55 protein-coding genes (2 of these 55 only partly in view) are annotated in these 57,671 nt (G+C 51.0%); 4 read left to right on the forward strand and 51 right to left on the reverse strand.

The features are described 5' to 3' along the window. From I8J30_RS11675 to pdhA, 11 genes are all read right to left on the reverse strand, one after another. Positions 1-190 carry the 5' portion of a DNA topoisomerase 3 gene (locus I8J30_RS11675; RefSeq protein WP_210658382.1) on the reverse strand. Its footprint begins 2,231 nt before the window's first position, so only the first 190 of its 2,421 coding nucleotides appear in the window; the start codon lies at positions 188-190; the stop codon falls past the left edge of the window. Between the two features lie 12 nt (positions 191-202). Next, a complete protein-coding gene (locus I8J30_RS11680; protein ID WP_210658384.1) occupies positions 203-1,345 on the reverse strand; it encodes a hypothetical protein in 1,143 nt (380 codons plus the stop codon). Between the two features lie 57 nt (positions 1,346-1,402). Beyond that, positions 1,403-1,720 (reverse strand): hypothetical protein, encoded by a 318-nt coding sequence (locus I8J30_RS11685; protein ID WP_210658386.1) that lies wholly within the window; start codon positions 1,718-1,720, stop codon positions 1,403-1,405. A 67-nt stretch (positions 1,721-1,787) separates the two neighbouring features. Continuing rightward, on the reverse strand, positions 1,788-3,275 hold the full coding sequence (locus tag I8J30_RS11690; protein WP_091215776.1) for a glutamate synthase subunit beta: 1,488 nt from the start codon (positions 3,273-3,275) through the stop codon (positions 1,788-1,790). A gap of 225 nt (positions 3,276-3,500) precedes the next feature. Then, entirely contained in the window at positions 3,501-4,001 is a 501-nt protein-coding gene (locus tag I8J30_RS11695) for a dihydrofolate reductase (RefSeq protein WP_240548027.1), read from the reverse strand. Positions 4,002-4,013: 12 nt separating this feature from the next. Beyond that, positions 4,014-4,808 carry a thymidylate synthase gene (gene thyA, locus I8J30_RS11700; RefSeq protein WP_210658387.1) on the reverse strand — a complete coding sequence of 265 codons (795 nt, stop codon included), beginning with the start codon at positions 4,806-4,808 and terminating at the stop codon, positions 4,014-4,016. Between the two features lie 58 nt (positions 4,809-4,866). Further along, on the reverse strand, positions 4,867-5,361 hold the full coding sequence (locus I8J30_RS11705; protein ID WP_091215770.1) for an acyl-CoA thioesterase: 495 nt from the start codon (positions 5,359-5,361) through the stop codon (positions 4,867-4,869). Positions 5,362-5,473: 112 nt separating this feature from the next. Beyond that, the gene (gene lpdA, locus I8J30_RS11710; RefSeq protein WP_210658389.1) at positions 5,474-6,889 is read right to left on the reverse strand and encodes a dihydrolipoyl dehydrogenase; all 1,416 of its coding nucleotides are present in this window, start codon (positions 6,887-6,889) and stop codon (positions 5,474-5,476) included. 4 nt (positions 6,890-6,893) lie between these two features. Next, positions 6,894-8,222 (reverse strand): dihydrolipoamide acetyltransferase family protein, encoded by a 1,329-nt coding sequence (locus I8J30_RS11715; protein ID WP_210658391.1) that lies wholly within the window; start codon positions 8,220-8,222, stop codon positions 6,894-6,896. 54 nt (positions 8,223-8,276) lie between these two features. Then, positions 8,277-9,254 (reverse strand): alpha-ketoacid dehydrogenase subunit beta, encoded by a 978-nt coding sequence (locus tag I8J30_RS11720; RefSeq protein ID WP_210658393.1) that lies wholly within the window; start codon positions 9,252-9,254, stop codon positions 8,277-8,279. A gap of 42 nt (positions 9,255-9,296) precedes the next feature. After that, on the reverse strand, positions 9,297-10,364 hold the full coding sequence (gene pdhA, locus I8J30_RS11725) for a pyruvate dehydrogenase (acetyl-transferring) E1 component subunit alpha (RefSeq protein WP_091215764.1): 1,068 nt from the start codon (positions 10,362-10,364) through the stop codon (positions 9,297-9,299). 282 nt (positions 10,365-10,646) lie between these two features. Between pdhA and I8J30_RS11730 the strand changes: the two genes are divergently transcribed. After that, positions 10,647-11,387, forward strand: a complete 741-nt coding sequence (locus tag I8J30_RS11730) for an alpha/beta hydrolase (RefSeq protein ID WP_210658395.1) — start codon at positions 10,647-10,649, stop codon at positions 11,385-11,387. Positions 11,388-11,452: 65 nt separating this feature from the next. Here the strand turns inward: I8J30_RS11730 and I8J30_RS11735 are convergent, their stop codons facing one another. Both I8J30_RS11735 and I8J30_RS11740 read right to left on the reverse strand, forming a co-directional pair. Next, a complete protein-coding gene (locus tag I8J30_RS11735; RefSeq protein ID WP_210658397.1) occupies positions 11,453-11,929 on the reverse strand; it encodes a low molecular weight protein-tyrosine-phosphatase in 477 nt (158 codons plus the stop codon). Further along, a complete protein-coding gene (locus tag I8J30_RS11740; protein ID WP_210658551.1) occupies positions 11,926-12,606 on the reverse strand; it encodes a trimeric intracellular cation channel family protein in 681 nt (226 codons plus the stop codon). Before I8J30_RS11740 ends, I8J30_RS11735 begins: the two co-directional genes overlap by 4 nt. Positions 12,607-12,817: 211 nt before the next feature. Between I8J30_RS11740 and I8J30_RS11745 the strand changes: the two genes are divergently transcribed. Continuing rightward, on the forward strand, positions 12,818-13,459 hold the full coding sequence (locus I8J30_RS11745) for a thiamine diphosphokinase (RefSeq protein WP_210658399.1): 642 nt from the start codon (positions 12,818-12,820) through the stop codon (positions 13,457-13,459). A gap of 51 nt (positions 13,460-13,510) precedes the next feature. Here the strand turns inward: I8J30_RS11745 and I8J30_RS11750 are convergent, their stop codons facing one another. The 19 genes from I8J30_RS11750 to metH all read right to left on the reverse strand — a co-directional run bounded on the left by I8J30_RS11750 (position 13,511) and on the right by metH (position 37,547). Then, the gene (locus I8J30_RS11750) at positions 13,511-15,508 is read right to left on the reverse strand and encodes an endonuclease MutS2 (RefSeq protein ID WP_210658401.1); all 1,998 of its coding nucleotides are present in this window, start codon (positions 15,506-15,508) and stop codon (positions 13,511-13,513) included. 456 nt (positions 15,509-15,964) lie between these two features. Further along, a complete protein-coding gene (locus I8J30_RS11755; RefSeq protein ID WP_338044854.1) occupies positions 15,965-16,744 on the reverse strand; it encodes an MBL fold metallo-hydrolase in 780 nt (259 codons plus the stop codon). A gap of 45 nt (positions 16,745-16,789) precedes the next feature. Beyond that, a complete protein-coding gene (locus I8J30_RS11760) occupies positions 16,790-17,458 on the reverse strand; it encodes a GNAT family N-acetyltransferase (protein WP_210658403.1) in 669 nt (222 codons plus the stop codon). Between the two features lie 17 nt (positions 17,459-17,475). Beyond that, positions 17,476-18,141, reverse strand: a complete 666-nt coding sequence (locus tag I8J30_RS11765; RefSeq protein WP_210658404.1) for a GNAT family N-acetyltransferase — start codon at positions 18,139-18,141, stop codon at positions 17,476-17,478. 37 nt (positions 18,142-18,178) lie between these two features. Then, positions 18,179-19,042: a carbon-nitrogen hydrolase family protein gene (locus I8J30_RS11770; RefSeq protein ID WP_210658406.1), complete on the reverse strand. Its 864-nt coding sequence runs from the start codon at positions 19,040-19,042 to the stop codon at positions 18,179-18,181. A 33-nt stretch (positions 19,043-19,075) separates the two neighbouring features. Continuing rightward, entirely contained in the window at positions 19,076-20,431 is a 1,356-nt protein-coding gene (locus I8J30_RS11775) for a HAMP domain-containing sensor histidine kinase (RefSeq protein ID WP_091215742.1), read from the reverse strand. After that, positions 20,428-21,126 (reverse strand): response regulator transcription factor, encoded by a 699-nt coding sequence (locus I8J30_RS11780; protein ID WP_091215739.1) that lies wholly within the window; start codon positions 21,124-21,126, stop codon positions 20,428-20,430. The genes I8J30_RS11775 and I8J30_RS11780 overlap by 4 nt, the downstream gene beginning before the upstream one ends. Positions 21,127-21,258: 132 nt before the next feature. Beyond that, complete coding sequence (locus tag I8J30_RS11785) at positions 21,259-22,821, reverse strand: ABC-F family ATP-binding cassette domain-containing protein (RefSeq protein ID WP_210658408.1); 1,563 nt, start codon at positions 22,819-22,821, stop codon at positions 21,259-21,261. A 54-nt stretch (positions 22,822-22,875) separates the two neighbouring features. After that, the gene (locus I8J30_RS11790) at positions 22,876-24,519 is read right to left on the reverse strand and encodes a serine/threonine protein kinase (protein WP_210658410.1); all 1,644 of its coding nucleotides are present in this window, start codon (positions 24,517-24,519) and stop codon (positions 22,876-22,878) included. A 94-nt stretch (positions 24,520-24,613) separates the two neighbouring features. Next, positions 24,614-25,630, reverse strand: coding sequence for an SAM-dependent methyltransferase (locus I8J30_RS11795; protein WP_210658412.1), 1,017 nt, complete (start codon positions 25,628-25,630; stop codon positions 24,614-24,616). Continuing rightward, on the reverse strand, positions 25,627-26,409 hold the full coding sequence (locus I8J30_RS11800; RefSeq protein ID WP_210658555.1) for an ABC transporter ATP-binding protein: 783 nt from the start codon (positions 26,407-26,409) through the stop codon (positions 25,627-25,629). The genes I8J30_RS11795 and I8J30_RS11800 overlap by 4 nt, the downstream gene beginning before the upstream one ends. A 46-nt stretch (positions 26,410-26,455) precedes the next feature. Further along, on the reverse strand, positions 26,456-26,770 hold the full coding sequence (locus I8J30_RS11805) for a cyclic-phosphate processing receiver domain-containing protein (protein ID WP_091215729.1): 315 nt from the start codon (positions 26,768-26,770) through the stop codon (positions 26,456-26,458). Next, positions 26,767-27,609: a deoxyribonuclease IV gene (locus I8J30_RS11810; protein ID WP_210658413.1), complete on the reverse strand. Its 843-nt coding sequence runs from the start codon at positions 27,607-27,609 to the stop codon at positions 26,767-26,769. Before I8J30_RS11810 ends, I8J30_RS11805 begins: the two co-directional genes overlap by 4 nt. Before the next feature lie 6 nt (positions 27,610-27,615). Continuing rightward, positions 27,616-28,443 (reverse strand): Fpg/Nei family DNA glycosylase, encoded by an 828-nt coding sequence (locus tag I8J30_RS11815; protein WP_210658415.1) that lies wholly within the window; start codon positions 28,441-28,443, stop codon positions 27,616-27,618. A gap of 15 nt (positions 28,444-28,458) precedes the next feature. Then, complete coding sequence (locus I8J30_RS11820) at positions 28,459-29,280, reverse strand: TIGR01457 family HAD-type hydrolase (RefSeq protein WP_210658417.1); 822 nt, start codon at positions 29,278-29,280, stop codon at positions 28,459-28,461. Further along, positions 29,277-30,677, reverse strand: a complete 1,401-nt coding sequence (locus tag I8J30_RS11825; protein WP_210658419.1) for a ribonuclease H-like domain-containing protein — start codon at positions 30,675-30,677, stop codon at positions 29,277-29,279. The genes I8J30_RS11820 and I8J30_RS11825 overlap by 4 nt, the downstream gene beginning before the upstream one ends. After that, positions 30,674-32,920: a DEAD/DEAH box helicase gene (locus tag I8J30_RS11830; protein WP_210658557.1), complete on the reverse strand. Its 2,247-nt coding sequence runs from the start codon at positions 32,918-32,920 to the stop codon at positions 30,674-30,676. The genes I8J30_RS11825 and I8J30_RS11830 overlap by 4 nt, the downstream gene beginning before the upstream one ends. Positions 32,921-33,084: 164 nt before the next feature. Then, entirely contained in the window at positions 33,085-34,011 is a 927-nt protein-coding gene (rnz, locus tag I8J30_RS11835) for a ribonuclease Z (protein ID WP_210658421.1), read from the reverse strand. 98 nt (positions 34,012-34,109) lie between these two features. Continuing rightward, positions 34,110-37,547 (reverse strand): methionine synthase, encoded by a 3,438-nt coding sequence (gene metH / locus I8J30_RS11840; RefSeq protein WP_210658423.1) that lies wholly within the window; start codon positions 37,545-37,547, stop codon positions 34,110-34,112. A gap of 193 nt (positions 37,548-37,740) precedes the next feature. On the opposite strand from metH, the gene I8J30_RS11845 reads away from it, so the two are divergent. Beyond that, entirely contained in the window at positions 37,741-38,277 is a 537-nt protein-coding gene (locus I8J30_RS11845) for a 1,2-dihydroxy-3-keto-5-methylthiopentene dioxygenase (protein WP_091215710.1), read from the forward strand. Positions 38,278-38,357: 80 nt separating this feature from the next. Here I8J30_RS11845 and I8J30_RS11850 read toward each other — a convergent pair whose 3' ends face one another. The 5 genes from I8J30_RS11850 to I8J30_RS11870 all read right to left on the reverse strand — a co-directional run bounded on the left by I8J30_RS11850 (position 38,358) and on the right by I8J30_RS11870 (position 41,609). Continuing rightward, entirely contained in the window at positions 38,358-39,143 is a 786-nt protein-coding gene (locus tag I8J30_RS11850) for an HAD family hydrolase (protein WP_210658424.1), read from the reverse strand. 26 nt (positions 39,144-39,169) lie between these two features. Further along, on the reverse strand, positions 39,170-39,688 hold the full coding sequence (locus I8J30_RS11855; RefSeq protein ID WP_210658426.1) for a hypothetical protein: 519 nt from the start codon (positions 39,686-39,688) through the stop codon (positions 39,170-39,172). Positions 39,689-39,740: 52 nt separating this feature from the next. Further along, positions 39,741-40,727, reverse strand: a complete 987-nt coding sequence (locus I8J30_RS11860; protein WP_210658428.1) for an aldo/keto reductase — start codon at positions 40,725-40,727, stop codon at positions 39,741-39,743. 31 nt (positions 40,728-40,758) lie between these two features. After that, positions 40,759-40,962: a DUF896 domain-containing protein gene (locus I8J30_RS11865; RefSeq protein WP_091215702.1), complete on the reverse strand. Its 204-nt coding sequence runs from the start codon at positions 40,960-40,962 to the stop codon at positions 40,759-40,761. 269 nt (positions 40,963-41,231) lie between these two features. Beyond that, positions 41,232-41,609, reverse strand: coding sequence for a LysM peptidoglycan-binding domain-containing protein (locus tag I8J30_RS11870; protein ID WP_210658430.1), 378 nt, complete (start codon positions 41,607-41,609; stop codon positions 41,232-41,234). A 187-nt stretch (positions 41,610-41,796) separates the two neighbouring features. Here I8J30_RS11870 and lexA point away from each other — a divergent pair, with 187 nt between their 5' ends. Continuing rightward, entirely contained in the window at positions 41,797-42,417 is a 621-nt protein-coding gene (lexA, locus tag I8J30_RS11875) for a transcriptional repressor LexA (protein ID WP_210658432.1), read from the forward strand. A gap of 96 nt (positions 42,418-42,513) precedes the next feature. Here the strand turns inward: lexA and I8J30_RS11880 are convergent, their stop codons facing one another. The 14 genes from I8J30_RS11880 to mutL form a co-directional block, all read right to left on the reverse strand. Then, entirely contained in the window at positions 42,514-43,095 is a 582-nt protein-coding gene (locus I8J30_RS11880; RefSeq protein ID WP_210658434.1) for a hypothetical protein, read from the reverse strand. Between the two features lie 133 nt (positions 43,096-43,228). Beyond that, entirely contained in the window at positions 43,229-44,557 is a 1,329-nt protein-coding gene (glnA, locus tag I8J30_RS11885; RefSeq protein WP_210658436.1) for a type I glutamate--ammonia ligase, read from the reverse strand. Between the two features lie 33 nt (positions 44,558-44,590). Beyond that, a complete protein-coding gene (locus I8J30_RS11890) occupies positions 44,591-45,001 on the reverse strand; it encodes a MerR family transcriptional regulator (RefSeq protein WP_090985346.1) in 411 nt (136 codons plus the stop codon). Positions 45,002-45,062: 61 nt separating this feature from the next. After that, positions 45,063-46,322 (reverse strand): methionine gamma-lyase family protein, encoded by a 1,260-nt coding sequence (locus I8J30_RS11895; protein WP_276316129.1) that lies wholly within the window; start codon positions 46,320-46,322, stop codon positions 45,063-45,065. Between the two features lie 69 nt (positions 46,323-46,391). Further along, positions 46,392-47,684, reverse strand: coding sequence for a GTPase HflX (hflX, locus tag I8J30_RS11900; RefSeq protein ID WP_210658438.1), 1,293 nt, complete (start codon positions 47,682-47,684; stop codon positions 46,392-46,394). Positions 47,685-47,715: 31 nt separating this feature from the next. Next, positions 47,716-48,699, reverse strand: a complete 984-nt coding sequence (locus I8J30_RS11905) for an AAA family ATPase (RefSeq protein ID WP_091220260.1) — start codon at positions 48,697-48,699, stop codon at positions 47,716-47,718. Positions 48,700-48,816: 117 nt separating this feature from the next. Next, complete coding sequence (locus tag I8J30_RS11910) at positions 48,817-49,497, reverse strand: YdcF family protein (protein ID WP_210658440.1); 681 nt, start codon at positions 49,495-49,497, stop codon at positions 48,817-48,819. Continuing rightward, positions 49,494-50,048, reverse strand: coding sequence for a ribonuclease FAU-1 family protein (locus I8J30_RS11915; RefSeq protein ID WP_090985338.1), 555 nt, complete (start codon positions 50,046-50,048; stop codon positions 49,494-49,496). Before I8J30_RS11915 ends, I8J30_RS11910 begins: the two co-directional genes overlap by 4 nt. Positions 50,049-50,280: 232 nt before the next feature. After that, positions 50,281-50,982: a peptidylprolyl isomerase gene (locus I8J30_RS11920; protein ID WP_210658442.1), complete on the reverse strand. Its 702-nt coding sequence runs from the start codon at positions 50,980-50,982 to the stop codon at positions 50,281-50,283. A 92-nt stretch (positions 50,983-51,074) separates the two neighbouring features. Beyond that, on the reverse strand, positions 51,075-53,675 hold the full coding sequence (locus tag I8J30_RS11925; RefSeq protein WP_210658444.1) for a PBP1A family penicillin-binding protein: 2,601 nt from the start codon (positions 53,673-53,675) through the stop codon (positions 51,075-51,077). Between the two features lie 224 nt (positions 53,676-53,899). Beyond that, positions 53,900-54,139, reverse strand: a complete 240-nt coding sequence (gene hfq / locus I8J30_RS11930; protein ID WP_090635997.1) for an RNA chaperone Hfq — start codon at positions 54,137-54,139, stop codon at positions 53,900-53,902. After that, positions 54,136-55,149: a tRNA (adenosine(37)-N6)-dimethylallyltransferase MiaA gene (gene miaA / locus I8J30_RS11935; protein WP_210658446.1), complete on the reverse strand. Its 1,014-nt coding sequence runs from the start codon at positions 55,147-55,149 to the stop codon at positions 54,136-54,138. Before miaA ends, hfq begins: the two co-directional genes overlap by 4 nt. Beyond that, complete coding sequence (locus I8J30_RS11940; RefSeq protein ID WP_210658447.1) at positions 55,146-55,916, reverse strand: class I SAM-dependent methyltransferase; 771 nt, start codon at positions 55,914-55,916, stop codon at positions 55,146-55,148. The genes miaA and I8J30_RS11940 overlap by 4 nt, the downstream gene beginning before the upstream one ends. Further along, positions 55,913-57,671, reverse strand: the 3' portion of a protein-coding gene (gene mutL, locus I8J30_RS11945) for a DNA mismatch repair endonuclease MutL (protein WP_210658450.1). The gene runs 455 nt beyond the window's last position; only the last 1,759 of its 2,214 coding nucleotides appear in the window; its start codon lies beyond the right edge, outside the window; the stop codon is at positions 55,913-55,915. The genes I8J30_RS11940 and mutL overlap by 4 nt, the downstream gene beginning before the upstream one ends.

The raw sequence follows: 57,671 nt of genomic DNA on the forward strand, positions 1-57,671 counted from the left end.
CTTCATTCCATCTCTTATATTTGGGATCGTACTGATCCGGCTCCGCGAGACTGACCAAATGACCGATCGCCCACGTAATAATGTAGTGCTCGCCTTCCAAATAAGCGCGTTTGTTCTGCGCCTTCGGTTCTACGACTGCGGCGATTGTCCGGCCCATATCGGGTTTCTCTGCGATAATCAATGTTTTCAAGCAATCGCCTCTTTACCGTTCGTTAACCAACATAATCTGACGTTTCATCGCATCCAATATCGCTCGTACGCCTTTCGACCAATTGACGTCTTCGGCATATTTCGTATTGATCCAAGTGAGTGCGTCGACATCGTCAGGTCTTCCTTGACTTTTATGTACGATCGTATTGCTTGCGATCTTCGCAGACTCGCTGATTGTGGTATTAAACTCTTTCCAGCTGTGAAACACATTAAACGGATTGTTCGCGATCTTCTTCGCATCTTTGTGCGTCTTCGGTACAAATGCCTGTTCTTGTCCGGTTATCGCAAACAGCAAGAGCGGATGGATATCATGCTCTTTAGCCGCATTAACAATTGTGCTGAGGTACGGCTCCTCTGCAAGTAATGACGATTTCCTCGCCAAATACTGTACAAGCCGTTCTTTATTTACTTCCACATATCTAAGCTCACTGGGCAATTCATTCTTATACTTCTGCTCGATCGCTATCGTTGGCGACTGAGGAACCGGAGGGGTTATATCCACAGGGTGTCCTGTCTGAGGAAGCTCGGCACGAGTTGTTGGAGGATGAAGGGTCCACCAGCCATAGAACAACGTCGACGCGCTTAGCGCCAGCGTCAGGAACAAATAAGTACTCGGCTTGGTTTTATTGCCTAGGCCGCCATCACGGCTGCCGGGAAGCGCGATAACCTCTGCCATTCGTTCGGGCGCGCGATAATAGCCTGCCACCGTGCCGACAACAGCATCCCAGGCTTCAACCTGCAGGTGGGGGGAGTTCGCAATATGAACGCCTTCTTCGATAATACCCTTGAACGCTTCATGCTCAATCGTCACGCCAAGCCGCTGCTCCACCCATTCATGCAAGGCATGAAAAAGCTGAGGGTCACGATAATCGAGCCTCAGGCATGCTTCAAAGATATGTTTCTCATCAACGGGAACCTGCTTCCTTACCGCAATGCTCCGCATCAGCTCCGTCGAAACGCTCAGCTTCTGCTCGTGCGGGAAAGCCGGTAATTGCCTCAGGACAATACGCTGCATCGCATCCGCTACGATTTCGGCGCGGCGATCGCTAGGCAAGTCGCCATACTTATGCTGGACATAATGTCTGATTTTATGAATATCCGTCGGCGTAAGAACACCTGCAGCTGCGGTTCGCAATCGAATCTCCTCCCACCAAGAAACGATAACCTACAGCTCATTTTACCACATCTTACCTTAGCCGATAGAGAGATTTGCAATCTGTGTTTGGATTTCTGCGGATTCAATATACGCTCTTATCTGATCCTTCTCATCCGAGGTGAATTGAAACTCGCAATCACAGCCCTCATCCAGCGGAACGATCTGAGCAATAACCCCGCTATGCGTACAGATCACTAATGCCGTTAAATCGATTAAGCCTTCAGGTACAGGCGTTGCTTGATCCACGATCATACGCAGCTCGATATCCACCCATTGGCCGTCACGACGCTCCATGCGAGGAATAAACGTCATAAATCGCAGCTGAGTAACCAGCTCGGAACCATATTGAATCATCGTAATTCCACTCCTTCGTTAAACGAAATAAAAGCGCCCGTAGGCGCTTTGCATTCCGAATCGCTTCTTAAGGAAGCATCGTTGTTCCCATCAAATAACGGTCCACTTCACGCGCAGCCTCGCGTCCTTCGTTGATTGCCCAAACAACCAAGCTTTGTCCACGGCGCATGTCGCCTGCAGCGAATACTTTGTCAACGCTCGTTTTGTAGTTGCCGTATGCGGCTTTTACATTCGAACGACGGTCTTGCTCAAGGCCAAGCTTCTGAATCAGCGTGTTCTCAGGGCCTTCGAAACCAACCGCGATCATAACCAGATCAGCTGGCCATACTTTCTCTGTGCCTGGGATTTCCGTATAGATTCTGCGGCCGGTTTCATCCACTGTACGCTGGATTTGCACCGTGTGCAATTCTTTCAGGTTGCCGTTCTCGTCACCGACGAATTTCTTCGTCAATACGGAGAATGCACGAGGATCTTCGCCATACAGCGCGCGAGCTTCCTCTTGTGCATAATCAAGCGTGTACACGTTAGGGAATTGCGGCCATGGGTTCTTCTCTTGGTCACGCACTAGCGGCGCTTTGCCAACTGTACCGAATTGCGTCACCGATTTACAACCGTGGCGAAGCGCTGTCGCTACACAGTCTGTACCTGTGTCGCCGCCGCCGATTACGATCACGTTCTTATCTTTAGCCGAAATATAGTTACCGTCTTCCAAGTTGGAATCTAGGTAGCTCTTGATTGTGCCGTTCAAATAATCCATTGCCAAGTGAACGCCGTTCAAATCGCGGCCTTCAATGTCAACTTCGCGCGCCTTCGTAGCACCGCCGCAAAGGACAACCGCATCGAATTCATTCATCAATTGCTCAGCCGGTACATTCGTGCCAACCTCTGCGTTTGTAATGAAGTTAACGCCTTCCGCTTCCATCAGATCCACGCGACGCTGAACCACTTTCTTGTCGAGTTTCATTGTCGGAATACCGTAAGTGAGCAAGCCGCCGATGCGATCTGCGCGCTCATAAACCGTAACGGTGTGGCCTGCTTTGTTAAGCTGTGCCGCGCAAGCCATTCCGGCAGGACCGGAGCCTACAACGGCAACCTTCTTGCCTGTACGCATAAGCGGCGGTTGAGGAACGACCCATCCTTCATCGAAGCCTTTGTCGATAATGGATTGCTCGATTGTTTTGATCGTAACCGGATCGCCGATCAGGCCTACCGTACAAGAGCCTTCACACGGAGCCGGGCAAACACGGCCGGTGAATTCCGGGAAATTGTTCGTTTTGTGCAAACGATCAAGCGCTTCGCGCCAAAGCCCACGATAGATGAGGTTATTCCATTCCGGAATAAGGTTGTTCACCGGACAGCCCGATGCGCCTCCCGGAAGCTCGATACCTGTATGGCAATAAGGCGTACCGCAATCCATGCAGCGCGCGCCTTGCGTTCTCAGCTGATCTTCGCTGAAATGCTTATGAAATTCATCCCAATCCTTAATCCGTTCAAGCGGATCGCGGTCAGCAGGCAGCTCGCGTTTGTAGTCCATAAATCCAGTAGGTGTAGACATGATCGCTTTTCCTCCATCCATTTTCCCATTACCGAATGTTCGTTATCTCTCTAAAACTATATCGGGAATCGACATTGAATTCAATATCAAACTTTACCATATAAAACCTGATAACTATTTACAATATCTTAGCAACTTGGCCTAACGCAATAAATGGATTTTCCGTACAATCATTTGCACTTTATCACATAATGTTAGGCATTTGCCATACAAATAGAATTCTCTCTAACGAGCTTCCCTGACATATGTAACGATCGTAAAATCATATGCATTTTTCTCATCCTTCGAGAAATGCTCCCGATTCTGCACGGTCCACTCTTTCATGTCGAAAGCCGGAAAATAAGCATCCCCCGCCACATCCGCTTCGACTTCCGTTAACCACAGCTTGTCCGCATAGGGCATAAACAGCGAATAGATCTCTGCCCCGCCCATAATAACAAGCTCTTCACCTTCATGAGGGCCAAACTGAGCTAACACTTCATCTACGGAGTGCGCAACCTCACAGCCATCCGGCTTATAATCCAAGCTGCGGGTTAAGATGATATTACGGCGATTCTTGAGCGGACCGCTCAGCGATTCGAAGGTTTTACGCCCCATCACAACGGTTTTGCCAGCTGTCGAACGACGAAAATGAGCCATCTCCGCGGGCAGGCTCCATGGCATATCATTGTCGATCCCGATCACCCGGTTGCGCGCCATTGCGGCAATCATGGCAATTGTCATCATCGGCACCCTCCCTTATATCGCGACTTCAGCTTTAATCGTAGGATGATGCTGATAATCGGCAATCTCGAAATCATCATAGACATAATCGAAAATCGATTCCGGCTTCCGCTTAATGATAAGCTTCGGCAGCGGCAGCGGTTCACGAGATAATTGAAGCTTTACCTGCTCGATATGATTGCTGTAAATATGAACATCCGCACCGGAATAAATAAATTCCCCAACGCCAAGATCGCATTGCTGGGCAATCATATGCGTAAGCAGCGCATATTGCGCAATATTAAACGGCAGACCCAAGAATGTATCCGAAGAACGCATCGTCAGCATACATGAGAGATTCCCGTTCGCCACATAGAATTGGAATACAAAATGACACGGCGGAAGCTTCATATTGTCGATTTCCGCTACATTCCATGCGCTGACGATATGGCGCCTCGAATCCGGGTTATTCTTAATCGAGTTTACTACTGCAGCAATTTGATCTATATGACGACCGTCAGGTGTCTCCCAAGCCCGCCACTGCGACCCGTAGACAGGACCCAGATCCCCGTTCTCATCTGCCCACTCGTTCCAAATCCGAACGCCATTCTCTTGCAGGTAACGAACGTTCGTATCTCCCTTAAGGAACCAGAGCAGTTCATGAATAATGGATTTCACATGCATCCGTTTCGTCGTGACCAGCGGAAAGCCTTGATTTAAGTCGAAGCGAAGCTGACGACCGAACACGGATCTAGTTCCTGTTCCTGTACGATCTTCTTTAACTACCCCGTTATCCAAGACATCCTGAAGCAAATCCAAATAAGCCTTCAACGTCCGTTAACCCCTCTCCAACTTTCTACAAAAAAACCGCTTCCTCTTATCTTAACATTTAATGGCTCTTCTGTCTGTCCTGTTTTCGCTGCATGCGAAGTTCGTAACGATCCGGAGCGGACAGATGAAGCGCCTGTTCTTCATCATTCTGCGGAATTATGCCCGGAACAGGGGTCGGCTTGCCATGCTCATCCAGCGCAACGAAGGTGAAGAAGGCGGTGACAGCTGTTTTGCGTTCTCCCGTATAGACATGCTCGGTTTGGACCTTCACATAAATTTCCATAGAGCTCTTACGCGTCCATGTGACAAAAGCTTCTACGTCGATCATATCGCCGACCTTGATCGGTGCAACAAAATCCAAACTATCGGTCGAAGCCGTTACCACCGGCCCGCGCGCATGACGCATGCTGGTGATCGCCGCGATCTTATCCATGTACTCCATGACTTTACCGCCGAACATCGTGCCGTGGTAATTCGTATCCGATGGGAAGATCAGCTGCATCATCGTTGATCTCGATTCGTCCGTTGTCTTCTTCGACACTTCGCTTGTCATTGCAGGCAGCCTCCTTGGCTAAATGCTAAAGAAGAAAGAGGCCCAGCTGCAGAACAACTGCGGCGTGACCTCTTGCATTCCTGTAAGCTTTGATTATTTATTGATCATCTTATTATTTGGCAATGGCGTGGATCGGGTGTCCAAGCGCTACTTCAACCGCATCCAGAACGATCTCGCCAAGCGTTGGATGTGCATGGATCGTCAGCGCGATATCTTCAAGAGTCGCACCCATTTCGATTGCAAGTCCGAGTTCCGCGATCATGTTGGAAGCTTCAATACCGGCGATTTGCGCGCCAAGTACAAGGCCGTTATCCGCATCTGCGATAACTTTGACGAAACCTTCGTTTACGCCAAGGGACAACGCACGTCCGTTGATGTTGAACGGGAATTTGCCAACCTTCACGTTGTGGCCTTTTTCCTTCGCTTCCTTCTCGCTGTAGCCTACGCTGGAGCATTCAGGATCGGAGAATACCACGAGCGGAATGCACTTGTAATCGATTTTGCTTGGTTGTCCGGCAATTGCTTCTGCAGCAACGCGGCCTTCATACATCGCTTTATGCGCAAGCGCAGGTCCTGCGATGATATCGCCGATTGCGAAGATGTGCGGGATGCTTGTACGGCATTGCTCGTCGACTTCGATCAGACCGCGGTCGGTCATCTTCACGTCGATCATATCAAGGCCAAGCTCGCCATCTGTATTTGGACGGCGTCCAACAGTCACAAGCAGGTAATCTGCCGTAACTTGTTTGTCTTCGCCGCCAACAGTGTACGTTACCGTTACATCGTTGTCTGTTTGAACGGCGCTCTTCGCTTGAGCACCGGTTACGATATCTGCTTTCGCGCCTTTTAGCTTCTTCGCCACGAGCGAAGACATGTCGCTGTCAAAGCCGGGAAGAATCGTATCGGAGCCTTCGATTACGGTAACTTTCGTTCCGAAACGAGCGTACATTTGACCAAGCTCGATACCGATGTAGCCGCCGCCGATAACGACGAGGCTCTTCGGAATTTCAGGCAAGGACAAAGCTTCCGTCGAAGAAACGATGCGGCCGCCGTAAGGGAATGCTTTCAGCTCGATTGGACGGGAGCCTGTAGCAATGATGCAGTTCTTGAAACGGTAGCGCGGTGCTTCTTGTTCATTGAATACACGTGCTTCCGTATCGCTGATGAACATCACTTCGCCGGCGAAGAATTGAATTTTGTTAGCTTTCAACAGCTGCCCTACGCCGCCGGTCAATTTCTTTACGACGCCGTTCTTGAACTCTTGAACTTTGCTCCATTCCACTTTCACATCGGATGCTGTGATACCGAATGAAGAAGCGTGCGAAATGGATTCATATTGATGGGACGCCGAGATCAGCGCCTTGGACGGGATACAACCTACGTTCAAGCATACGCCGCCTACATACTGTTTATCTACAACAAGCACGCTTTGGCCAAGCTGTGCAGCGCGAATTGCCGCTACATAGCCGCCCGGGCCTGCTCCAATGACGAGCAAATCAATATCGAGTGATGCATCTCCTACTACCATGGTTTTAAACCTCCATTACAAGTAATTGCGGATCAGCCAGCAGCTGTTTAATGTAGTTCATGAAGTTTTGCGCTGTTGCGCCATCAATCAGACGGTGGTCAAAACTTAGGGAAAGTGCCATAACCGATGCCGCAACGATTTCGCCGTTCTTCACAACCGGTTTCTCGGAGATACGGCCTGTACCAAGAATAGCAACCTCAGGGAAGTTGATAACCGGAGTAAAGAACATACCGCCAGCGGATCCGATGTTCGTGATGCTGATCGTGCTGCCTCTGAGTTCGGACGCTGTCAGCTTGCCGTCACGGCCGCGAGTAGCCAGATCCTTGATTGCATCAGCAACCATCCATACGTTCTTGCGGTCTGCATCTTGGATTACCGGAACGATCAAACCGTTATCCGTATCGGTAGCAATACCGATGTTGTAGTATTTCTTGTACACGATCTCTTGTTTCTCTTCGTCAAGCGTCGCGTTCATAATCGGGAACTGACGGCAAGCCGCTACAAGAGCTTTCACGATGAATGGCAGGTAAGTCAGCTTAACGCCTTTCTTCTCTGCGATCGGCTTCGCTTTCGTGCGAAGCTCAACAAGTGCGGTTACATCCACTTCATCCATCAGTGTTACGTGAGGTGCAGTGTATACCGATTTAACCATGGCGTTCGCAATAACTTTGCGAATGCCTTTGAATGGTACGCGCTCTTCAGCACGGTCGCCGACAACGACAGCCGCAGCTGCAGCCGGTTTCGAATCCGCTGCTGCCGGTGATTCCGCCGCTTGTGCCGCAGCCGGAGCTGCTTGCGCCGCCGTTCCGCCGCCTGCAGCAATTGCAGTTACGTCATCACGCGTGATGCGGCCGTTCTTGCCAGAGCCTGCTACGCCGGCAAGCTCAACGCCTTGTTCGCGAGCGAATTTACGCACGCTTGGCGTTGCTAAAACCATACCGCCTGCTGCTGTAACGGGAGCCGGAGCTGTCGCTGGCGCAGCAGGTGCTGCTGCAGGAGCTGGAGCCGCTGCTGTTGCTGGTGCCGGTGCTGCCGCCGGTGCCGGTGCATTGTGGCTATCGCCAGCCGGCGCTGCTTGCTCAGGCACATCGCCTTCCGCATCGATGATGGCAACAAGGTCGCCAACATGGCAAACCTGTCCGTCCTTTACGAGCACTTCAAGCACTTTACCATTTACAGGACAAGGAACTTCAACGATTGCCTTGTCATTCTGTACTTCCATGATGATATCTTCATCCGTAACCGTTGCGCCTGCCGTAATATGCATTTTGACGATTTCGCCTTCATGCAAGCCTTCGCCCAGCTCCGGGAAACGATACTCGAATTTTGCCACGTCCCGTGACCTCCTTCTCAGTCTTCACAACCTGCTCTTTGGTGGGTTTATCTATTAGAAATTTAGCACTTGGTTTACTGTTTTGATAATGCGAGCAGGGCTTGGCAGCCAAGCGTCTTCCACTTGTGCGAACGGGTAAACCGTATCCGGACCCGCTACGCGAAGTACCGGCGCTTCCAGGTGAAGGATTGCGTTCTCGTTGATTTGAGCGATGATTTCCGCAGCTGCACCGGAAGTTTTCTGAGCTTCCTGTACAACGATTGCGCGATTTGTTTTCTTAATCGAAGCAACGATCGTTTCGATATCAAGCGGAAGCAGTGTACGCAGATCGATAACCTCTGCTTTCACGCCGCTCTTCTCAAGCTCTTCAGCCGCCTTAACAGCTGTGTGAACCATCAGACCGTATGCGATGATCGTGACATCGGAACCCTCGCGAACAACATTCGCTTTACCGATTTCGACTGTGTATGCTTCTTCAGGCACATCTTGACGGAAAGCATGGTAAAGGTTCAAATGCTCCATGAAGAATACAGGGTCATTGTCGCGAATAGCCGCAACGAGAAGACCTTTTGCATCATAAGGATTGGAAGGTACGATTACTTTGATACCAGGCGTTTGAATCGCCAAGCCTTCGAGGGAATCGGTGTGAAGCTCGGCTGCCTTTACGCCGCCGCCAAATGGCGTACGGAATACGATTGGCGAGTTGTAGCGTCCGCCGGAACGGTAACGCATACGCGCTGCTTGGATAAACATTTGATCCATGGCTTCATAGATGAAACCGACAAATTGAATTTCAGCAACCGGGCGGAAGCCTTGAAGCCCCATCCCTACCGCCATACCGGCAATTGCTGATTCAGCAAGCGGTGTATCGAATACGCGATCTTCGCCGAATTCGCCTTGCAGTCCTTCTGTCGCACGGAAAACGCCGCCGACCTTACCAACGTCTTCACCGAAAATGTATACGTTCGGGTCATTCTTAAGCTCCACACGCATTGCGTCGCGGATCGCTTCTTTCATATTCATTTGAGCCATTGTCGCGAGTTCCTCCTTAGCTAACTTCGATAGTCATCCCATTTATTGGAAATCGGCTTTTTGCGCTTCCAGGTGAGCAGGGGTGTGCTCGAACATGGAATCAATCAGTCCGTTCACGGTCATTTTCTCTGTTGCTTCTGCTTTCTTGATGTGTTCGTTTACAGTCGCTTTCGCTTCCTCTTTCACGCGGGCTGTATCTTCATCCGACCACAGACCCTTCTTCTCCAGGAATTTCGCGAAACGAGTGATCGGATCTTTCAGGCTCCATTCGCCCTCTTCATCCTTCGTACGGTATTTCGTTGTATCATCCGCCATGGAATGCGGACGGAAACGGTAAGTCAGCATCTCGATAAGCGTTGCGCCTTCGCCGTTACGGCCGCGCTCTGCAGCATCGGATACCGCTTTAATAACAGCAAGAACGTCCATACCGTCAACTTGCACACCGCGGATACCGGCAGCGACTGCTTTGTGCGCAACCGACAATGCAGCAGTTTGCTTCGCGTATGGAGTTGTGATCGCATAACCGTTGTTTTGAACAACGTAAATGACAGGCAGCTTGAATGCGCCGGCAAAGTTCATGCCTTCGTAGAAGTCGCCTTCCGATGAACCGCCGTCACCAGTATAAGTGATAGCTACGCGCTTCTCGCCTTTTTTCTTAAATGCCATAGCAACGCCTGTAGCATGTAGAATTTGAGCGCCGATAATGATTTGCGGCATAAGAACATGAACGTCCGCAGGAATTTGACCGCCGTGCTGATGACCGCGAGAATACAGGAATGCTTGATACAGCGGCAGTCCGTGCCATACGATTTGAGGCATGTCGCGGTAGCCCGGGCAGATGAAATCATCTTTGTTCAGTGCATATTCGCTTCCGATCATGGAAGCTTCTTGACCCGAAACAGGTGCGTAGAAGCCAAGACGACCTTGTCTTCCCAAGTTTACGGCACGCTCATCCCATGTGCGCGTGAAAACCATACGATACATAATTTCTTTCAATTGCTCATCCGACAAATTCGGCATAAGCGCTTCGTTGACAATTTCCCCTTCAGGAGACAAAACGGAAAGTGGAGTTACCGGCTCCGTCTGAACTTCATAAGGCAGCTTGCTCATATTGTTCACCTCAGTTGAATATTTGAAAAAACGAGTATCCCTGTTATAGAATGATTATAAACCTGTTTAACCGAAATGGTCAAAGCATAAAGCACAATAAACCGTTGTATTTTGCAACATTTGATCTATTAGCCTGCTAAATTGTATATGTAACAGAACTATCGAACTACTAGTACAGAATAGTACAACAGGGCATATTACTAGCAAAAGCTGCATTTGTTTCCTCCCTTTTGTTTACCCACAACACGTCCAAACCATGCAAGGACAAAGGAGTTTTTATTCATGACCGATCCTCGTTATTTGAAAAGAACGATTGTAAAGGATGTCATTACCAGTCGATTGCTGCCCGAGGGCTCACGCGATCTAAGGGTATATTTACCACCCGGCTACAATGAACTGCTCAGCTATCCGGTCGTCTATTGCCAAGACGGCGAGCAATTTTTCAACTTCGGCCGCATTGCGACGATCGCCAATCAGCTCATTCTGGATGAAGGGATTGAGCCTTTCATTATTGTTGGTGTTGATGTGGACATTAAGCTGCGCACGGCCGAATATGCACCGAACGGCGAACGGCATCACGGATATGTCACTTTCTTCGGCGATGAACTCATTCCGTATATCGAGTCCAAATATGCAGCACGACCAGACGCCGACGCTCGCATTCTTGCAGGCGATTCCTTAGGCGGATCCGTCAGCTTTCACATTGCGCTCACCTACCCCGAATTGTTCCATCAAGTTATTTCCTTGTCAGGGGCGTTTTATCCCGCTTCGCGCGAGATTGCCAAGAGCACTTCGGATCTAAGCAAACTGGAACTGTTCATGATCGTAGGCCTGCAAGAAACGGCATTTAAATCCGATAGCGGCGTATTTGATTTTGTTGCTATTAACCGTGAAATGAAAGCTATCCTGGAGTCAAAAGGAGCCACAACCCATTACAGCGAGCATGATGGCGATCATGTGTGGGGCTTCTGGCAGCAGCGCATTCCGGATGCGCTTCGCACGTTCCTTCACCCTGAGGCTTAGTAAACGCGATAAATGCAAAAAGACCGCATCCCAACTTCTCGTTGGGGATGCGGTCTTTCTTTATTTTACAATTGATGTTCGCGACGAATTCGCTCCAGCAGATTCTCGCAGCCTTTCGATACAAGCCCATAGACCTCATCGAAATTGCCCGTGTAATACGGATCCGGTACATCATCGCTCGCCTCATCGGGCAGCAAATCCATGAATTTGAACACTTTGGCATGCAGATCAGAACGGCTTCCGAAGAGCGCATGCACATCACGTTCATTGGCGCTGTCCATGCAGATGATATAGTCGAAGGTCTGATAGTCGTCGATAAGCACTTGTCTAGCTCGCATTCCCTCGTATGAAATACCGTAACGCTCCAGCAGTCCGCGCGTTCCTTCATGCGGCGGCTTGCCGAGATGCCAATCTCCCGTTCCGGCGGAATCGACTTTGATCCGGTCCTCCAGCTCGCGCGCCTTCAGTCGATGCCTCAGCACCGCTTCGGCCATCGGCGACCGGCAAATATTTCCCAGACAAACAAATAATACGCTAATCATGATCCTTCTCCTTTTTCTTGCTCAATCTTGGCAGCTTCAGCGCGCTCTTTATCCGAATGGACCGACTGCGCGAGCGCGTACTTCAATGATCGCCTCGGCAGCCGCCAGTTGTAGTGAACGGATAACATCCTGAAGATAATGACGATAACAAATAAGATTAATAATTCCACCGGGGATTCGAAAAAGCCCAAGCCGATCGCCGCGCCAGCGGCAAGCGCCCAGACTGCGTAGATTTCATCTCGCAGCACCAGCGGCTTCCGACCTGCAAGCACGTCGCGAATCATCCCGCCGCCGATACCGGTCAACATGGCTGCAACCATAACGGCGCTAAGCGGGTACTTGCCCGTTGCGTACAGCGCCCCTTGAATCGCAAAAGCCGACAGCCCGATCGCATCGAAGAAAGCTTCGCTCTTCTTCCATCTGTTAATCCACTTGACCGGCATGATAAATGCGATCGTCATTGCGATTACCGCCGTCTTCAGCAGCATGCCCTGCGTCCATATCGTCGTAATCGGAACATTGATCAATAAGTTCCGGATTACTCCGCCTCCGAAAGCAGTAACAAGTCCAAGCACGTACACGCCTAAAATATCATACTCTTCTTCCATTGCAACAATCGCGCCGCTGACCGCAAACGCAATCGTTCCGATAATACTGAAAACGGTGAAAATGTCCATGTCCATCTGTAGATTCATTGCTTGATGCCTCCGCGTGTCTCCGCTCAATATGATCCTTACTCATTTTAGCCGCGGCTCGTCGAATCTTCAAGCGTTACATTTTCCACTTCGGGAGCAATTCGGCTGGTCAACGACTCACAAGGGAAGTATACTGGCGTAAAACGCTTCGGTTCACAAATGGACACGAACGATTGCAAAGGCAGGACTACTTATGATTCCTAAGCGAATAGTTATTTTTACAGGCGGTCGATTGGGTACGTGGGCGCTTGATTTCCTCACTCCTGACGATATGCTGATCGGAGCAGATGCCGGCGCATTATTCCTTGTCGAGCACGGGCTGAAGCCGCATATCGCACTGGGCGACTTCGATTCCGTTACCCCGGCTCAGTTGGAGTACATCCGTGAGACCAGCGGCGAAACTCATGATTACGATCCGATCGACAAAGATTATACGGACACGGAGCTTGCTTGGCGTCTTGCACTCTCCAAGAAACCGCAGCAAATCGTCATGCTTGGCGCTCTCGGAACCAGGTTCGACCATTCGCTCGCGAATGTTCACTTGCTCCGTATGGCGCAGCAGCAAGGAATTGCCGCTTCGATAGTAGATGAACACAACTGTATTCAGCTGACCGCTGATCAAACGAAGTTATATAACAGCAGCTACACTTATGTTTCCCTATTGCCGCTATCCGAACGTGTGACTGGCATTACGTTGACAGGGTTTCAATATCCGCTTCATGAGGCTTCTCTTGAAATCGGACAATCGCTCGGCATCAGTAACAAGCTTCTCCTTGAGGAAGGTCAAATTGCAATTAAGCAAGGGATGCTGCTCGTTATACAAAGCCGGGATTAAAGGTGACTCTGAAAGAATGAATAGCCACCTTATCATGCCCTGTTGCGACAATCAAGCTTTTGGCTCATCCGGCGGTATGATGATGGATAGTCCGGGGACGTATTTTCGCCCCATCAGCTTGCGCGTTTTACGATTTTCCTTCGATTCGAACACGATATCCATATCGTAGCCCTCTTCCAATTCCGGGTACAGCTGCGTGCTCGGAATGTAGAGCGACAGCCGTTTGCGGTTGAAGGTCATCTTGTTCTTCTGAACCTGCACAACCACATCGCCACGTTCATTTGCCGGTTGGAATACGATACCAGTCCGCTTAAGCGGATAAATCCAGACACAATCCCCGACTTCCAATGGTTTCTTAGCTCCGGCCCCCGACGAATTTGCGACTTCCTCCTTGTGCTTTACTTGAGTCTTTGCCTCTTCTTTGCTGCTTGCCCGCTTCAATGCATCGTCCCATCGCAAAGCAGAAGTGGAATCAAACTCTCCGGCGTTCAACTTCTCCTGCTGTTGCGTCGAATTGGCGGATTTGGCTGCCACAACGCGCTCCTCCGCTCGCTTAATGACACTCTCAGGCAAGCCGAACCTCCTCGCAATCGCAAAAGCGTAGCTGTCCCCGGCTTCCCCGATTTCCAGCTTATAAATCGGTTGCAGCGTATCGGCATCGAATGCCATACGGGCATTCGTACAACCCTTCATGACGGAGGCGAATCGTTTAATCTCGTTAAAATGAGTCGTGGCCGCCACAAGCGAGCCGCGTTTCAGAAGCTCCTCCAGCACGGCAATGGACAAGGCAATCCCTTCGCCGGGATCCGTGCCGGCTGCCAGCTCGTCAAGCAGAATCAGCGAGCGAGCATTCGCTTTGCGAAGCATATCGCTTAGGCATTCCATGTGCGCAGAGAACGTGCTTAACGATTGCTCAATGCTTTGGCCATCACCGACATCCGCCATAATGGTCTGGAATAACCCCAGCTCCGTTCCGGCCTCTGCCGGGATAAGGAATCCTGACTGCACCATCAGCGCGAATAAACCAATTGTCTTGAGCGCGACGGTTTTGCCGCCGGTATTAGGTCCCGTTATGATAAGCTGTCGCCACTCGCCTCCAATTTCAATCGTAAGCGGTACTGCCTTGCCGCCTAACAGCGGATGTTTGGCTCCGATCAACCTCACGTAAGGCTTGTCGATAATGGCAGCTTTAATCCCGTTAAACGTACGCGATAGCTTCGCTCTGGCAAATATAAAATCAAAGGATGCCATGGCCTCCAAATTCCATCTCAACGCGGCGCTCTGCTCTTCGGCCAAATCGGAGAGCTGCGAGAGGATAAGTGTTCGTTCGCGTTCCTCTTCACTCTTCCACATTTGCCACTCCGCTTGCAGATCAGCCACATCGACCGGCTCAACGAACAAGGTTTGACCGCTTGCCGACTCATCCCATACGGTACCCGGCACTTGTCTGCGCAGGTCTCTCTTCACCGGAATAACATAATGCCCGTTCCGTTTGCTGACTAATTGATCCTGCAGCGCATTCTTGTATTTGCCTAACAGCTGACCCAGCTTGCGCTCGATTCGCTCTTCTGCGGCAGCAAGATGCCGACGGATGTCCGCCAAAGCCGGAGACGCTTGATCGGTCAGCGCGCCATGCCGAATGCAGCGCTGCAATTCCTTCACGAGCTCAGGGCAATCGTACATGGAATCCGCGTAGCTGCTGATTGTCGGTGCAGTCATTCGTTTACTGTCCATATATCGTTTCATTTGCCCGATTGAGGTGAGCCAAACGGCCAAATTGCCGAGCTCCTGCTCGCTGTAGATTTTCCCTTTGCCCAGCAGTGCCATGAAGACCTCTATGCCTTCCATTGCCGAGATCGGGACGCTTGCACCGGTTGCCAGCAGCGCCGCCGCCTCTTCCGTTTCGCCAAGCCATGCTTTCACTCGGCCAGGTTCCGCGCTTGGTTCATGCCGCTCGGCGAGCGCTCTTCCCGCTTCAGAAACGGTGTAGGTGAGCAGCATCGCTTTAATTTTATCGAATTCCAATTTCGTCATCGACGCGTTATTCATCTCGTTATCCATCCTTTTCGGTGTTTGAATGTATACGCAAAAAAACAGGGACAGAACGCATACGCATCCCATCCCTGTTCATGGTTTTCTCGGTAAACTCTTTTCGATTCGACGAAGAAACCTGCTTCCGGCAATCAGAATGCGGATTTCCCGTAGAACAAAAAAAAGCGTGCTCGAGAGAGCACGCGAATTTACCGTCCAGTAGGAGGCGGAAATTGTCATGTTCTTAACTCATTGGTTGCACGCTTCTGTGGGATGCAGCAATATAAACCTACTCCAATTAGAGAAAGTCCACTTGCTTATCTGACAAAAGCCGTGCACCCGGCAGCGCTTCAGGCGCCGGGCAGTATCCAATTTAGAAGTTAAGAACCATAACCCGCATTAAAATTTCCCCTTACTGCTTAAAGTTAATTTTATAATAGCGCCAGCACTCGGCCTAAGTCAAGCGGCAATCGCCTAAACGATGGCGGTCAGTCCCGCATGCGCAAATGCGACATTAGCAGGCAGCCCATAATTTCGCTGTAAATCAATATCATGCGACATATGCGTAAACAATGTTTTAACTGGTTTTAAATCTTCGATCAAGGCCAGTGCTTCCGTAACATCATAGACGGAACGCGTCTCGAACGGGTATGGTTCCTGATAGAAGCTCGTCCCCAGTATGAGCAGATCCAGCTCTGCCAGCGGTACCAGCTCCTCGCCTTCAAGCGCAATGGAATCGGAGCAATAGGCGAATGCCTTACCGCGCTCGGCATGCGAGAACCGGAACGCGTACGCGTAACCGTTCTTCCCATGGTTTACCTTCCACGTCTGCACAACCCAGCCCCCGAATTGAAGCGGCCCTGTAATCGGATGGAATTCAATATGAGACGAGAGCCATGGAAACCGAGTTAGAATATCGTTTATCACATCAGGCATAGCGTAGGCTTTCCCTTTGCACCGGAGCCATCTGCATAGGTCTGCCCACTCCGGCAAACCTGCGATATGATCGAAATGAGCATGAGTAATCAATATCGTATCTATCCGCTTGAGACCTGCCGCTTCCATCTGGCTGCGCCAATCCGGACCGCAATCAATCAACATCGTCCCAAACTCTTCATCTGCGAGATGAACGAGTGAACGCATTCTGCGGTTCACGCCGCCCGATCTCGCCTCCTCACATACGCTGCATGAGCAATAGACACGAGGAACGCCCATTGCATCTCCCGTTCCCCAGAAGGTGACTGTCGTCGCCAAGAATGTTTCCCCCACTCCCATTAACGTTATGTACGCACTGCCTCTCTACAGTGGTTTCAGCGCTAGCTTGGATTGCCCTTTCAAGCCTTCGACCATGGCATGCCATTCATCCGGCTTATTAGGCAGAGCCGAATAGTATTCCGTCAAGAACGCCACTACGAGCGATGCATCCAGTTCAGTGCGGTTCTCGTCCTGAGGCAAGAAACACAAATCCAGCCCGCCGACAGCCGCCCCATCTTCTTCCCAAGACGGGTGTACATAAGGGAAGTCAATCCGCATATAACCGATATGCGACAGCACTTCACGACGAACAAACGGGTTCATCGGATAGACGCCGCCGAATTCATATTCTGCCAGCGTAGGATTGTAAATTTCGGCAAACATGCCGATCGGATCGGTTCCGCTTTGCTGCGCCAACCGTTCCAAGTCACGCGAGCGGTTACGCATCAGAAACCGACCCGCACCCAGCCCCGGACGACCGACAATCGTAAAATCCGTCATCGCGACTTGCATACCGGGATAGTAGCGATATTCCGTTGTGCCGACAACCTCGCCTTCATGCACCGCTACATAGACGTGAATGCTCGGATCCTCGAGAGGACCGGCCCATTTCTCGAATGCAAGCACTTCTTCCTTCGGGAAAATGGTTTTCATCAAGTCATGCATGCTCTTGAATAAGGGATTGTCGATCGATTGAATGCGTATGTAGTCCATGGCTTATAACTTCCTCTCTATTCGTGTATAAATGGATTCTTCCACTCCATAATTGCGGCATAACCGCAGGATTCTTCGTCCTCCAGATAATGCTGCGCAACGCCGACCGGCAGTCGCCCGCAGCGCATCAGAAACGAGATTACGGGATCATTGTACAAGCCCGTTGTAATCCCTTCTAAATATTCCGACGCCGATACCTTATCTGAATACCGATGATAGCCCGGCATCCGTCCGCCGCCAAGCAGTCTCCTCAACTGAAGATGCACGACAATCTCATACATGCTTTGCATAAGCCATTTACCGATGCCGGCTTTACGCATTTCGGGAATGACGCATAAATCCACGACATATAACGTTGTACCATCAGGATCGTGATTGCGAATGTATCCGCTGTCCGTGACAGCCTCCCAGGTATGTTCGCCCTCCAGCTGCGACTCTCTTACAAGAAGCCCCGTCATGGAGCCGATTAAACGGCCATCCATTTCCGCGCATATCGCACCTTCCGGAAACCGAGTAATATGCTCACGCAGCTGCGTTTCATTCCACCATAGCTCGGAAGGAAACGGAGGCGGAAAGGAGGCCCGCTGAATGGCGATCATTCCCTCGATATCGGAGATACCGTAATTGCGGATCACAATTTCGACTGGTTTGCCCATATGGTAGACAATCAACTGTTTCCGCATCGCTCACCCTCCCCTCCTCCGGAAATCGATCGCACGCTTACGACCAGTCGCAGTATAAATCGGTGCGGCGGTCGCGCCAAGTCGTAACCGATCCGGCAGCACGCACATCGTGAAGCAGCTGCACATTGAGATCAGCGACAACAAGCATATCATCATTAATGATGCCTTCTGTCATGATGCCGGCAGGAGGGAATGGAATGTCGTTTGGAGAAATAACAGCCGCTTGACCGTAATTAGCTCGCATAAAATCAACTTTGCGCAGCGAACCAACGGTACCAGTCGTCACAATGTAGACTTGGTTCTCGACGGCCCTTGCATGACAGCAGTAGCGAACCCGGTAGAAGCCATGCCGGTCATCGGTGCAGGAAGGACAGAAAATAATGTCCGCCCCTTTCGCCCGCGCCATCCGGACCACTTCCGGAAATTCGATATCGTAACAAGTAAGCATCGCGATTGTGCCATGCTCGGTATCAAAGACGCGCAAGGATTCGCCATGCGACATATTCCATTCCTCGCGTTCGGTAGGCGTCATATGCAGCTTCGCCTGCTGCTCCACACGGCCGTTTGGGTAGAACAGATGCGCTGCATTGTTTAGCTTGCCGTCCCCGGCATCAATGACATGCGTGCCGCCAACGATGTGCACTTGATATTCCGCTGCGAGTGATTGAAATAGTTCTATGTAGCGATCCGTAAAGTCAGGCAGTCTTTCAATCGACAACGGTCGTCCCTCATCGTCTCCGATGGAGAGCAATTGCGTCGTGAAAAACTCCGGAAACAAAATAAATTGAACGCCATATTCAGATGCATTCCGAACATAGTGCCGAACTTGATCGGCAAATTGTTCGAAGCGTTCGATATCTGCCAGCTTGTACTGGACAGCGCAGACACGTAAACTCCCCATAGTTCTCACCGCCTTTGTAAGCTTCGAAAATGATTATTTGCGCAATGGCAGCGCAATCGAGATGGTCGTACCTTGTTCAGGTTTGCTGAATACGTCGATTTGACCTTCATGCAAATCTACAATCCGCTTGGCGATGGACAACCCAAGTCCGGCACCGCCGGTGGATCGGCTTCTGGCGCTGTCTACGCGGTAGAAACGCTCGAACAAATGAGGAATTTCGTCCTCGGGAATGCCCATGCCTTTGTCCGAGACCGATATCCGGATAACGCCTTTATTCGCGCCAAGGGTAACATCGATTGGATCTTTGCTGTATTTGATTGCATTGTCAATGAGGATGACAAGCAGCTGCCTGATTTTGTCCTTATCTCCGATCATGCGAACATCTTGTTTGCCGGTATGTACGCGAATCATGCGTTGGAAGGTCATATGAAGCATATCCGCGGTTTCATCCGTCAGCTGCACGAGATTGAAATTTTCCAGATTGAGCCAATCTTCCTGCTCGGCTTGCGCCAGCTGCAGCATCGATTTGGTCAAGTTCTGCAACCGCTGCGATTCCTTGCTGATCGCTTCTATCGCTTCATCGCGAATGTTGACATCATCGCGTCCCCATCTTTTCAACATGCCCGCATAGCTGGTAATAACCGTTACCGGCGTTCTTAACTCATGCGAGGCATCGGCAACGAACTGCTTCTGCCGCTCGAACGTACGATCCAGCCGGTCGATCATCTGATTAAAGGCGCGCGCAAGCTGAAGCAGCTCAGCAGATTGATCGCGCTGAGCCAGCTCGATCTGTCGCAGCTTCCCGCTGCGGTCAATCTCCCTCATTGTCTGCACCATGTGCTGAATCGGCGATGTTAATCTCGAAGTAAACCAATAGGTACCGAAGATGGCAAACAAGATCGCTCCGATACTGGTAATGGTCAACGCAATGACCAGAACCTGCAAGTAGCTGTCCAGCAGCGTCAGTTTACGGTAGAGCTCAAGCGTTCCGATCACCTGGCCGTCATGGAAGAGCGGCACCTTCATGTACAGCACTCGGCGGCCTTCCAGAAAGAACATCCCCGTATCATGCTGACTCGAAAATTCCGACTTCAGCGCAAGCAGCTCGGAGTCAGAGCCTTGCGAGTTCACGGTTCTGCCGCCTCGATCAACGATGCGTATGAGCTCGCTGATGTTATAGAAATCCCGAAGCAGCTCCCCATTGGATAACTGAGTGGGGTCGACGATTCGGGGATCCTCGAGCAGGATATTGACTTTATTCGTCAGCAGTTGATCCTCACTGCGAATCGTGATTTTAATCACAAATAAATAAACGAAAATGTTAAACAGGATCAATATAAATATAAGCCAAAAAATCGTGAAAAACGTAAATCGTCTGCGCAGCGTCATGCATCCGGCTCCTTGAGCATATAACCTACGCCACGAACCGTGTGGATGAGCTTATGCCTGTACCCTTTATCGATTTTCTGGCGCAAATAACGGATGTATACATCCACTAAATTCGTCTCGCCTATGAAATCATAGCCCCATACTTCGGACAAAATATCCTCTCGCGACTTCTCTTCATTCCGATGCTCCGCCAAATAAACAAGCAGCTCGAATTCGCGCGGGGTGAGCTCGATCGCCAGATCCTTGCGGAAGACTTTGCGCGTGCGCAGCTCGATCGAGAGATCGGCGGCCTTCAGCACATCCGGACTCTCCGTCTCCTTCGGCTGCTGCTGAAAGATACGCAGCAAATTGCGAACGCGCGCAAGCAGCTCTTCCATCGCGAACGGCTTCGTAATATAGTCATTGGCGCCATGCTCGAAACCGCTTACCTTGTCCGGAATCGTGTCACGTGCCGTTAATAGAATAATTGGGATTTGATTGCCGGATTGCCGCAGTCTGCGCAGCACTTCAATTCCATTTAGTTCAGGAAGCATCACGTCGAGAAGGAGCATATCCCATTCGCCGTTGTTGGCTTGTTCAAGTCCGCTCCTGCCGTCTGCGGCACGACCGACCGAATACCCTTCATGCTCTAGCTCAAGCTGAAGCACCCGTGCAATGCCGTCCTCATCTTCGATAACAAGAATGCGTTCGTTCATTCTCGCTGTACACCCACTTTGTTATAGACTTAAACGGGACCAGCCCGTTCCCACTATCATAAAGAAGCAAAAGCGCCTTTGCAAGCGCCAAAGCCGCCAATCCTAAGCTTGGCGGCTTTGTTCTCTACCTGTTTAGTTCATTGCGTGCTGCATCGACCATTGTTCGACATCCCATACCTTCGTTACCCAATCCTCGTAGAAATCAGGCTCGTGGGAAACCAGGATAATGGTCCCTTTGTAGGACGCCAGCGCGCGTTTGAGTTCTGCTTTCGCATGAATATCCAAATGGTTGGTCGGCTCATCGAACGCGACCCAATTGCTCTCGCGCATAAGCAGCTTGCATAGACGAACCTTCGCCTGCTCACCGCCGCTGAGCTGGTTCAGCGCTCGCGTGATATGCTCGTTCTTCAAGCCGCAGCGTGCCAGGGCCGCGCGTACTTCATGCTGATTCATGCTGGAAAACTCGTTCCATACGTCATCCAGCGGCGTTAAATTCGGCGCTTTCACCTCTTGCTCGAAATAAGCGGGGAACAAATAATCGCCACGGTAGATCGTGCCGTCAAGCGCATCGATTTTACCCAGAATCGTCTTCAGCAGGGTCGATTTACCTACGCCGTTGCAGCCGACAATCGCAATCTTGTCTCCCCGCTCCACAAGCATGTTCATTGGCGGAAGCAGCGGTTTGCTGCCGTATCCGATCGTCAGTCCCGTTGCTTCGAAGACGGTTTTGCCGCTTGTGCGCGCTTCTTTGAACACAAACGTAGGCTTCGCAGCTTCCTCCGGTTTCTCGATCCGCTCAATCCGGTCAAGCTGCTTCTCACGGCTTTTTGCCCTGCCGCTGGTCGAAGCACGCGCTTTATTCTTCTGAATAAACTCTTCCTGCTTCTTGATATATTCCTTCTGCTTCTCATAGGCATCGATATGCTGCGCCTTGTTCATGTCCGCCATCGTCAAGAACTTCTCGTAGTTAGCGGCATAGCGAGTGAGCTTCGTGAACTCTAAATGATAAATCACGTTCACGACCTCGTTCATAAAGCCCGTATCATGGGAAATAAGAATAAAGGCGTATGGATAGTTCTTCAAGTAGTGCGTCAGCCATGTAATATGCTCTTCGTCCAAATAGTTCGTCGGCTCATCGAGCAGCAGCACCATCGGCTTCTCCAGCAGCAGCTTGGCCAGCAGTACCTTCGTACGCTGTCCGCCGCTTAGCGATGCGACATCCCGATCGAGACCAATGACACTCAAACCGAGTCCGTTCGCCATCTCGTCGACCTTCACATCAAGCAAATAGAAGTCGCCGATTTCAAGCTCCTCTTGAATTTCGCCCATGCGAACCAGGAGCACCTCAAGCTGATCGGGATCGGCATCTGCCATTTGGCCCGCGATATCATTAAGCTCCCGCTCCAGTTCCAGCAAGGGAAGAAACGCGTCTTTCAGCACATCGCGAATCGTCTTGCCGGGAACAAGCTTCGTATGCTGGTCCAAATATCCGTATCTGACGCGAGGCGTCCACTCAACCTTCCCGCTGTCCTTTAACAATTTACCGGTTAAAATATTCATCATCGTCGACTTGCCCGTACCGTTCGCGCCGACCAGTCCGACACGTTCGCCGGCGAGCAGCCGGAAGGAAACATTTTTGAATAACGTGCGATCACCGAAACTATGGGATAATTCCTCTATCGTCAATAAACTCATGTTCAAGCTCGCTTTCCAATGATAATTAAGCGCCTTAATTGCTGCGCTCGCAACTCATTGTATCACAGGATGTGATGGAATGTGCCGAGATACCCCAACTATTTCTTGCAAAATAGGCTGAAAGGCACGTTCCAGCAGGCTTAGCCAATTTTTGTGGGACGTAGCCCACTTGCCTGACCAGAGCAAATCGGCCAGCTGATCCGCCGGCAGCAGAGGAACGGAACACAACGGTTTCTCCGGAATGGCGGCCAACCATTCACTGCGATTGCGAAATGGCATATCTTTGTTAGCCACCCAATAGGTCCTGAGACGAGTCTTCGAGCGTTCGAAGCAAATGCGTTCCGCCGCTTGTAGTCGCTGCGGGGTCCATTTAGAAGGAGACGGATCAACAACGAAAATCAAAGCATCGCATGCCGTCAGTTCCAACGTTAATTCATAGGTCGTGAGCCATTTGCCGGAGATATCGGTTAGAACGACAGTCGAATCAGCTGATTCTGACAGAAGCCGATATTTAAGTGTTGGCTCAGCATCTACTGAAGATAGGCGGCTATCCTCCTCCAGCGCATGCCATTTAATATGTTTGGACGGCGAATGAAAAGTTCGATACTTGCCTTGCCACGTTTGTTGTGATATCGTCCGAAGCCGCTGCTGGGCTCCCGGTGTGTATAATAATGCGTGCCATTCCGGTTCGAGCTCCGGGTGCTCAATCGCCGTGCATGAGATCCCTTGCTGCTCGAGTAAATGTGCCAGCGTGATGGTTATGAAGGTCGCGCCTGCGCCGGACGACAGCGAAGCGATCATGATGGTTTGGCTGCGATTTTTCCGGAGCTGCACAGTTTGACCGATCCTGTGGTGCGATGCGTCGAGATCGTCGCCTAAGCAGACTTCCAGCGCATGCTTAGCTTCCATCATGGAGCTGTATCTGCACACCGGGTTTGGATCGAGCATGCGGTATACTATTTCGGACATCTTAATGGGTAAATGGCTCGGTAACACATTACGTCTCGATGAACCGGTTCCCTCATTCGTCCCGTACCGATTGCCTCCGCTAAGCAAGTAGTAAAGCAAAGCACCTAAGCCAAATACATCCGTACGCGCGTCGCTCTGGTACTCCCCCCCTTGCTCCGGGGCTGAGAATCCGGGCGTTCCAAGCATGACCGTATCCTGAGCTTGGCCCGGCTTATATTCTCTGGCGATTCCAAAATCAATTAATCGCACAAAACCGCCGCGGTCCATCATCACATTCGTCGGCTTTAAGTCCCGATGAATAATCGGCGGATGCTGGCTGTGCAAATAGTGCAAGGCGTCGCACAGCTGGCTACCGATTGCCACGATGTCTGCAGGACGAATCACACCGCCTTGAGATGCCAGGTATGCTTGAAGTGTAATCCCATCGATGTAATCCATAACTACTACTTCACAACCCAGCTCCTCCACGAGTGGGAAATAATCCACAATAAGAGGCAAATGGGGATGATTCAAACGCATCAGCAGCGACGCCTCTTCTGCTCCATCTACACCATCGAGCTTGTGGATCGAGGCGATCTTGAGCGCACGAAGCTTCCCATGCAAGCGCAGGTCCTCGGCCGCATAAACCTCACCCATTCCGCCTCTGCCAATTAATCCGGCAATACGATATCGACCGCCGATCATAAAGCCATCTTTAAGCAGCTCTTGTTTCCCGTTTGCTGTGCTCATCCGCTAGCCTCCCTAAGGCAAAATGCAAAAAAGCATCCCGAATGCACAGACATCGTCTGCTCATTCGGGATGCTTTCCCGGTTGTATCGTTTCTTTACCGTTTCACTAAGTATAACGTAATTTCATCGCGATTGTGGAACAATTGCTTCGCTTTCTTCAGCTCAAATGCGGTTTCCAGCTTCGAAATCACGTCGCGAATCGTCTGCAGCGGCTTCTTATGCATTAGCTTAATTGTGATGATCGCCGTTGCGCCATCTGTCAGCGCATCCGTTTTCTCCAATACAAGCTTCGCCATCTGCATCGGACTCCAGCTCATATCGCACACGAGCAAGTCAAACGTATTCGCCGGGAAGTTCACATCCGACGCGTTCTTCTTCATCTTCGTAAGACGCGGATAAGCTGCCAGCGTTGGGTGCAGCTCCGCAGGGTCAATCGCCGTCACGCGCAGTCCGCGCTCCAGCAGCAGATGCGTCCAACCGCCGGGAGCCGCACCGATGTCGAGCGCTTCGCGGAAGGTTTCGAAGTAGACCTTGAACGCTCGCTCCGCTTCAAGCAGCTTGAACTTCGCCCGCGAGATCTGTCCTTCCTCCCGTTGGAAGCGAACCGCACCGCCGGGCCAATCCGACAGCTGCTCCGATGGAGTACCCCACCCCACGTATAGTTCTTCGGCTGCCGCAAAAATGGAGAAAATTTGATCGGGCGATTGCATCGTCGTCTCTCCGCCCAGCTCCATAATGACAGCATCCAGCACAGCCTTTGTATCGGCAGCGGAATAGATAAACGGCGTTCCATCCAGCCGCCTCAGATGAATGGCCGTTGTCCCTTCCTCGCAGCGCATTCTCGCACCGCGCATCAGCTCCGAAAGCGCCTGCAAGTCGTCGGCATTGCCGTGGATCGGCAATGCGCGGTCAATCGGCTGAATATGTCTTAAGAAGATCGGTTCATTCGTCTGGATGAGATCCAGCATCTCTTCTCTGCTTAACGGAACCTCCATCTTGAATACTTCGCCTGCGATAAGCTGCGTAAATTTAATGCCGTTAATTTGCCTACGAAGCTCTTCCATTGCAAGCGACGCAAAACCATGATTAGCTGTTCCAATCCAATGACTCACTGCTGTTTGCCTCCTGATAATGCTCGAATCCATGGCCGGTCATCGGCCCATTCTACGGCCACCGGCCAGTCGTACGCACGGCTTAGCCACTCCGGACTAAGCACGTCCTTCTTCGGACCCGCTGCTACGATGCGTCCGTCCTGTACCAACGCCACATGAGTAAATAGCGGTATGATTTCTTCCATATGATGCGTCACGTACACAACGGTTATATCGCGCTCGCTAAGTCGGTTAAGATCGATCAGCAGCTTCTCTCGCTCATATAAATCCAAACCCGCACAAGGCTCGTCCATAATAAGCAGCTTCGGATTGGACATCAGCGCACGTGCCAACATCACCTTTTTCCGTTCGCCCTGCGAGAGTGTTGCCAGTGTTTGATCTGCCGTGTACAGCAAGCCCACTTCATCTAAGAGCCGCAGCGCCTTCTGGCGCACCTCTTCATCGATGGTTTGATAGAAACGCAGATACGCGTATTCCCCTGTCGCAACGACTTCCCAAACCGGATCGCGCAGAGTCAGTTTCTCAATAACCGATTGGCTGATATAACCGACTTGCTTACGGACCTCCCGCACATCGCATTCCCCGAAGCGATTGCCGAGTACATCCACGGTTCCGGAAGAAGGGAATTGGTAGCCGGTCATCATTTCCAGCAGCGTTGTTTTTCCGCAGCCGTTTCGGCCCAGAATTACCCAGTGCTCGCCTTTATTGATTTGAAGATTAACGCCATCAAGAATTTGTCTCTCTTCGCGGCGAAACGTGATATCTTGCAATGTAATCATGTTCATGGTTTTTCCCTCCCAGAAGTTCACATGAAGTAGATTTGCGCTACCTGCTCTCTGCAGGCATTGGACCGTTATGAATTTGAATGTCCAGCGGTGCATGCTGAGTTAATAAATGTACCATCTGCAGTCTGCCTGCAAGACTGGACGTATGAAAGTAACATCTTCGCGGATAACGTCCGCTCGTTACGATATATTCAGCAACGGCAAGCCCATTCGGCTGCCCCCAGCCAAGCTCGAAGTCGAGCGAGAGGATATTCACTTCCTCATGCTGCAGCAGAAGGATGCATTCAGCAGCCGTCTTTGCAAGAACGAAGCCCTGTGGGCAAGGCCGATAATCGTCTAAATACACGTTGATCATGCTTCGCTCTCCCCTCCTAACCGCCGGATCAGCTCCATCTGGTTCCGGTGCGTACCATCTTCCCCGGATGGGGTCTCCAGCACGAACGGAACTTGCTTCAGCAGCGGATGACGCAGCAGCCAGATCAAGCCAGCCTCGCCAATATAGCCTTCACCGATTCTCGCATGGCGGTCTCTCTTCTCCCCGCTTGGATGGACGGAGTCATTCAGATGAATGGCAACCAGCTCTGAAATCACACCCAGCTCCCGCGCTTTGTCCATCCATGCTGCGTCAGCGCTTCCATCCCAAACGCCGCTGGCAAAGAGATGGCAAGTATCCAGGCAAAACCCGATTTTGTGCGGATCCGCGCATAGGCTGCGAATTTGAGCCAGCTCCTCCATCGTAGTCCCCATGAAAGTATGATCACCGGCTTGATTCTCGATGAGCAGCTTAGCTTTGCCGTTCCACTGCGAAGTAATCGCGCTTAACGTCAGTACGGCATTACGGTAGCCCTCAAGAGGATCCGGTCCTTTATAGACGCCAAAATGAACCACAACCCCCAGTGAACCGCAAGCTTCGGCAATAGCGAGATCATTTATCAGAGATTCCGCCGTTCTCGCGCGATGCTCTGCATCTTCTGAGGCAATATTCGTCGGATAAGGGGAATGGGCAATGGAAACAATCCCCCGCTCCTCACAGAACGCCGCACACCGCTTCGCATCACTGTAGTCGATCTCTTTGACGGAAAGACTTCGCGGATTTTTCGGAAAATATTGATAAGCGACAGCACCGTACGCTGCCGCCCGCTTTGCCGCTTCTCTGTAACCGCCCTTAGTGGAAACATGAAATCCGGTCCGCATCGGTGTCTACCTGTCCTTCTGGCAAACCGGACAATAGAACATTTTGCGCGAGTTGATTTCTTCCTGCACGATCGTCCCGCCGCAGTTTAAACAAGGCTCTCCGCCGCGATCATAAACGAGGCAGTGATTATTGTAACCGCCGGTAACGGTGTCCTCATTCGTCAGCGGCATTTCCATATATCCGCCATGCGCTAATGCCGACTGCAGCACCTTATGCATAGCGTTGTAAATACGCTCCCACGATTCCGGCTCAATCGCAGATAGCTTCGCATCCGGGCGAATTCGCGCTTCGAACGCAATTTCATCTGCATAGCAGTTGCCAATGCCCGCGATAACGCGCTGCTCGACAAGAGCCGTCTTCAGGGAACCTCTGCGCCCTTTGAAGCGCTCCTTGAATTTCTCCTGCGTCAGCCACTTGTCGAACGGCTCCGGTCCAAGATCTGCTAAGCGAGCAATCGTTTCCTTAACCGTCAGCAGATGGATGTAACCGAGGCGCAGTCCGATAAAGCACAGCTCCCCTTGCGGAAACCCGATCGTAACTTGAACAGTGCGATCCGTGCGCTGCTCGGGATCGATGCCGCGTGCTTCATACCGAATCATACCGCCCAGCATCAGATGCAGCAGCAGCCGTTTTCCGTTATCCAGATGCAGAATCAACATTTTGCCGCGACGCTCCACGAACCAAACGGTTCTCCCGATCAGCTCCTGCTCGAAGGTTTCCACCGGAACGTTGATCGATTTCTGACGCGTAACCTGCACATTCATAATGGGCTGACCGGAGATTCGCTCCGCCAGCATCTTGCGATAATGTTCCATTTCCGGCCATTCCGGCATCGTGCTTCTTCCTTCCTAACGGCTCTGCTGACCACTTGCCAGCTGATCGCCTATAAACTGCTGCAATGTATGTAAGTTATCGATAATGACCGTAGCCTCACAGCCCGCTGCCGCAAGCAGCTCCTTATAATTGTCGCCTGTTGCGAGCCCGGTTAAAACAAGGATCGACGGACAATCTGCCGCTTGCGCCGCTGCGATATCCGTAGCCGGATTATCGCCGATCATCCAAGTCTCGGATGCATGAAGCCCCAGACGCTGCAGCGCAAAATCCATTAAGATGGCCGACGGCTTGCCGATCACGATGGGTTCGGCACCGGAAGCCGCTCTCAGCATGGCACCGATCGAACCCGCGCCCGGTACCAAGCCATGTTCTGCAGGCACAAGCAAATCCGGATTCGTCAAAATATAGCTTGCGCCGCCGCGGATAAACGTGACCGCTCTGGCTACTTTATCGTAAGTAAGCTGCTTATCAATGCCCTGCACGACGATATCCGGTTCTTCATCTACCAGCAGTAAACCGGCATCCTGCAGGGCCGTTCGCAGCCCATGCTCTCCAATGACATGGACTCGCGCACCTGGTTGACGCTCAGCGATATAGGCCGCAGCGCCTTGCGCGGAAGTACATACTTCTGATGGATTCGTCTGAATTCCCATGGCGCTTAGCCGTTCAGCGAAAGCCTCAGGCGTTGCGGAAGAATTGTTCGTGACGAATAAGAATGGAATGTCTAACCGCCGCAGCGCCGCAATAAGAGCATCTGCTCCCGGAATCATAATGCCGCCATGGTACATCGTTCCGTCCAAATCGATGAGCAGACCGCTTAGCGAATTGACGCTCATGAATGTCCACTCCTTCTGCTTGCTTCTGATATTTTGTTGATCTTTAAACGTAAACGGTCAATCCGTTTGCGAAGCAAATCAAGCTCAGTGCGCCGATTCCCCTTAAGCCGCGAGCCCGGAAGGCGTCGCTGAGCGATTGAGAATGCCGTTTCGGCCAGATCCAGCGCTTCATCCAGCTGCTTCGTCTTGTGCTCATAATACATCGCAAGCTCAATATGCGCTTCATAATCCGGCCAAGCCGCTTGTGCCGCTTCATCTACAGCCTTCTGCCACAATACCACAGCACGCTGCCAATTTCCACATTTCTTGTCTCGTTCCGCCAGTAAACACAAGCCTTTGGGCGTTGGACGAGGATGCTCGGCAGCAGCGGCATACAGCGGCTCGGCAAGGTCCGATTTTCCCATTTTCTCCAGCCACAGCCCTGTTCGCAGCAGTTCCTCCGCTTCCTCCGGCATCGGAACCGTTCCCGTTCCTATTCTGCCGCCAAGCAAGTGGCCAAACCGGATCGCAAGTGCGGCCAGTGACAGCATATCGATTTCATTGTGCTGAAATACGCCGAGCAGCGGCTCCGGCTTTCTGTCCGCTAAATATTGAAAGTAGATCGCCGGCGCGAGAGAACCCGGCACATCATCAAGCCTTGTAATGCCAAGACGTTCTTCTTCCACATGACTCAACCGGCAAGAGACAAGGGTGTTACGCCAAACAGACCGGGACGGATGCAATAAATCAATATGGATAGGCTCCCACTTGAATGTACGAAAGCCGTTTAGAATAAATCGATTGTATAAGACCGGCCAGTCGAAGGTGCGACCGTTATAGGTCACTAAGTGGGTGAAGCTGGGGAGCAGATTGCATAAATAGCCGATCATCGCCCGTTCCTCTGCCGGATGACGAATAAGCATTTGCTCGACAATGAAAACATCATCCTGAAGATAAGCAAGCCCTACCATGAAAGGGACATTCCCTGCTCCGACTCCGAGTCCGGTGGTTTCTAAATCAAGAAACAGCAGATTCGTATAGCCAAGCTCAGCGGAATCGGGTTTGCGAAAGGCATCAAGATGGTTTTGAGCTTCGGAGAGCTCGGTCAGCTCATGAATCCCGTGCTTATGCGACAGCGGATAACGGCTTTCCCGTACTAGAAATGCGCCTTCCGTGGACTGCACAATGCGCACACCCAGCTCATCCCACTCCGAAGATAATGTGTCATCATCGACGGCTGCATCCGAGACAGCGCCGACAGCTGCAGCATGTGCCTGCTCCTCACCATGCATGAGAGCTCCCTCTTCACCTTCGGCGATAACAGAGGACTCGGCATGAGCAACCATACCAGCCTGTCGCTCCTCTTGAGCAACTTGCGCGTTCTTCAATCGCAGCAGCCGATCTCTTAGCCCGCTCATAACCCCTCCAATATGAACAGCGATTTTTTCTTCGCGTTCATGCCAATGATTTCGGTGCCGATACAGGAAGGACATCCCGCTTCGCAAGGGCATTTCTGAATAAGATTCTTCGCTGCTGCTTTTATGTCGTCGAATCTCTTATAGACCTCTTCCGCCAGCCCAATACCGCCGGGATAATGGTCATAGATGAATAGCGTCGGAAGCTGCGAATGTTCTGCCCTAATCTGCGAAATGACATGGATATCGCTTCGGTCGCACATGACGTGGACAGGCACGATATGCCGGATTACATTCGCTATGCCCATTAGCAGCTGCTCCAGCGTTTTGGTTTCAATCGTAGGGTCAACCTCGTTGATCTCTACCCAGGTCGCGCTCGTATGCAGCTCTTCCTCCGGCAGCTTTATTGGCCCGTATCCGATATTCTCGAAACTCGATAAACGGATTTTTTTGTACATGGTAGCCATAACATTTACGGCCGCGTCGCCGTAATGAATGGAAGTCATCGGTCTCTTCTTCGATAAATCTATGGATAATACCTTGAGCTTAACCGCCAGATTAGCGTCCGTATAATACTCTACATCCACTTCCCGTACATAGGCCTTCTTATGCTCCCAATCCAGCTTCTCGACTTGGAATTGCACGCCTTCATGTAAATAAATCGCTTCATCATGCAAGAGGGTCATGGCGCTGAATCGATCCATCTCGCCAATGATTTTTACATTTCCTCTTTCGGATTGGTCGATGATGACTACATTCTCTTGTGCCGCGGAGCGCAAGCTCACTTCATGGGCAGGGAAAGACTGATTGGCCCAGTAGAATGCCCCTCCGGCTTGCGTAAGCACTCTTTCTTCGACCAGATACTCCAGAATATCGGTAATCTCTAATGGGCCGAACTCCTCTCCCGATTTGAGCGGAAGCTCGTATGCCGCACATCGCAAATGGTCGACCAGAATCAATAGATTCTCCGGGTTGATACGTGCCGATTCCGGGGATCGTTCGAAGAAATAATCCGGATTCTGCACGATATACTGGTCGATCGGCGTATTGCTGGCAACCATCACTACCAACGCCTCGCCATGGCGTCTACCCGCTCGTCCTGCCTGCTGCCAAGTGCTGGCGACGCTGCCGGGATACCCCGACATTATGCAGACCTGCAGCTGCCCGATATCTACGCCAAGCTCAAGCGCATTCGTGCTCACGACGCCTACGATTTCGCCGTTCCTTAGTCCGCGTTCGATTTCGCGACGCTGATTGGGTAAGTAGCCGCCCCGATAACCCCGTATGGATTTGCCGCCCAGTTCATTTTTCACTAATTCCTGAAGATGGCTTAGAATGAGTTCTACCCTGACTCGGCTGCGGGCAAAAACGATCGTCTGCACCTTATTGGCCAGAAATTGTTTTGCTAACTGGTTTACTTCTACCGTTGCGCTTTTCCGAAGATTTAATGGTTTATTAATGATGGGAGGATTATAAAATACGAAATGCTTTCTTCCCCTCGGCGCCCCGTTATCGTCTACCAAACGCATGGGTTTACCTGTAAGCTGTTCGGCAAGCTCCCTTGGGTTTGCGATTGTAGCCGACGTGCAGATAAAAATCGGATCACTGCCATAAAACTTGCAGATCCGCAGCAGTCTGCGAATGACATTCGATACATGACTGCCGAAGACGCCTCGATATGTATGCAGTTCGTCGATGACGATATATTTGAGATTGCTAAATAAGCTGATCCATTTCGTATGATGCGGAAGAATGGCGGAATGAAGCATATCCGGATTCGTAATGACAATATGGCCTACGTTCTTTACAATTTGCCGAATTTCCGGGGATGTGTCACCGTCATAGGTAAAACTCTTGATGTCGATTCCCATTTCGGCAATAATTTCGTTCAGCTCGCTCTTCTGATCCTGCGCCAGTGCTTTCGTAGGGAACAGATACAGCGCCCGAGCAGCATCGTCTTCCGCAATAGATTGGAGCACGGGGAGGTTATAGCAAAGCGTTTTTCCCGATGCGGTCGGGGTGACAGCGACCATATTCTCGCCTTTGCGAATGGTTTCGTAGGCAGTGTACTGATGGCTGTATAGCTGCTCTATTCCTCTTCTGGCTAATGCCTCTTTAATTCTTGCATCGACACTTTCGGGCATGGGTCTTGTTCTTGCTTCTATAGGCTCAACTTCGTGCCAGTTGATGACATTCTCGTTTGCTCGTAAATCCTGTATGAGATCGGAAAGATTTTTCTTGCGCAACATATTGATAACCCCCGTGATAGAACGATTGTTCCCCTCATTATAACCGCTTGCGTTAAAATAAAAAAAGCCCTATTTTTAACAAACGTCAGAAGCCGTCTTCTCGCAGCATGCGATCGGACGGCTTCTGGGTGAACCCCGCTTGTCACCTTATAAGGCGCTTCCTATGTTGAACGCTTCACTTGAAATTCCGCATAATCAAACGCGGCATCAGTATAAGGGAAAATGGTCCGAGCATCCTTCACCAGCTCCGCTACTGCTTCATCGTCGAATCGCGAGCTGAAATGGGTCACTACGAGCCGCTTGACCCCTGCTTCAGCCGCAATCTCTGCGGCTTGGCGAATCGTGGAATGGCCGTAAGCAGCCGCTTTCTCCTCCATTCCGCCTGCGAATGTCGCTTCGTGCACCAGCAAATCGGCATCTTTCGCCAGCACAATGGCATTCTGGCAAGGCGTAGTATCACCGAGAATGGTGACAATGCGTCCCGGCAACTGTGGGCCGACTACATGGGATGAAGAAATTGTGCGACCATCCTCGAGTGTGATCGATTCGCCGCGTTTGAGCTTGCCGTACAACGGCCCCGGCCGCACCCCCAGCTCAGCAAGCCTCCCCAGATTTAACTGCCCTTGCTGCGGACGCTCGGTGATGCGGTAACCAAAGCATGGCAACCGATGGTCCAGCTCGGCTGCTTCCACGACGAATCGATCATCCGCAGCCACCTCTCCTGCAGAAACCTCGATTACTTCAAGCTCATAACCCAGATGAACTCCGCTATGCTGGAAGATCACATTTAAATATTCCTTGAGTCCGGCTGGGCCAAAGATTTGAAGCGGACCTGCCCCCTCAAAATACGTCCGGCTGCTCAGCAAACCCGGCAATCCGTAGAGATGATCACCATGCAAATGAGTAATAAAGATCCGTTCCAATTTATTTAACTTCAATCCGCCGTGCAGCAGCCGATGCTGCGTGCCTTCGCCGGTATCGAACAGCCAGAACCCGCAGTGCGGTTCAGGAAGACAAAAGGCTATGGAAGTCACATTGCGTGTTTTCGTTGGTCTTCCTGCGCTGGTTCCGAGAAACGTGAGCTGCATGCATGCTCCCTCCAATCTCCATCCTTATGCTATCTATAACAATACCCTCCATAACTGCAGCTTAACACCGCAAGTTTGGAGGGTACCTATGCTATCCGTTACGCTTTCTCTACGTTGAAATACTGGGCTTCCGGATGGGCGAATACCATCGCGGATACCGATGCTTCCGGCTCCATCATGAAACCTTCGGTTAATTGTACGCCGATATCCTCCGGTTTCATCAGCTCAAACAGCGGCTGTTGATCTTCCAGGTTCGGACAAGCCGGGTAACCAAAGGATACGCGAATACCTTGATAACGAGCGCCATGGCGCTGTTTCATCGTCATCTCCGGATGATCCGGGAACCCCCAAGTATCGCGCATCAGATGATGAACGCGTTCTGCCATGGCTTCCGCAACCTCAAGTGCAACGGATTGCAGCGCATGGGAGCGCAAGTAGTCGCCGTTATCTTTCAGCTCGGTCGCTTTCTCCCTTACGCCTTCACCTGCTGTTACGACGAGGAAGCCGACGTAATCCATCACGCCGCTCTCCACCGATTTCAAGAAATCCGCCAAGCAAAGATAAGGCTCAACTTGCTGGCGAGGGAACGTGAACCGTTTGATCTCAACACCCGGCTGGCTTGGGTCATAAATAATAATATCGTTGCCCGATGATTGTGCCGGGAAGAAACGATACATCCCGTTAGCTTTCAGCAAGCCTTTGGCGCCATCGGCAAGAAGTCCGTCAACCGTCTCTTTCAAACTCGCTGCTTTCTCATTGCCTTCGGCAAGCAGTGTGTCCACGTTGCCTTTCAAACCAAGATGATGGCCAAGCAGCATCTGCATGTTAATATAAGGCACGATATGCGGAATCGGTACGTTGCGAAGTACATGTCGCTCCGTATCCGGCGGGATGTACACGGGAGCATCCTTGGAAACATTCGATTTCACCGCACGCGTCAGCTCAGGAAGCGGCTTCTTCTCCGTTTCTTCCAAGTAGCCGGATGCTTTGAGCGCAGCCATTTCTTCTTCATAGACGAGGCGGTGTTCCTTGTCCATCAGCTTGTTGGCAATGTCCAAACCATCCATCGCATCCTTCGCGTACAGCACCAACCCGTCATATTCAGGTCCGATCCGATGCTTCGTAAATTTACGGGTAAGCGCCGCGCCTCCGACCAGAATCGGAGCGTCAATGCCTGCACTGCGCAAATCCTGCGCGGTCAGCACCATCTGCTGGGCCGATTTCACGAGCAGACCTGAAAGTCCAATCGCGTCAACCGGTTCCTTGCGGTACGACTCAATAATCTGTTCGGGCGGAACTTTGATGCCCAAGTTTATGATTTTGTAGCCATTGTTGGATAAGATGATTTCGACCAGGTTTTTACCGATATCATGGACGTCGCCTTTAACCGTGGCCAGCATGATTTTACCTTTAACAGCCGTTTCATTCTTTTCCATGAACGGTTCGAGATACGTAACGGACGCTTTCATCACTTCGGCGCTTTGCAGCACCTCTGCCACGATCAGCTCATTTCCGTTAAACAGGCGGCCGACTTCCTCCATCCCTCTCATCAGCGGTCCGTTGATGATTTCAAGCGGCGAGTACTTCTTCATCGCCTCATCAAGATCCGGATAGAGTCCTTCCTTCGTTCCTTCGACAACATAAGAAGCAAGGCGTTCTTCAAGCGTCAACGTGGAAATTTTCTCTTTCTTCACAACTTTCTTCTCGCGGAATGCTGCGACGAAAGCAGCCAACGTCTCATCGTTCGTATTGTAGATCAACTCTTCGGCAAGGCGGCGCTCTTCTTCCGGAATGGAAGCATACCGCTCCAGTTTCTCCGTATTCACGATTGCATAATCAAGACCGGCCTTCGTCGTGTGATAGAGATAAACGGAGTTAAGCACTTCACGGCCCGCATCCGGCAAGCCGAACGAGATATTACTCAGCCCGAGTATCGTCTTAGCCTTCGGATACTTCGCTTTAATCATCTTAATGCCTTCTATGGTCTCAACCGCAGAACCGATATACTGCGGATCGCCGGATCCAACCGGGAACATGTTCGGGTCAAAAATAATATCTTCCGGGTTCATGCCATATTTGCCGGTTAACAGCTCATACGACCGTGTAGCCACTTCCATCTTCGCTTCACGCGATACGGCTTGTCCACGCTCATCGATAAGAATACAAACAACGGCCGCACCGTAGCGATGAATGAGCGGCAAAATCTTCTCGAATTTGGACTCGCCATCCTCCAAGTTAATGGAGTTGATAATGGCTTTCCCTTGGGAATACTTCAAGCCTAGCTCAATAATATGATCGTACGTGGAATCGAGCATGAGCGGCACTTTTATCTTCTTCACAACTTCGGGAAGGAATTTATGAACGGCATGCGCCTCATCAATGTCGGTATCCTGAAGGTTAATATCAATAATGTGAGCGCCGCCCTTCACTTGTGCACGGGCAATTTCGGACGCTTCATCATACTTCTCTTCTTTTATGAGTCGTTTGAATTTCCGGGATCCGGAAATATTCGTACGTTCACCGATCATGATAGGACGGTTATCTTCTTCAATATAAACCGTCTCGATACCGGAAACCGCCGGCGGATGCTCCCCTTGTTTCGAACGCGGCGCGTAATTCGCCAGCGTTTCCGCCATGGCACGGATATGATCCGGCGTCGTGCCGCAGCATCCGCCCGCGATATTAATCCAGCCCTGTTCGGCAAAATCAGCGATTTTCCTCGCCAGCGATTCCGGCGATTCGTGATAGTTCCCATTCTCATCCGGCAAGCCGGCATTCGGATAGCAGCTGACAGCTGCATGCGAAATCGCCGATAAAGAACGGATGTGGTCACGCATAAATTCCGGACCCGTTGCGCAGTTAAGCCCGATCGCGATCGGGTTCATATGCTCAAGCGAGATATAGAAGGATTCGATATTTTGTCCGGCTAATGTTGTGCCCATCGGCTCGATCGTACCGGAAATCATGAGTGGAAGCGTCTTGCCCGTTTCTTCGTAAGCTTTATGAATACCGATTGTGCCGGCTTTTACGTTAAGTGTATCTTGTGAGGTTTCCAGCAGCATGGCGTCAACGCCGCCTTCAATGAGCGCGATGGCTTGCTCGTAATAGCTCTCCACGAGCTGATCAAACGTAACTCCGCCTGTTACGGACAGCGTCTTCGTAGTTGGCCCAAGCGCTCCGGCTACGTAACGCGGCTTGTCCGGTGTGGAGTACTTGTCTGCCGCTGCACGGGCAAGGGATGCCGCGGCAAGATTGATCTCTCTTGCCTTCTCCGGAATATCATATTCAGCAAGAACGACGCTTGTTGCGCCGAACGTATTGGTTTCGAGAATGTCTGCACCTGCAGCCAAGTAAGCTTCATGGATTCCTTGAATCACATCGGGACGTGTCAGAACGAGCATTTCATTACAGCCGTCCAGTTCTTCGCCGCCAAAATCCTCCGGCCCCAGATCCGCCTGTTGAATCATCGTTCCCATAGCACCGTCGAGAATGAGAATTCGTTTCGCGAGCATATCCTGCATTGTCGGTTTCGTCAAAAGATGCACTTCCCTTCCGAAAATCCAACTCACTGCCTTTATTTCAGCTTAGGCGTGGTCGATTCAGCAAAAATCATTTCCCTATACTCTACCAGAATTCACCGCGCGTGCAAAGAACCTTTTCAGGCCAATCGTTTTGTTCTATAATTATTCTGATCGGAATTACGATTTTTGTGAAAAGAGGGATTATTCGATGGCTGAAATTCGAATTCGCAGCACGGATGAGCGCATCTCCGGCGAAGAGAACGTCCGCGCCTTTCTAGAGAAGCAAGAAGTACTTTATGAGCACTGGGATGCCAGCAAGCTTCCGACTGAACTTCATAACAAATTTGTATTGAATGATGAAGAGAAGCAAACCATTCTTAGCACATACGACGATGAAATCCGTGACCTTGCAGCACGTCGCGGCTACAAAATCTGGGATGTAATCTCTTTGTCCGATGCAACTCCGAACATCGAGGAACTGCTGAAGAAGTTTGAGCAAATCCACATTCATACCGAAGATGAAATTCGCGGCATCGTGTCCGGTCGCGGTATCTTCATCATTAAAGGCGACGAGGAAACCGGGTATTTCGATGTAGAGCTCGAAGCCGGCGATGTCATCTCCGTACCGGAGAACAAAGCACACTTCTTCACGCTGATGGACAACCGCGAAATTATCGCTGTTCGCCTCTTTATCGAGAAAGACGGCTGGGTTGCTCACAATATCGAGGATCCTGCTTTCGCCTAATACCTGGAGTCAAATAAGAAGACCCGTCCTCGGACGGGTCTTCTTATTTGCGTTTCTAGGCATGCTGTACTTCTCCATGCTTAGAGAAGCAAAGGCAGCAATTCTTCCAAATGCTTAATTTCATGAGAAGGAATAATTTCATCGGAACGCGTCATGCCGTGGCGATTAATCCAAACGGAAGTCATGCCAATCGTATTGGCACCCAGAATATCCGTTGTCAGCTTGTCCCCTACCATAATGCCATGCTCCGGTTCAACGCCGAGACGCTCTAATGCATGTTGGAAGATGGCGGCAGCCGGTTTGCCTTGGCCGAATTCACCGGAAATAATAATATGATCAAAATAAGGCACGATCGCCGGAACGCCAGCCAGCTTCTCACGCTGAAGGTCAGGCGATCCGTTCGTCAGCAGCAGAAGCCTGTACTTTCCTTTCAGCTGATCCAAGATCGCAAACGTCTCTTCGTATACATAAGGACGGCTGCGGCGTTCAGCCGGGAACTGCTCGGCAAGCTGTGCTCCGAGCTCCGCATTGTCCACGCCGAGCGCCTTCAGGCCGCGTGTCCAAGCTTCGCGGCGATAGGCCGGCGCGAGCTGCTGGAGCTGGCGGAACTCTTCTTGTTCCCCCTCAAGAAAATTCGCCCACAGCCCCTCAAACGGATTAATGCCGATCATTTTGGTGAATGGGAACGTTTCATAGGACTCATAGAGTGCACGAGCTTCGCGGCGAACGGCTTCTTCCAAGCTTTTCGCATCTACTCCGGTTTCTGCTGCGGCGGTTTGACAAGTCGCATCAAATGCTTCCTGTACGCTTCGGTCATCCCATAATAAAGTATCATCGAGGTCAAATAAGACTGCTTGTTTAGCCATAATCGTGTCTGCACTCCACTTCCGAATTATTTTTCAGTGAACGAAATACCATGCTGCGCGGAGAACGTCCGCAGGCGCTCAGCCATTTGATCGGTTGGGAAACGGTTCATCACACGCGAGAACACCCAGTTGCCGCCTTTATGCTGTTCAACAACAATGTAGCCCTTCTGCGAGGAGATGGCCTTAATGTTGTTTACATAGATCGAGCGATCGCCGGTGAACCGGCGGGAGCGAATAAAGTCGCTGCCTACAGAAAGATACGGACGGCGCAGCGTGAATAACAGAGCCAGGATCACATAACAAGCTACAGTTAGCCAGAACATGTTACCCGTCTGCTTATATGTATCCGAAGTTACCGTAACGATGACATAGAACAAGATGAACAGCAGCAGGAAGGCCGGCATTAAATAGCTTCTTCCTTTAAAGGTGTCGAGCTTCACTCCGCCTGATTTGGCAGCCATAAGCGGCGCCTGGCCATGTTTCTTACGTTGTTTGTTAATTTGAGATTGGTTCTTCTGTACTTTACGTTCCCACGATCTTGACAAGGGTGTTCCTCCTTCATAATCTTCAACATGCTGTAATTCTTCTTGCTATAAGTTAAAACGGTCTAGCGAATTTCGCTATGAAACGGTTCGGATATTCACTGGGCAACGCACTAACTTCATCCAGCTTGTTCCATACCGAATCCGGCATCGTCCAACCGATCGCGCCCATATTGTCTTCAAACTGCTCCAATGTGCTTGCTCCGAAGATCGGAGACGTAATGCCTTTGCGTTGGAGCAACCAAGACAACGCCACTTGAGCAGGCGTGCGCTCCAGTTCTTTCGCTGCTTTCACCACCGCTTCCAGTACTGCAAAGTTGCTCTGACTGGCGCGAATTGCCCAGGAGCTCTCGCCTTGCTTGGACGTTAATCTTCCGCTAACAGGCTCCTCTCGTGTATACCTGCCCGTCAGAAAACCCCCGCCTAATGGTGCCCAAGGAATAATGCCTACATTCTCTTCCAGACATAAAGATAGCATTTCGCGGTCCATCTCACGGCTAACCAGACTATATTGCGGTTGAATCGAGATAAATCGGACATAACGATTCCAATCGCTGGTAGACAGTGACTTCATGAGCTGCCAGGCGAAGAAATTGGAACAGCCGATGTAACGAACTTTACCCGAGGTTACCAAGTCGTCGAGTGCGCGTAGCGTCTCTTCAATCGGTGTTGCGTGATCCCATACATGTACTTGGTAGAGGTCGATATAGTCGGTATCCAGTCTCTTCAAGCTTGCTTCGACGGCATCCATAATATGCTTTCTGGAAACGCCGACGCCGTTTGGATGATTCGCGGTAGCAAATCTCACTTTCGTTGCGAGAACTACTTCCGATCGTCGATCTTTTATCGCTTTGCCTACAATTTCTTCAGAACGGCCGGACACATATACGTTCGCAGTATCGAGGAAATTGCCGCCTTTCTCGAAGAAACGATTCATCATCTCTATGGAATCCGTCTCGCTTGTCGTGTTACCGAATGTCATTGTACCTAAACAAAGCTCCGATACGGCCAAACCGCTTCGGCCTAATAAACGATATTGCATGCTACATGTCCTCCTTCAAATGAGACTGCTGCTAATGCTTGATCGTATCTTCCCCGTTCTCCTCATCTTCCACGTATTTGATGGTATCGAGTTGATTTCGGAAGTTTTTCTTGAAATTCTCAAGATATAGACGGCGAAGCTCGTCGCGTTCGACCAGTTCCTCCGGTGACAACCCTACGGTTTTGTTCTTTCTGGATAGTTCATTAATACGGGCGATGATCTTTTCCATTTCCATTGTGCTCCCTCCCTGTTTCGGCCAACATGTCATTCTTTACTTTGACATTTTTAATTGCCCATTGTCAAGGCGAAACGGCCTTCTCCGAAGCTTGATTCCCGTTGTTCGATCATGCTCGATTTTCGGTCTGATTCACCTTATTAATACGTTATGCCGCCAGAAATGAAAAAAGCCTGAGCATTGGAGACCCAGACTTCTGAATGTAGATCCTCATGGATCGTTAATGTAAGGAAGTATGCCTTCTGTAGAAGCTGTTACCTTGAACCTAGTTATTCAGCGGGAATAATTAAGGATTGTCCGGCTTGCAACGAGCTGGAGGTCAAGTTGTTCCGTTGTTTCAAGTTGAAAACAACGTGGCGGATATCTTCGCCTTCTTTACGAATACTGCTTGCGATATTCCAAAGTGTGTCACCGGAGCCAACAACGACGATCTGCTCCGAGGCAGTTGGTGCTGCCGTATATTCACTGTTCGCTTGGCTTGTCATTAGTGACAGTCCTGTGAAGAGCAGTACGAAAAACAGTGTTGCAACGGCTAGTCTCATTAATAAGCGCTCTGTTCTTCTATCTTGCCAAGTGCGCTTCACGGCGCGAGTCTTGCGAGTTTCACCTTTATAATTAGAAGAGTAAGTGGACATCGTTGTCATCATTCTCCAGCACCCCAAACGTTTGTTCTATTTGATAAACCTAGAATAACACGAACATTTGTTTGCGGTCAAGCATTTTTGGAACATTTGTTCGTAAAAATATGCGAACCTGTGTTTCTCGAACTTATGTTTGTACGAACTCGGGTTCTGTGTTATAATTTGACACAAATGAAACTTTGGAGTGATTCCGGTGTCGAAACTTTCAAACCGCCAGCAGGCGATACTAGAATTCATTAAGACGGAAGTCCGCGAGAAAGGTTATCCGCCTTCCGTTCGCGAGATCGGTGAAGCGGTTGGACTCGCTTCCAGCTCAACTGTCCACGGCCATCTTGATCGCCTGGAGAAGAAAGGACTTATTCGCCGCGACCCGACTAAACCTCGTGCAATTGAGATTTTGGACGGCGAAGACAACGAGATTCCATTCCCACTCTCCATTGCTAAGGTTCCAGTAGTAGGTAAAGTAACCGCCGGTGTACCGATTACCGCAACAGAGAATATCGAAGATTACTTCCCCCTTCCGGCTGACAAGGTTGGCGACCACACCGTCTTCATCCTTAACGTTGTTGGAGAAAGTATGATCGAAGCAGGCATTCATAACGGCGATTACGTCATTGTCCGCCAACAGCAAACCGCTTCCAACGGCGATATCGTCGTAGCGATGACAGAAGAAGACGAAGCTACGGTGAAGACCTTCTACAAGGAGAAGGATCATATCCGTCTTCAACCGGAGAACTCCACGATGGAACCGATTCGTCTGCGCAACGTCTCCATTCTCGGCAAAGTCATCGGACTTTTCCGCGACATCCATTAATTAACGAATCTAAGGGGCATATTCAATCGCTGCAGCAGCGATTAAATATGCCCCTTTTCTGTCATCCGCCACGCAGATGTACCTTCATGATGTCAGCTAACCTACGATTTCTCGGAATAACAAATGACGATAGGTGAATTTACTGCTCTTGTACTTGAAGCTCAAAGCTATGCCCGAGAAATCAATCGTAATCGATTTAAGTGCATATGCCGTTACTTTTTGTCGAATTAACGTTGCCAGACGTGTTCGATTGTTGTTGTTCACGGCTGCTGCAACAGCGGCAGCATAGGATGAAGAAGCTCTAAGCGCTTTATAGAAAGGCAGTACTGCTCTTGCGATAGCTCTATGAATCGGGGTTGAGAATGTGAATTGGGTTGTTCCGGGCGGAATCGTCGTTCCGATGGAATATTGAAAGATCGGTTCAGGGAACTCGAAATCGAAGAAATAGCCAATGGCATTCGTAGAGAACCCATTTAGCTTGGCAGATGGCGCTACCGACTTAAACAGAGCGGATAACGTATCTAGATCCGCACTACGAATAGCTTTAGACCATTTCAATGCATAGGTATAATTCAGTACGATCTTCCTAAAGAATGGCACCATCGTTGCTGCTACATGGGATAATATCGCCCCGGTAAGTCTAAACTGCTTCTCCGTACTTGCTGCTTGCTTCTTCACATAGGCTGCCTCCTTCATGAATGGCTATTGTGGCATACTATGCGGAAATAAAGGTACAAGTGCGGATACCCCCCATCCAAGGACAAACAAAAAAAACCCTTAATGCCAAACGGCATCAAGGGTTTCGTCGGTTCTAGTAGAGCGTCAAGTACTGATCGCGTTCCCACTCGTGGATTTGCGTGCGGTACATGTCCCACTCGATTTCTTTCAGTTCATAGAAGTGAGCAAGCGCGTGATCGCCAAGCGCTTCACAAATGACTTCGCTGCGAAGCAGCTCCGTCAATGCTTCTTTCAGGTCATCCGGCAAGGTAGGAATGCCCTCTTCGATACGCTCCTCATCCGTCATCACGTAGATGTTACGGTCAGTCGGAGCCGGCAGCGGAGTTTTGTTGCGGATACCGTCAAGGCCTGCTTTAAGCATAACAGCAAGAGCCAGGTATGGATTAGCCGCTGGGTCTGGGCTGCGGACTTCGATCCGTGTGCTTAGACCGCGCGAGGCAGGAATACGAATCATCGGGCTGCGGTTACTCGCGGACCATGCTACATAGCAAGGTGCCTCATAACCCGGAACCAGACGCTTGTACGAGTTTACGGTAGGGTTCGTAATCGCTGAGAAAGCACGTGCATGGTTCAGTACACCGGCCATGTAATAACGAGCTATTTGGCTAAGTCCAAGCTTGTCGCTCTCATCGTAGAACGCGTTCACGTTGCCGCGGAACAACGACTGGTGACAGTGCATACCGGAACCATTTACACCGAATAGCGGTTTAGGCATGAACGAAGCATGCAGTCCGTGCTGGCGTGCAATGGTTTTTACAACGAGCTTGAACGTTTGGATTTGATCGGCTGCTTTAATCGCATCCGCGTATTTGAAGTCGATTTCGTGCTGACCCGGAGCTACCTCATGGTGAGAAGCTTCGATTTCGAAGCCCATTTCTTCCAAGGTCAATACGATTTCACGGCGGCAGTTTTCACCAAGGTCCATCGGAGCAAGGTCGAAGTATCCGCCTTGATCGTTAAGTTCTGTAGTCGGATTGCCTTTCTCATCTGTTTTGAATAGGAAAAATTCCGGTTCTGGTCCAACGTTCATCGCAGTAAAGCCAAGCTCTTCCGCTTCTTTCAGAACGCGCTTCAGGATGCCGCGCGGATCGCCGGCAAACGGTGTGCCGTCAGGCATATATACATCACAGATCAGACGGGCAATACGATCTTCCGCAACCCATGGGAATACAACCCATGTATCAAGGTCCGGATAGAGGTACATGTCGGATTCTTCAATCCGCACATAACCTTCGATGGACGAGCCGTCGAACATCATTTTGTTATCGAGTGCCTTTTCCAGCTGACTTACCGGAATTTCGACGTTCTTGATCGTTCCCAGCAAATCGGTGAACTGAAGACGAATAAACCGGACATTCTGTTCTTTGCAAATACGTCTGATGTCATCCTTGTTGTAGCTCACAGAATCATCTCCTTAAAGGCTAGTTGGTTTTCCTTACTTTTTGTTATAGAAACGGGACAGCTGGCCTTGAATCATGGATGCTTTGCCAGGTCTCTTCTCTAGCAGCTGCTGCTTAAGCAATCGATGCAATTGCGCATCGGAAAGCTCGCGACGCTTTACTTCCGACAGCTCGCTGACGACGGTCGCGTCTTCGGACTCTTTGGATACAGGGTTCATCACTTGCTTAATGCCCGCAATGTTAACGCCCTTCTCGATTAACGATTTAATCTCTAGCAGCCTCTCCACATCGTTGAACGAGAACAGCCGCTGGTTCCCAGACGTACGAGCGGGCACTATCAGTTCATGCTGCTCGTAGTAACGGATTTGCCTCGCGGTCAAGTCGGTCAACTTCATGACGATGCCGATCGGAAAAAGCGCCATATTTCTGCGTATTTCGTCACCCATGTCGCATCAACCTTCCAGTTTCTGATATATGCTACCATTGTACCGCTGTGCCAAAAACGTGTCAAGTCGTGTGAGGTTTAATTACAACCAACTCGCGTTCAGCCAGTACCGTTAAAGCATTCAGAACACCGTATTTGACGTGCGCGTAAGTAAGTCCGCCTTGCATATAAGCGATGTACGGTTCCCGGATCGGAGCGTCAGCTGACAGCTCCAAACTGCCCCCTTGCATGAAGGTTCCGGCAGCCATAATAACAGGGTGTTCATAGCCGGGCATGTCCCATGGTTCAGGCACCACATGAGCGTCAACCGCCGATGCTTTCTGCACGCCCTGCACGAAAGCAATCAGCTGCTCCGCTCGCTCGAAGCGAATCGCTTGGATCAAATCCGTGCGCGGCGCATCGAAACGCGGATTGCTTTCGAAGCCGAGCAGCTCGAACATGGCTGCGCCGAAGACGCTTCCCTTGAGCGCTTGTCCGACCAAATGCGGAGCCAGGAACAAGCCCTGGTACATCGCACGAAGCGTTCCAAGCGTAGCTCCCACCTCTCCGCCGATTCCCGGTGCCGTCAGTCTGAACGAGGTCAGTTCAACGGCCTTCTTCGTACCGGCCACGTATCCGCCCGTTGGAGCAATGCCCCCGCCGGGATTCTTGATCAGCGAACCCGCCATTAGATCAACGCCAACTTCCGTCGGTTCCAGTTCTTCGGTAAACTCGCCGTAACAGTTATCTACGAAGACGTACACATCGGGTTTCAATGCCTTCACCTTTTTAACCATCTCACCGATTTCCGCAACCGTGTAAGAAGCTCGCCAGTCGTAACCGCGCGAGCGCTGAATGCCAATGACTTTAGTCCGCTCTGTGATTCGTGCTGCAACTGTCTCCCAATCGATAGAACCGTCAGCCAGTGGAGCAACTTCGCCGTAGCCGATTCCGAAATCCTGCAAAGAGCCTTTCCCGTCACCGGGTTTACCGATGACTTTATGCAGCGTATCATACGGTTTACCCGTTATGTACAACAGATTGTCCCCAGGGCGAAGAAGCCCGAATAAGGCGCAGCTGATTGTATGCGTGCCGGATACGAAATGCGGTCTGACAAGCGCCGCTTCCGCCCCCATAACGTCTGCATACACCAGATCCAGCACTTCGCGACCGCGATCGTTATAGCCATATCCCGTCGACCCGTTAAAATGATAATCGCTGACGCGGTGCTTCTGGAAAGCATCAATAACTTTCCATTGATTGCGTTCACTGATTCCATCGATTGAACGAAAAACAGGGGCGGCCTGCATTTCTGCAGCCTCCGCCCACTTCGTTAACTCCAGCCATTGTTCACTCTCTTGCTGTTTCACTTTCCTCTGTCTCTCCTCATGAATCTCAACTTTATCGTATCGTTACACTTGCTCCGCATAGGCAGCAAGCCGATGTCCATGTACTTTAAAATCTTGTTTGTTCAGTTCTACCGTCAGTTTAATGATGTCGCCGTCAACCGCTTGCTCAATAACGTCACCTGTGCGGTAAGCTAACGCGATCAGATCGCCTCGATCAGCCGGCACATGGAATACACGCGTATCTCCGCTAAGCTTATCCTGAACGGTTTGCAGCAAGCGCTGCAGATCATCCTTATTGAACGCGCTCATGACCAGCGTATCTTGACCGCCTGCACGCAGGAACTGATGATCGTCACCGATGCACATATCGATCTTGTTATAGACCATAATTGTCGGTTTGCCGTCTGCGCCAAGTTCACGCATGATGTTGTTCACGACCGAAATCTGTTCCTCGCGCATTTCAGATGCGCTGTCAATGACATGAAGCACCAAATCCGCTTCGCATACCTCTTCCAGTGTTGCCCGGAATGCCGCAACCAAATCATGAGGAAGATTCTGGATAAATCCTACCGTATCCGTCAACACCACTTCTTTGCCGCTCGGAAGCTCCAAGTTCCGGGAGGTAGGGTCAAGCGTAGCGAACAGTTGGTTCTCCACATACACGTCAGCCTGCGTCAACTCCCGCAACAACGTCGATTTACCCGCATTCGTATAGCCTACTAAGGCAACCTGCTGCACGCCCGACTTCCGTCTGCGCTCACGATGAAGGGTTCGGTGTTTCACAACCTCATCCAGGACGTTCTTCAGATCGGAAATCCGATCCCGGATATGGCGACGATCGGTTTCAAGCTTGGACTCACCGGGTCCTCGCGTCCCGATACCGCCGCCAAGCCGCGACAAATTCTTGCCGTGGCCGGACAGCCGCGGTAGCAAATAGCTCAGCTGTGCGAGCTCAACTTGAATAATGCCTTCACGCGTCTTGGCACGCTGAGCGAAGATATCGAGGATGAGCTGCGTCCGGTCGATGATTTTCAAATCCAACGCTTCCTCGAGATTGCGAACCTGCGCGCCGGAGAGCTCTTGATCGAAGATTGCCGTCGTTGCACCAAGTTCATCCGACATCGCCCTTAGTTCCTCGACTTTGCCTTTGCCGATAAACCACTTGGTATCGACTTTTTCTTTGTTCTGCGTCATGGACGCGAGCACTTCGACGCCTGCTGTTTCGGCCAAGCTCACAAGCTCCTGCAGAGATAGCTCGGGATCGCTTGAGCCCCGTTTAATATTAGGCGTCACTAGGCTGACGAGTATCGCTCGGTCCTGTAAATCCGTATCGGTATCATAGGTTGATTGCCGCATGGGTTAATTGCCACTCCTTCATACTTGCCGGTTACTTTTCCCACTTCAGATCTTCCGGCCGAACTGCCATCAGCTCTTGTTTTCCCGGTGATCCGGTAGGATATTGATTCAATAAACGCACCGCTTGGTGCCGAAATGCCTTCTCGATCACGTTGCGCACATAACGAGCATTGCTGAACGCAAACATCGTCATCGTTTTCTCCTGCATGAGATGCTGTCGCAGCTTGAATACGGATTGCGGCATCAGGGTGTAATCCCGATCCTTCGCCATCAGCTCCGCAATCTGAATCAGTTGATCGATGGAGTAGTCCGGGAAATCAATCTGGATGGGGAACCGAGATGGAAGCCCGGGATTAGTAAGGAGGAAATGCTCGATCTCTAGCGGATATCCGGCCAAAATCAACACAAATTGATTCCGATGATCCTCCATGGCTTTAACCAGGGTATCGATCGCTTCTTTCCCAAAATCCTTCTCTCCGCCTCGAGCTAAGCTGTACGCTTCGTCCACAAATAACACGCCGCCCAGCGCCTTGCGCACCAAATCACGTGTTTTCTGCGCCGTATGCCCGATATATTCGCCGACTAGATCCGCCCGCTCCACTTCGATCATATGCCCCTTAGAGAGCACGCCCATCTTGTTAAACAGCTTGGCAACGATTCTCGCAATCGAAGTTTTGCCTGTCCCCGGATTTCCCGTGAAAATCATATGATACACATGCGAACCGCCTGTCAATCCGGCATCAGAACGCATCCGGCTGATCTGCAATAGCGCATAGATTTCATAAATAAGCAGCTTTACATTATCAAGCCCCACCATCGAATCAAGCTCACGGCCAATTTCGAGAAACGGATCATTGGCGGATAACGGTTTGGCAACCGCTACCGGCTCACTCTCCAGCGCTTGCGCCGAGCTGCTCGTGGATGCGTAAGACTCACTGCTGCGCAGCACCACATTGATCTGCCGCGAAGGTCTGCCGCTGCCGTTCCCTCCTGTTGATACAACTCGTTCGTCCATCTGCTTCATCACCTATCCTTCGCTGAATCATCGGCATAAGCTGCACGTATAATCCATTGTATTCTAGTGAATTCAGCCATATTAACAGTTTTCAAAGGAGCCTAGCCCCATTGATATTTAGAACGAATTCGGCAGATTGACACCCATTCGGAGCAGCAATTCATCCATTTTCCACTTCGTAAAAGCCAGCACTTCACGAGATTGATTGAAAGCAACGGACAAAACTTGAGACTTCAGACCAAGCGCGGTCGTTGCTGCAGGGTAGTCCAAATATGAGGCGATATCAGCAGCTCTCGGCGCGTGAAAATCATGCGATACAATCAGCAGCTTCTCCCAGCCCCGTTTCTTCGCCAAGGGTTTGCTAAACAGCAAATTCTCATAGGTGCTTCGAGAATCTTCCTCCAGCACCATCCGTTCAGCCGGGACGCCTTTGGACACCAAGTAATTACGCATGCCTTCCGCTTCGGAAAGCGTAGACCCATTATGATCATGTCCGCCGGACAGAATAAAATACTTCACGTTGCCCTGCTTGTACAATTGAAGCCCTAAATCGAGCCGCTCGCGCAGACCGGGGCTTGGCTGATCAGACCATAGCGCTGCACCCAGAATGACAGCCGCATCCGCTTTGGGGACAGGCTTAGGCATCTCATAGCTGTTGATGACCCATAGCAGATAAGCACACCAGAAAGCGCCTAAGGCCATGACCCAAGCGCAGATCCGCAGAAGGAGAAGGAACTTGTTCGACCGTTTGCGGGCACTGCGCTTATGAGGTCGTTTTGCAATGACCGTTTGCTTCATGATTCACTTAGCTCACCGTTCTGGGCAAGCGCCTTACGATGCTTCAGGCTCAGCGTGAAATAACGGAATCGACCGTTACGGATCGTGGATAAGAGTCGGCCTGCCGTCTTGCGTGCGAGCGCCGCATCTTTGTTCGTCACCGTACCTTGACTCACAGCTTCTTCCAGTTCGTCTTCATCAAGAAGGAACACCTCGCCGCTTGGCAGCACGACAACATCCAGATACAAATCATCGAACCAAGGTACCTGCTGATCCGTCAGACCTTGTGTCTTGCAAATATCGATATACCATTGAACGACCCGGTTCTTATCATCGAACATAGTCGTTACGACAAAATGTTCACCGCGAGGGAAATGCTGCATCCACAAATATCCGCGGTCAGCCAGGCATAATTTCCGCCCATTGTATTCTTTCCAAAGCGGTTCGCGCAATTCGTGAATGCGGTAGAACGTCACAAGTCCTTTAAACTCGTCTGCGTCCATCGCGAGGCACGTATAGCTTCTACGCAGGATGCGGCGCCAGTTGGCTCGGTCAGAAAATTTTCGTTTCATACGGAACGACCTTTCCGTTAGGATCGCGCCCTTAAGTTGCGGCGCAGAACGCGTACAACTGCACGACTGGTTCCTGTCTAAGTCTCATGCAGCAGGGTAGAATTACCTCATTAAAAAAAGCTTACCACAACTTACCGTCTATCTCCAGCGACCCGGGAAAATAAACCAAGCCCTCCTTGTCCAGGAACAAAAATAAGGAGAACAGCGCGGCTGCTCTCCTTGTGGAACTTCCTTATTTCTCCGAAATGCTGACGGATTCGATCGTTACATCTTCTGTCGGCTTGCTGTCCGTCGGTTCGCCATTCCCAGGTCCAACCGGCGTATTCGCAATTGCCGTCACAATGTCCATCCCCTTCGTCACTTTACCGAAGATTGTATAATTCGGCTGCGAGTTGAGGAAATCAGCGCCTGCACCGGTGCAAATAAAGAACTGGCTGCCACCGCTTTCGGGCTGGCCCGTATTCGCCATGGCTAGAATACCTGCCTCGAACTTATGACCGTTGTTAAACTCATCCGGGATCGTATAGCCGGGTCCGCCGGTACCGTTGCCAAGCGGATCTCCGCCTTGTATCATGAAATCCTTAATGATCCGATGAAACTTAACGCCGTCATAGAACTTCTCTTTCGAGAGGAACACAAAGCTGTTAACGGTCTGAGGTGCATCCTTCGCAAACAGCTCAACCGTGAACTCTCCCTTGTTCGTCTTGAATGTGGCGTTGTAGGCCTTCTCCTTGTCGATCGCCATAGCAGGCATTTCCGACCAGGACTTCGGTGAATCTTCTTCGTTTGCGGCACCGCCGGAAGTGTTGTTATCTACCGCTTCTGTCGGTGTACCTTGGTTCTCTTGAACCGAGTTATTGGTTTTGGCTCCACATCCAGCCGTGACAATTAACATGGCTGACAGGATGAATACGAGTGCGGTCCGGTTCATCATAATCTGAAAATCCTCCAAGCGTTGCGTAATGGTAGTCAGCGTAAAGCGTAAACCGAAAGCTTCGATTTACTTCGAATTACATTTTCGTTCAATTAGGGCGTTGTGGGAGGGGGCGAGTTGGTCGCCCCGTTCCCATTCGAATTCCCTGCTCCGGGATCAGGCTGGCCATCCGCGGGAACGGAGCCGTCGCCGCCCGGCGTATTGCCGGAGTCGCCTGTACCGTTCCCCGGATTGTTGCCATTCCCGCTGCCGGGATCGGTCGGCTGGCCGCCGTTGCCTGGCGTTTCACCACCGTTACCCGGTGTTTCGCCGCCATTGCCCGGCGTTTCTCCGCCGTTATTCCCATCCCCCGGAGGCGTTGTGCCATCCCCGGGCTCTTCGTCACCAGGAGGCGTTTCATTGCCGTCTCCCGGCGGAACTTCTCCACCCGGCTCTTCCGTTGGCGGCGGTGTAATCTCCGCTTCCGGAATCTCCACGGTCAATTGATCGGAAGGAGTCCCTTCCATATCTTTGTTCGCATCATAAGCCGTTACATAATAGGTGTAGCTCATCCCCGGTGCAACGGTCATGTCATCAACAGCCGGCTCTAAGGAATCAAGCAGCTTCGTAAAGTCCTTCTCGCTTGCTTCCTTCCGATACACATGATACTGAACGCCTTCTCCTTCAACCGGCGACCATGACAGCTTCACAAATGCGGCTGCCTCATCATAGATCGCATTGAAGTTCGTAATGCCAACCGGCGGTTTCTCTTCCTGGACATCGGAAGGTTTCGCGAAACTGCCTTTCTTCACGCCTTTAATGGCATCTTTCATGACTTTCCCGAACATGGCGGCGGATTGCGCGCTGCTCTTCTTGATCATATGATTCTTGTCCGTAATATCATAGCCCATCCAAACAACCGCTGTCCATTCAGCCGTATAGCCGGCGAACCAGGCATCGCGATTATAGCCTGTTTTCAAGCCGGGAATACCATGCTGCGTCGTACCCGTTTTGCCTGCTACCGGGCGATCAATGCGAGCAGCCGTACCCGTACCGCCTTTCTCGGTTACTGCCTGCATCATATCGGTCATATAGTAAGCCGTTTCCGGACTCATCAGCTGTTCAGGCTGAGGCGCATCGTACTGGTATAGAACTTCCTCGTTCTTATCGGTAATTTTGATCAACGCGTGCGGATCTACCGATTTGCCTTCATTGGCGAAGGCGCTGTATGCTCGTGCCATTTCGAACGGGGTAACACCATTGGTTAAACCGCCGAGGCCGATCGCAAGGTTGCGGTCTCTGGAGCTGTCCAGCTCGAAGCCCATTTTATCCGCGAATTTCAGACCGGTTTTCACGCCGATCTCGTTTAACAACCATACAGCGGAAGCATTGCGAGACTCTTTCAACGACTGCCTCATCGGGACAGGACCGATATATTTCACTTTGTTCGAATCGGTCGGACAGTACGAGCCGTAGCAAGTCTTCACATCCTGCAGAATCGACCACGGATACCAGTCGCCGCTCTCCACCGCCGGTCCATAGACGGTAATTGGCTTAAAGGCCGAGCCCGGTTGACGACGTTCAACAACGCGGTTCGTGCCTTTGTTCACATAATCCCGGCCGCCGACCATCCCTTGAATCTCGCCGTTACGGTGGTCGACGATGATCATCGCGCCTTGAACCTGCTTATCGTCGACACTCTTCTCGAAGTTGTCGTCATCTTCGAATTCGCGCGCCATGACCGATTGCGCTTGCGTATTCAAGGTCGTATAAATTTTGTAACCGCCGACGCGCAGTTCTTCCTCGGTTAAACCGCTCTTCTCCACCGCTTCATCGACGACATAATCAATGAATGTAAGATTGGAATCGTCCGCCGTGTTCGTTTGATTCTCCGGACGCTTATATTCAACAGCCTTGGCTTCATCCATCTCGGCCTGCGTGATGTAGCCCTGATCAAACATGAGCTGCAGAACGACCGAGCGTCGCTCTTGCGAATTAATCGGATTATTAATCGGGTTATAATTGCCCGGTGCCTTCGGAATGGCAGCTAAGGTCGCCATTTGCCATAGCTTGAGATCTTTAAGCTCGGTGTCAAAGTAAAAGCTCGCCGCTTCTTTAATCCCATAAGCACCTTTACCGAAGTAAATCCGGTTTAAATACATCGTAATGATCTCGTCTTTGGTTTTCTTATGCTCCAATGCAATGGCAATTGAAGCTTCCGTTGCTTTACGGAAGAAGGTTTTGTCCTGCGTCAGGAACAAATTCTTCGCGAGCTGCTGGGTTATTGTACTGCCGCCCTCAACTGCGCTGCGAGCCACGATATCTTTTACAACCGCTCTTCCGATTGAATAAAGGTCGATCCCGGAATGTTCCTCGAAGCGGCGGTCCTCTGTCGCAATGACGGCTTCGCGCATAAGTAACGGAATGTCATCAAACTCCACCGTTTCGCGGTTTCCGCCAGCCGAAGACAGCTTGGTAACTTCTTTGCCCTTCGCATCATAAATCGTCGAAGATTCCGGCAATATGAATTTATCCTGATTCTCGGCCAGAATGCGTTCGCCGTTCAAAATAATCAACAAATAACCGATGATGCCGCATACTATGGCAACCGCCCCGGTAAAAAACAGCCAGACGGCCCATTTACGTTTTTTGTTGGTTTTCTTGCTTTTTTTCTCTACCTTCTTGTTCCTCGTGCTGCGTGGTCCATCAGCCATAAGCTCAGGTCCCCTCCAGTTCTGTCACTCCTAAATTGTGCACTCTCTCTATTTATACCCTATATGAGTAAACGGCAACAGGAGGTTTGAAACATCTTCATCCGGCGAACTCCTGCCCATCAAAAAAAGAACAACCCTGCACGTCGCAAGGGTTGCTCTGTCGTGCCGCTATCCAATTAAACGTTACATGTTCTGAAAAGGTTTCAAAACATGCGCTCCGGAAGTTACGCTTCGTTGTCTTGAACCTGCATGAGCGAAACATTGCGCTGCGGGGTAAAAGTCGAGATCGCATGCTTGTACACCATTTGCTGACGGCCTTCGCTGTCAATGACGATCGTGAAGTTGTCGAATGCTTTGATGACACCGCGAATTTGAAAACCGTTTGTCAAATAAACGGTTACCGGCACGCTGTCTTTGCGGAGTTGATTCAGAAATGTATCCTGAATGTTGATTGATTTGTTCATTGCGCGTTACCCCCATCGTCAAAAGGTTGGTTAAAAGTATATTCAATATCGATCTTAAACTTTCCTGCTATTATACCATAAATTGCTTGCAAATTCTTGTGAAAATTTTCATCCGTGTCAATCCAATGGATATCGCTCATATGGCGGAACCAAGACAGCTGTCTTTTGGCAAACCGCCTGGTATCGCGTTTAAGCAGTTCAACAGCTTCTTCGAGCGTGAGATGACCTTCTAAATAAAGGACGATTTCCTTGTAGCCAAGTCCGTGCATCGACACCGCATTCGCCGGAACACCGTCAGCAAGCAGCCTCTTAACCTCGTCGACAAGTCCTTCATCCATCATGGCATCAACTCGCTCGTTGATCCGTTCATACAGCTTCGCGCGGTCCATTGTGAGACCGACAATACAGAGTTCGAACGGCGAAGTCTTTTTCTGTCCTTCTAGCTGCTGCGAAACCGTCGAACCTGTCAAGTGATGCACTTCCAACGCGCGAATGACGCGGCGCTGGTCGTTCGGATGCAGCCGATCGGCCGCCTCCGAATCTACGGCGCGAAGCCTTTCATGAAGCGCTTCTGCGCCATGCGCCAATGCATAGAGGCGCTGCTCTTCCCGATAAGCATCATCAGAGCCCACTTCGGCAAAATCATAACCATAGGCGACCGATTCCACATATAGTCCGGTACCGCCTACGATAAAAGGCAGCTTGCCCCGGCTCTCAATCTCCGGAATAAGCACCGCGCAGCGCTCTTGAAATTCAGCAACCGAGAAGGAATGGGTCGGATCGCAAATATCGATTAAATGATGCGGGATCCCTTCCCGCTCCTCCGGTTTGATTTTGGCGGTACCGATGTCCATGCCTTTATAAACTTGAATGGAGTCGCCGGAAATGATTTCGGCATTGCATGCTTTGGCGAGCTCCAGGCTTAATCTTGTTTTGCCGACCGCTGTCGGGCCGATCAGCACTAGCAGCTTCGGCTTGCTGCTCTCTGTATGGGTTGTCGCTGAGCTCATGTTGGCAGAATCACTCCGTAAGCTATTTTATTAATATGCCGCCGCTCGAAGCCAAGCCGCTGAAATTCATCGCTGCCTTGGTGCTCCTTGAGGACAACCATTTTGCGGGCTACACGGGTGGCCTGACGAACCGATTCTTCCTGAAGCGCCTCATTGTTGGCGAGTCCTCGCAAGGGCTGTAACGCAGATGAATCATGCATCGGCTTGCGGAACATCGGATCGAAGTAAACGATATCCACGCTTTTATCCGGCAAAGCGGACAAATAGTCGATATGGTTCGTATGACGCATTTCAATTCGACGCAGCGCCGCGTTCACGTCTGCATGCTCGGTCTCGTAAGTCTTCAGCCCTTCACGAACGACGGTATACAGCATCCTTTCGCTTTCAAGCGCCGTTACGCGGCCTTCTTCCCCAACTGCGAAAGCAAAAACCAGCGCATCTGAGCCTAGGCCTGCCGTGCAATCAATAACATGATCGCCGGGCTGACAGCCTGTGAGCGAGACAAGCGGATCGGCTTCGCCTTTGCGCATCCGTTTCACGCGCACATAAGCCATGCTGGGATGAAAATACAGCGGCTCCTCCGATTCCTCATAATAGCGTAGTCCTCGGTCGTCCGCAACAAGCAGGCGATTGTCGTTGTATTTCGTTTTGAGCAGGCTGAGCGAGTCTTGTTTACGAGGAACAAATCGGCCTCCAAGCTCTTCTGCCAGCCCGGCAGCATAGGCAGCCTGCTCCGGTGTAGGCTTGTGCGGCGTAGTGACGATCATGACATCACCCGCTTAAACATCTTCTCCAGCTGATAGGTGGTCATATGGACCACAATCGGTCTGCCATGCGGGCAAGTGTAAGGCTGGATGCATGCTCCAAGTCTGCGCAGCAGTCCTTCGCCTTCTTCGCGCGTCAATCTGTCATTCGCTTTGATGGATGCTTTGCAGGAACACATGATGGCGGATTTCTCTCGCATTTTGCCGATATCGATTGCTCCTCGCTCACTGATGAGCCACTCGGCCATCTCTTCGATGACATTGTGTTCTTCGCCTTCAGGGAGCCATTCCGGATAGGAGCGCACTAAGAAGGTATGCGCCCCGAACGGTTCGAGCTCGACACCGGCCGCCTGCATGTAATGCAGCTTGCCCTTCAAGGCAGCCGCCTCCGCTTGCGTAAATTCCATGGTCAGCGGCACTAGCAGCTGCTGACTTGCCTGCTCCGGTCTGCTGAATTTCTCGAAGAAATATTCATAATTGATACGTTCATGCGCCGCATGCTGGTCGATCAAGAAGAGTCCCTCTTCGTTCTGCGCGATGATATAGGTGCCATGCAGCTGCCCGATCCAGTACAGCTCGGGAAACGCCGGCGTTGCAGGATCACGCGGCGGTTGAGATACGGCTGCGTAGCTTGATGAAACCGCTCGGGCGCTTGTGAAATCATTTGAATTGCTCGCATGGCTATCAGACGCTTGGGCAGACTCCGGTGCATTGCCGGCAGTGGAAGCCGGCTTAGCGCCTTGATCCGGTTGGCTTCCTACGTTATTCGGCGCGTAGTTCGGCTCGGATTCCCGCGCAATCGCCCCCTGTGTGCTTGGCGGTGCGTAGAGTCGTTCCGTCGCATCTTTGGGAATGGCAGCTCGATTGACTCCTGCTTGCCAATCCGGCGTATAACTGCGGCTCTCTTGACTGCGAGACTGAGCATTGTTGTTGCTGGCAATCGATTGCGGCTTTTCCCCCAAGGTCGTCGCCTGATACGGCTGCTTTGCTTGCGGTTGCTGCGGTGCTGCAGCGGAGGGAACGCCGGAATTGCTGCTCGCAATCGCTTCCTCCGCAATATCCAGAGCTGCAGCGATTTCTGCCGCAGATAACGCTTGCCCGCCAGACGGGGCTGTTGACGGCGCAGCCTTCGGGAACGTATCATCCGGTTGATGGAAAGAGATACGATCCTGAATGAACAGCGGCTTCGAGCGTTCTGTAGTCGCTGCCGGGCCAGGGATATGCCGCTGCTTGCCGAGTGCGCGTTTGACAGCTTCCTCGATAAACTCGCGCAATTCCGCTTCTTTGCTGAAGCGCACCTCCATTTTGGAAGGATGCACGTTAACGTCCAGCAAGCTCGGATGCATGCCGAGCTCGAGCACGACCATAGGGAATCGATTAATCGGAAGCAGCGTGTGATAGGCTTGCATAATCGCCTGATTGATCACGAAGCTCCGGATATACCTGCCATTCACGACGATTGTAATTCCATTGCGGTTCGATCTCGTCTGCTCGGGTTTCGAAATAAAGCCTTGCAGCTCATAATCCGGATGTTCGCCGGAAACCGGCAGCATCGCCTTAGCCGTCGCTGTGCCATAAATCGCCGCAAAGGCTTGCAAACGATCGCCGCTCCCTAATGTGCGAAGCAGCAGACCGCCGTTATGCTTTAATGTAAAAGCGATCCCGGGATGCGCCAGCGCCAGACGGTTGACGTAATCCGCAATATGACCGATCTCCGTTTGGATCGTCTTCATATACTTAAGCCTGGCAGGTGTATTA

Origin of the sequence: Paenibacillus lignilyticus, from assembly GCF_017942085.1 — a bacterium.
Taxonomy (GTDB): Bacteria; Bacillota; Bacilli; order Paenibacillales; family Paenibacillaceae; genus Paenibacillus_Z; species Paenibacillus_Z lignilyticus.

Coding starts and splice junctions, on each gene's coding strand:
- I8J30_RS11685 (WP_210658386.1), bottom strand. CDS start 1,720: ATGATTCAATATGGTTCCGAGCTGGTTACTCAGCTGCGATTTATGACG.
- I8J30_RS11690 (WP_091215776.1), bottom strand. CDS start 3,275: ATGTCTACACCTACTGGATTTATGGACTACAAACGCGAGCTGCCTGCT.
- I8J30_RS11695 (WP_240548027.1), bottom strand. CDS start 4,001: ATGATGACAATTGCCATGATTGCCGCAATGGCGCGCAACCGGGTGATC.
- I8J30_RS11705 (WP_091215770.1), bottom strand. CDS start 5,361: ATGACAAGCGAAGTGTCGAAGAAGACAACGGACGAATCGAGATCAACG.
- lpdA (WP_210658389.1), bottom strand. CDS start 6,889: ATGGTAGTAGGAGATGCATCACTCGATATTGATTTGCTCGTCATTGGA.
- I8J30_RS11720 (WP_210658393.1), bottom strand. CDS start 9,254: ATGGCTCAAATGAATATGAAAGAAGCGATCCGCGACGCAATGCGTGTG.
- pdhA (WP_091215764.1), bottom strand. CDS start 10,364: ATGAGCAAGCTGCCTTATGAAGTTCAGACGGAGCCGGTAACTCCACTT.
- I8J30_RS11730 (WP_210658395.1), top strand. CDS start 10,647: ATGACCGATCCTCGTTATTTGAAAAGAACGATTGTAAAGGATGTCATT.
- I8J30_RS11735 (WP_210658397.1), bottom strand. CDS start 11,929: ATGATTAGCGTATTATTTGTTTGTCTGGGAAATATTTGCCGGTCGCCG.
- I8J30_RS11740 (WP_210658551.1), bottom strand. CDS start 12,606: ATGGACATTTTCACCGTTTTCAGTATTATCGGAACGATTGCGTTTGCG.
- I8J30_RS11745 (WP_210658399.1), top strand. CDS start 12,818: ATGATTCCTAAGCGAATAGTTATTTTTACAGGCGGTCGATTGGGTACG.
- I8J30_RS11750 (WP_210658401.1), bottom strand. CDS start 15,508: ATGAATAACGCGTCGATGACGAAATTGGAATTCGATAAAATTAAAGCG.
- I8J30_RS11760 (WP_210658403.1), bottom strand. CDS start 17,458: ATGGACTACATACGCATTCAATCGATCGACAATCCCTTATTCAAGAGC.
- I8J30_RS11765 (WP_210658404.1), bottom strand. CDS start 18,141: ATGCGGAAACAGTTGATTGTCTACCATATGGGCAAACCAGTCGAAATT.
- I8J30_RS11770 (WP_210658406.1), bottom strand. CDS start 19,042: ATGGGGAGTTTACGTGTCTGCGCTGTCCAGTACAAGCTGGCAGATATC.
- I8J30_RS11775 (WP_091215742.1), bottom strand. CDS start 20,431: ATGACGCTGCGCAGACGATTTACGTTTTTCACGATTTTTTGGCTTATA.
- I8J30_RS11780 (WP_091215739.1), bottom strand. CDS start 21,126: ATGAACGAACGCATTCTTGTTATCGAAGATGAGGACGGCATTGCACGG.
- I8J30_RS11785 (WP_210658408.1), bottom strand. CDS start 22,821: ATGAGTTTATTGACGATAGAGGAATTATCCCATAGTTTCGGTGATCGC.
- I8J30_RS11790 (WP_210658410.1), bottom strand. CDS start 24,519: ATGAGCACAGCAAACGGGAAACAAGAGCTGCTTAAAGATGGCTTTATG.
- I8J30_RS11800 (WP_210658555.1), bottom strand. CDS start 26,409: ATGATTACATTGCAAGATATCACGTTTCGCCGCGAAGAGAGACAAATT.
- I8J30_RS11805 (WP_091215729.1), bottom strand. CDS start 26,770: ATGATCAACGTGTATTTAGACGATTATCGGCCTTGCCCACAGGGCTTC.
- I8J30_RS11810 (WP_210658413.1), bottom strand. CDS start 27,609: ATGCGGACCGGATTTCATGTTTCCACTAAGGGCGGTTACAGAGAAGCG.
- I8J30_RS11815 (WP_210658415.1), bottom strand. CDS start 28,443: ATGCCGGAATGGCCGGAAATGGAACATTATCGCAAGATGCTGGCGGAG.
- I8J30_RS11820 (WP_210658417.1), bottom strand. CDS start 29,280: ATGAGCGTCAATTCGCTAAGCGGTCTGCTCATCGATTTGGACGGAACG.
- I8J30_RS11825 (WP_210658419.1), bottom strand. CDS start 30,677: ATGAGCGGGCTAAGAGATCGGCTGCTGCGATTGAAGAACGCGCAAGTT.
- rnz (WP_210658421.1), bottom strand. CDS start 34,011: ATGCAGCTCACGTTTCTCGGAACCAGCGCAGGAAGACCAACGAAAACA.
- I8J30_RS11845 (WP_091215710.1), top strand. CDS start 37,741: ATGGCTGAAATTCGAATTCGCAGCACGGATGAGCGCATCTCCGGCGAA.
- I8J30_RS11850 (WP_210658424.1), bottom strand. CDS start 39,143: ATGGCTAAACAAGCAGTCTTATTTGACCTCGATGATACTTTATTATGG.
- I8J30_RS11860 (WP_210658428.1), bottom strand. CDS start 40,727: ATGCAATATCGTTTATTAGGCCGAAGCGGTTTGGCCGTATCGGAGCTT.
- I8J30_RS11865 (WP_091215702.1), bottom strand. CDS start 40,962: ATGGAAATGGAAAAGATCATCGCCCGTATTAATGAACTATCCAGAAAG.
- I8J30_RS11870 (WP_210658430.1), bottom strand. CDS start 41,609: ATGATGACAACGATGTCCACTTACTCTTCTAATTATAAAGGTGAAACT.
- I8J30_RS11890 (WP_090985346.1), bottom strand. CDS start 45,001: ATGGGTGACGAAATACGCAGAAATATGGCGCTTTTTCCGATCGGCATC.
- hflX (WP_210658438.1), bottom strand. CDS start 47,684: ATGCGGCAATCAACCTATGATACCGATACGGATTTACAGGACCGAGCG.
- I8J30_RS11905 (WP_091220260.1), bottom strand. CDS start 48,699: ATGGACGAACGAGTTGTATCAACAGGAGGGAACGGCAGCGGCAGACCT.
- I8J30_RS11910 (WP_210658440.1), bottom strand. CDS start 49,497: ATGAAGCAAACGGTCATTGCAAAACGACCTCATAAGCGCAGTGCCCGC.
- I8J30_RS11915 (WP_090985338.1), bottom strand. CDS start 50,048: ATGAAACGAAAATTTTCTGACCGAGCCAACTGGCGCCGCATCCTGCGT.
- I8J30_RS11920 (WP_210658442.1), bottom strand. CDS start 50,982: ATGATGAACCGGACCGCACTCGTATTCATCCTGTCAGCCATGTTAATT.
- I8J30_RS11925 (WP_210658444.1), bottom strand. CDS start 53,675: ATGGCTGATGGACCACGCAGCACGAGGAACAAGAAGGTAGAGAAAAAA.
- hfq (WP_090635997.1), bottom strand. CDS start 54,139: ATGAACAAATCAATCAACATTCAGGATACATTTCTGAATCAACTCCGC.
- miaA (WP_210658446.1), bottom strand. CDS start 55,149: ATGAGCTCAGCGACAACCCATACAGAGAGCAGCAAGCCGAAGCTGCTA.
- I8J30_RS11940 (WP_210658447.1), bottom strand. CDS start 55,916: ATGATCGTCACTACGCCGCACAAGCCTACACCGGAGCAGGCTGCCTAT.